Here is a 54877-nt window from a genome sequence, read left to right as displayed (position 1 = left end):
CTGATGGTCTACCGCAAGGACGTGCTGGAGGCCGCCGGCATCCAGCCGCCGAAAACGCTGGACGAGCTGATCGCTGACGTGCCGAAACTGACCAACGCCGACAAGGGCATGTACGGCATCGCGCTGCGTGGCGCGCGCGGCTCGGGCGCCAATGTCTGGCGCTGGATGCCGTTCTTCAAGGCCAATGGCGGCAAGTGGTTCGACGGCGACAAGCCAGCCTTCAACTCGGACGCCGCCGTCAAGGCAACCGAGACCTATCTGAAACTGTTCAAGGATTCCGCTCCCGGCACGCAGACCGGCAGCTGGGATGAATCGACCGGCGCCTTCCTGTCGGGCCAGGTCGCGATCCTCGTCGAATCGACGCCGCTTTCGGGCATGGCGGTTGATCCGAAGACCTCGCAAGTGGTCGGCAAGATCGGCTTCCTGCCGCCACCCTCGCCGCTTCCCGGCGGCGGTTACGGCCATGGCCTCGCCATCGCGGCAAAAGCCAATGCCGACGACGCTTCGAAGAAATGCGCCGGCCTGTTCATCGCCTGGGCAACGTCGAAGGAAAACGAGAAGCGCCGGCTCGACGCCCACCAGTTCGGTGAGCTGAACCGCACCAGTATCCTGTCCAGCAAGGAATTCGCCGATATCTACGGCGCCGATCTCGGCCAGGCGCTGGCCGAAACCGGCAAGGTGACGGCGGTGAACTTCTGGCAGGACCCGCGCTGGCCTGATCTCGGCGACCGCTGGGGCATTATCCTCGAGGAGTTGATCGCCGGCACACGCACCGACGTCAAGGGCAGCCTCAACGAGCTCGAGGCCTATGCCAACGAGCTGGTGAAGAAATAGGCCCCTCCCTCTTGCGGCGTACGGTCCGCGGCATTCCCGCGAATGCCGGGACCCGTGCGCCGCAGGAGGGCCTGCCTTTCCCTGAAATGCGCGACGGTTCCGTCATGTCCAGATATCAGCGACACAGCAAGGCCTGAGACCAATGCCTCGACGTTCATCCCTGCCGGTCACCTTTGTCGTGCCGACGCTGGTCATTCTGCTGATCCTGTCGATGGTGCCGACGCTCTATGCCATCGTCATCGCCTTGCAGAACCGCGAATTGAGCGCACCCGGCTATTCCTGGGTCTGGTTCGCGAATTTTGCCGATCTGTTCCTCGACCGCCGCTTCCTCAACGCCGTCTGGGTCTCGGTGAAGTGGGAGGTCGTCACCGTCGTCGCGACGATGGTGGTGGCCATCGGGCTCGGCGTGCTGATGTTCGAGGCCGCCTCGCCGCGCCTGCGCAACCTCTACTGCCTGCTGTTCATCATTCCGGTGCTGTTGCCGCGCGTCTCGGCGGCCTTCGTGTGGAAATTCGCCTATCATCCGCTCTACGGCATCGCCACCTACCCCTACCGCCTGCTCACCGGCGGGCTGATCTTCGATCCGCTGTCCAAGCCGTCGACGGCTTTGTTGGCCGTCGCTTCGGTCGATGTCTGGCAGTGGGGCCTGTTCTTCGCCGTCATCGTGCTGAAGCTGCTGGAGACCTTGCCGCCGCAGCCAATCGAGGCCGCAAGGCTCGACCATGCCAAACGCTGGCAGATCCACGCCTATGTGACCTTGCCGATGCTGAAGGCGCCGTTGATCAGCCTGATGTTCGTCAAGATGATCGAGTCGCTGCGCTCCTTCGACCTGATCTATGTGATGACCCGCGGCGGGCCGGGCGTGGCGACCGAAACGCTCGACATGTACGCCTTCTCGCAAGGCTTCATCGAATCCGGCAAGGTGTCCTATGCCTCGGCCATGGCGGTGCTGATGATGATCGCCACCGTCATCACTTTCACCATGCTGTGGAAGCGGGTGCAGGCATGAAGCCCGGCCGCATCGTCGCCAAGGCCGTCCTGGCCTTCGCCGGCTTCATCGCGGTGTTCCCGCTGCTGTGGACGGCGCTCAACTCGCTGAAGAACAGCGTCGACATCATCACCCGCGTGCCACGCCTGGTGTTTACGCCGACGCTTGCCAACATCAGCTACATCCTTGGCCGCGACAGCGTCATCACCGGCCTCTACAATTCGGTCGTCGCTTGCGGCATAGCCGTGCTGATCGGCGTCGTGCTTGGCCTGCCCGCGGCGTACGCGGTGGCGCGCTATCCCAACCGCTGGGCCGGCGACATCCAGTTCTTCGTGCTGTCGCTGCGCTTCCTGCCGCCGGTGGCGGTGGCGATCCCGCTGATGGTGATCTGGCTGCAGCTCGGCCTCTACGACACTTTGCCGGCTTTGATCGTCACCTACTCGCTGCTCACCATCTCGGTCATCATGTGGCTCGCGATCCCCGCTTTCCAGGGCGTGCCGAACGAGATCGAGGAAGCCGCCTTCGTCGACGGCTACGGCGCTTACGCGGTGTTCTGGCGAATCGCGCTGCCGGTCGCGGCGCGCTCGCTGATAGGCGCGGTCGCCTTCAGCTTCGTGCTGGTCTGGAACGAATTCCTGATCGCGCTGATGCTGTCGAGTTCCAACGCCAAGACCTTGCCGATCGTAGCCTCGGAACTGTCCCAGCAAGGCATGAACGTGCCGTGGGGAATCTTGAACGCCTCGGTCGTGCTCCTGTCGCTGCCGCCGCTGTTGTTCCTCGGCGTGCTCAGCGGTTTCCTGAATTCCGTTTTCCGGCAAAAAAAGAGTTGAAGTGAGGACGACCCGATGCGGGCTTTGGTGCTTGAGAAAAAAGGTGAATTGTCGCTGCGCGAGATCGCATTGCCGCTCGATGTCGGGCCGGACGATGTCAGGATCGCCATCCACACCGTCGGCGTCTGCGGCAGCGACGTGCACTATTACACGCATGGCGCCATCGGCAGCTACATCGTGCGGGCGCCGATGGTGCTCGGCCACGAGGCGGCGGGCACCATCGTCGAGGTCGGCGCCAATGTGACCAGCCTGAAGGTCGGCGACCGCGTCTGCATGGAGCCGGGCGTGCCCAACCTGTCGTCGCGCGCCACAAAACTCGGCATCTACAATGTCGATCCCGACGTGCGCTTCTGGGCGACGCCACCGGTGCATGGCGTGCTGGCGCCCTTCGCCGTCCACCCGGCGGCCTTCACCTACAGGCTGCCGAACAATGTCTCCTTCGCCGAGGGCGCGATGGTCGAGCCCTTCGCCATCGGCATGCAGGCGGCAAGCCGTGCCCGCATCGTCCCGGGCGATGTCGCCGTCGTCGTCGGCTGCGGGCCGATCGGCATCATGATCGCGCTTGCCGCCCTTGCCGGCGGCTGCTCGAAAGTGCTGATTTCCGATTTTTCCGCGCCCAAGCTGAAGATCGCCGCGCAATATGCCGGCATCGTCCCGGTCAATATCGGCGAGCAGTCGCTGGTCGATGCCGTCGCCGCCGCGACCGACAAATGGGGCGCCGACATCGTCTTCGAGGCGAGCGGCAGCCCCAAGGCTTTCGCCGACCTGTTCGACGTCGTGCGGCCGGGCGGCGCGGTGGTGCTGGTCGGGCTGCCGGTGGAGCCGGTGGCCCTCAACGTGCCGGCGGCGATCTCGAAGGAAGTGCGCATCGAAACGGTGTTCCGCTACGCCAACATCTTCGATCGCGCCCTGCAGCTCATCGCCTCCGGCAAGGTCGATCTCAAGCCGCTGATCACCGGCACCTATGATTTCGCCGACAGCATCAAGGCGTTCGAACGGGCCGCCGAAGGCAACCCGCAGGACGTCAAACTGCAAATCCTGCTTACCGGCGAAAAGGACTGACCATGTCCGCGATCGTTTGCTCCCATGTCGACAAGGCCTATGGCGCCACCACGGTGATCCGCGATCTCAACCTCTCGATCGAGGAACACGAATTCGTCGTCTTCCTCGGACCGTCCGGCTGCGGCAAGTCGACCTTGCTCAGGATGCTGGCGGGGCTGGAGGAGATCAGCGGCGGCGAGGTCTCGATCGGCGGCAAGGTAGTCAACGACCTCGATCCCGGCGACCGCGGCATCGCCATGGTGTTCCAGAACTACGCGCTCTACCCGCATATGACGATCTTCGACAACATCGCCTTCGGGCTGCGGCGCCAGAAGGTGCCGGCGCCCGAAATCCGCAAGCGGGTCGAAGCGGTGTCGAGGACGCTCGGGCTCGACCCCTATCTCGGCCGCAAGCCGGCCGAGCTCTCCGGCGGCCAGCAGCAGCGCGTGGCGATCGCCCGGGCGATGATCAAGACGCCCAAGGTGTTCCTGTTCGACGAGCCGTTGTCCAATCTGGACGCCAAATTGCGCAACCATATGCGCGTCGAGATCGCGCGGCTGCACCAGTCGCTGAAGACCACCACCGTCTACGTCACCCATGACCAGCTGGAGGCGATGACGCTAGCCGACCGTATCGTGCTGCTCAAGGATGGCGTCATCGAGCAGGTCGGCTCGCCGGCGGAGATCTACGGCCGGCCGGGCAATATGTTCGTGGCCGGCTTCATCGGCACGCCGAACATGAATTTCATCGAGGTGACGGTCGGCAGGGCGGCGAACGGCTGGACGCTGACCGGCGCCGGAACGGTGCTTTCGTTAGACGGGGCGGGCTTTCATCTCCAGCCTGGCGATCGCGCCGTGCTGGGCATCCGGCCCCCGGACCTGAAGACAGCCAGTGCCGGCGCCGCCGGCATATTGCAAGGCACCGCCGATCTCATCGAATTCCACGGCAATGACGCGCTGGTGACATTCGGCTCCGGCGGCAAGGGGATCAGCGCACTGGTACCGGCACGCGAATGCCCGGTGCTGCATGCCCCTGTCCGCTACACATTCGAGGAAGAAAGCATCCATTTGTTCGACGCGACATCAGGCGCGTCGCTGCGCAAGCAATAGGCAAAGCCTACCGGATCGCGTCAAGCGCCTGGCGTTGCCGGTGCATCTCCAGGAAGATCCGGTAGTCGCGATCGAAGCGGGCGCCGGCGGCCGGGTTGGCAGCACGCCTCTTGCCGCCCTGCTGCATGGCAAGGCAGGCGGCGTTGAGGTCGGGAAACAGCCCGGCGGCGGTCGCGGCGACCATGCCGGTGCCGAGCAGCACCGCCTCGTCGGCCAGCGGTTCGACCACCGTGCAGCCGGTGGCGTCGGCATAGAGCTCCATCAAGAGCGGGTTCTTGGTGTGGCCGCCGGTGACATGCAGCGTGTCGATCAGGTAGCCATTCTCGTTCAGCGCCTCCAGCACATGGCGCACGCCGAGCGCAATGCCGACGGCGGTGCGCCAGTAGAGCTTGCACAGGCTGTCGAAGGACGAATCCAGCGTCAGACCGCTGACGACGCCGACCGCGTGCGGATCGGCGAGCGGCGAGCGGTTGCCATGGAAATCCGGCAGCACGTGCAGCCGGCCGGCAAGGCCCTCGCCCTCGGCGGCGCGCAGTTCGGCGACGCGCGCGGCGATCCTGGCATGCATGGCCGCGTTCGGCTCGCCGCCGGCGCCATGCCAGCGGATGATGTGGTCGAGCAGCGCCCCGGTTGCCGACTGGCCACCTTCCGACAGCCACAGCTTCGGAAGGGCGGCGCCGTAGTACGGGCCCCAGACGCCGGCGAAAGGCTGCGGGTCGGGCGACATGGCCATCACGCAGCTCGATGTGCCGGCGATCAGCGCCAGATGGCGGCCGATATTCTGGTCGTCGCCGGCGAAGCCGCCGAGCACGCCAAGCGCGCCGGCATAGGCGTCGATAACGCCTGCGCCGACGCGGCAGTTTTCGGTCAGGCCGAGTTCTGCCGCTGCCCGCGCCGTCAGCGGGCCGATGTAGGCACCCACCGGGCTGGCCCGCTCCGGCAGATTGCCGTGGTCAAAAAGATCGTCGAGGCCGACGAGTTCGAAGAAATCGCGTTGCCACGCGGTTTCCTGGTGCGCCAGGTAGGTCCATTTGGCGGTCAGCGTGCATTGCGAGCGCGCCAGCGAGCCGGTCGCCTGCCAGGTCAGGTAATCAGTCAGGTCGAATAAATAGCCGGCTTCTTTCCACGTGCCGGGCAGATTACGCTTCAGCCACATCAGCTTCGGCGTCGCCATCTCCGGCGACATGACGCCGCCGATATAATTCAGCACCTCGTGGCCGCTTGCGGTGCATTCGTCGGCCTCGGCGATGGCGCGATGGTCGAGCCAGACAATGGTGTCCCAGCGCTTTTCACCGGTGGTCGAAACACTGAGCTGGCCGCCTTGCCTGTCACGCACGACCAGCGAACAGGTGGCATCGAAGGAGATACCGGCGATATGCTCGGCGGCGACGCCTGCCTTTTCCCGCGCGGCACGCACGGCGGTGCAGACGGCGGACCAGATGTCGCGTGAATCATGCTCGGCATGATCGGGCTTCGGCTGATTCATGGCGATCGGCCGCTCGGCACGGCCGAGCAAGGAACCACTGGCGTCGAGAATGCCCGCGCGAGCGCTCCCGGTGCCGACATCGACCGCGCAGACAAACTGTTTCGTCAAGATGCTCTAACTCTCGCTCCCAGGCCTGCAATCAGCTCCGGCAATTGCAGCATGTCAGCGAATATAAAGTCCGGTTCGGTCGACGCAAGCCGCGCTTTCAATCCCGGATTGCCGGCGTGCGCGCCGCCGGTGAAGGCGAAGACGTGCATGCCGGCCGCGCGTGCCGCCGCGACGCCGGCGGGGCTGTCCTCGATGACCAGGCAGTTGCGCGGACGCGCCCGCATGCTGGCGGCAGCGTGGAGAAAAAGGTCCGGTGCCGGCTTTCCCCTGGCAACCATGGCGGCGCTGAACAGATGCGGCTCCATCAGCGTGAGCAGGCCGGTGACGTCGAGCGCGTAACGAATCCGTTCCAGCGTACCGGAAGAGGCAACGCAATACGGCAGGCGGAGCTTCGGCAACATCTCCCTGACGCCGGCGATCGGCTTCAGCTCCTCGCGGAACTTTCGCATGAGGTCGACGCGCATGGCGGTGAGATGCCGGTCGGTGATCTCCAGGCCGAAGTCGCGGCCGAGGATCTCGCGCACGCTCTTCATGCTCTTGCCGAGGAAATGTTCGTAGGCGGCGTCTTCGCCGATGCTGCCGCCGGCAAGTTCGATCATGCCGAGCAGCGCCGAGACGGAGAGCGCCTCGCTGTCGACCAGCACGCCGTCGCAGTCGAAGATGACCAGTTCAGGCGTCATGGTGCCGGCTGGCTCTCAGAGCTTGCCGGCGATGTAGCGCGTCAGCGTGGCGCGCGTGCCATTGGCCCAGAGCACGTTGAGCGCGTGGGCGAAGGCCTCGACGAAGGCGGTGGCGCGGCCGACATCGCCATAGATGTCGTCCATCGCAAGCCAGGCGGCAGGCGCGGCCTTTGCCGCCTTTGCCGTTGCCTGCATCCGATCCCAGCTCGGGTCGTTGGGTTCGATGACGGCGCCGCTGTCCGTCGTGCCGAAGCAGTAGCGGCACCACAGCGCCGATTCCAGCGCCAGTCCGGTAACGCCTTTGCCCGCCTTCAGCCGGTCCGCGATGGTCGGGATGATGAATTTCGGCTGGCGGTTGGAGCCGTCGAGGCAGAGCCGGCGCACTGTGTCGCCGATCTTGGGATTGGAGAAGCGCTTCTCGATGAGCTGGTAGTAGTCTTCCAGCACCGTGTCCGGCACGGGCGGCACGGTCGGCATGATCTCGTCATGCTCGAGCTTGTCGAGGAAGCCGCGCACCAGCGGCTCCTGCATCGCCTCATGGACGAAATGGATGTCCATCAGCCCGGCCGGATAAGCAATGGTGGCGTGGCCGCCATTGAGGATGCGAATCTTCATGAGCTCGTAAGGGGCGACCTCCCTGACGAACTGCACGCCGACCTTTTCCAGCGGCGGGCGGCCATCGGTGAAATGGTCTTCCAGCACCCATTGCCGAAATGGCTCGCAGAACACCGGCCAATTGTCTTCGAGGCCGAAATCGTCGGCGAGGATCTTGCGCTCGCGGTCGCTGGTCGCCGGCGTGATCCGATCGACCATGGCGTTCGGGAAGGCGACGTGGTCGCTGACCCAGCTCGCCAGGTCCTCGTCGATCAGGCGGGCAAGGCCGATCACACCGTCCGACGTGACATGGCCGTTATGGGGAATGTTGTCGCAGGACATGACGGTGAACGGCACGATGCCGTCCTGACGGCGGCGCATGAGGCCAGCCAGGATGATGCCGAACACGGTCTTTGGTGTGGCGCCCGGCTGCGCGTCGGCGACAATATCAGGATGAGTTGGGTTGAAGACTCCGGAGGCCGGATCGATGAAATAGCCGCCTTCAGTGATGGTCAGCGATACGATCCTGATCGCCGGATCGGCCAGCCGCTCGATGATGGCGGCGGCATCGCCCGGCATCAGGAAATCGATCATCGCGCCGGTGACGCGGGCGCTCATGTGGCCTTCGTCCTGCTCGACCACGGTGGTCAGCCAGTCCTGCTCTTCGAGCTTGCCGCGGCCGATCTTCTCGCCGTCGAACACGCCGGCGCCGACCAGCGCCCAATCATGGCCGATGCCCTGACCGAACAGGTCGTCGAGATAGACGGCCTGATGCGAGCGGTGGAAATTGCCGACACCGAAATGCACGATGCCGGCTTTCAGCGCCGACCGGTCATAGTTCGGACCTGCGACCTTGGATGGAAGCGTGGCGAGGCTCGAGGAAGAGAGTTTCACGGTCATCTGCTTTACCCTTTGGCCGATTTGCAGCCCGACTGTTTCGCCTCCTTCGGGAGGGCGAGGATGAGGGGCCGCACCTGATGTTCCAGTATGCTGCCCCTCACCCGCCCCCTCGGCACTTCTCCGGAGGAAATGAGAGAAGCGCCTTCCCCCTCAACTCATCCTTTTCAACTCATCCATTGGCCGCCATCGACATTGTAGGTCTGGGCGACGATGTATTCGGCCTCGTCGCTGGCGAGGAACACGGCCATGCCCGCGAGGTCTTCCGGCTTGCCCATGCGGCCGTACGGTACGCCCTCGCCGACCAGCCGTTTCTTTTCGCCTTTCGGCCGGTTCTCGTATTTGGCGAACAAGGCATCGACCTCGTCCCACATGTCGCTGTCGACGACGCCGGGTGCGATGCCGTTGACATTGATGCGGTGCTTGATCAGGTCGAGCCCGGCTGACTGCGTCAGCGAGATGACCGCGGCCTTGGTGGCGCAATAGACCGCGACCAGCGGTTCGCCGCGACGCCCGGCCTGGCTCGCCATGTTGATGATCCTGCCGCCCTTGCCCCGCGCGATCATCGACCGGGCGGCTGCCTGCAACATGAACAGCGTGCCGGCGACATTGACGGAAAACAGCTTTTCGTAGCTCGCCCTCGAGATCTCCACGATCGGCGCCAGGTCGAACAGAGCGGCGTTGTTGATCAGGATATCGAGGCCGCCGGTCCTGCTCTCCACCGCTTTGACCGCGGCATCGATGGATGCCTGGTCGGTGACGTCAAGCTTTAGCGCATAGGCGTGGTCGCCGATTTCAGCCGCGGTCTTGCGCGCTGCGTCGAGATTGATATCGGCAATCGCCACGGTGGCGCCTTCGCGCACATAGGCCTCGGCGAAGGCTCTGCCGATGCCGCGCGCCGACCCGGTGATCAGCGCCGATTTGCCTCTCAGCCTCACCGCTCCATCCTCACCGCTCCATCCTCACTGGGCCATCGCCTTGCCGTCGGGGCCGAAGCGGTGCAGCTTGGCTTGGTCGGGCGTGAGATAGATGGTGTCGCCATGGCGGACCGCCAATTCGCCGTCGGCGCGCACCGTCAGTGGCCCGACGCCGTCAGCCTGGACGTGCAGGAACGTGTCGGAGCCCAGATGCTCGGCCACGCCGACGGTGGCCTTCCAGTCGCCCGCCGTGGTCGAGATCTGCATATGTTCAGGCCGGATGCCGATCGTCTTGGCGCCATATTTGGCGGCCGGTGCGCCCTCGATCAGGTTCATCTTCGGCGAACCGATGAAGCCGGCGACGAACAGGTTGCGCGGCGTCTTGTAGAGCTCCATCGGCGAGCCGACCTGCTCGATGTTGCCGGCGTTGAGCACGACGATCTTGTCGGCCATGGTCATGGCCTCGACCTGGTCGTGGGTGACGTAGATCATCGTCGTCTTGAGCTGATGGTGCAGCTCGCTGATTTCGAGCCGCATGGTGCCGCGCAGTGCCGCGTCAAGATTGGACAAGGGCTCGTCGAACAGGAAGGCCGAGGGCTGGCGCACGATGGCGCGGCCGATGGCGACGCGCTGGCGCTGGCCGCCGGAGAGCTGGCCGGGACGGCGTTCGAGATAGTTGGTGAGGTTCAAGACGCGCGCCGCGTCCTTCACCTTCCTGTCGATGGTCGCCTGGTCCTCGCCCGCCATCTTCAAGGGGAAGGCGATGTTCTTGGCAACCGTCATATGCGGGTAGAGCGCATAGGACTGGAACACCATGGCAAGCTTGCGCTTGGCCGGCGCCTCGCCGGTGACGTCACGGCCATCGATGTTGATGGTGCCGCCGCTGGTGTCTTCCAGGCCGGCGATCAGCCTCAGCAATGTCGACTTGCCGCAGCCCGACGGGCCGACGAAGACGACGAACTCGCCATTCTCGATCACCAGGTCGAGACCGGGGATGATGGACGTCGATCCAAAGGATTTGGAGACGTTCTTGAGCGTGATGTTTCCCATGGTTTCCTCCCCGAGAGCTATTTTTCGCCGATTGCTTCAGGCAATTGCCGTTACTTCACCGCACCAAAGGTCAGGCCGCGGACCAGCTGCTTCTGGCTGAACCAGCCCATGATCAGGATCGGTGCGATGGCCAGCGTCGAGGCCGCCGAAAGCTTGGCCCAGAACAGGCCTTGCGGGCTGGAGAAGGAGCTGATGAAGGCGGTAAGCGGTGCTGCTTCCGTGGTCGTCAGCCGGATCGTCCAGAACGCCTCGTTCCAGGCCAGGATGATGTTCAAGAGCATGGTCGAGGCTATGCCCGGCACCGCCATCGGCGTCAGCACATAGATGATCTCGTTCCACAGCGACGCGCCGTCCATGCGCGCCGCTTCCAGGATCTCGCCGGGGATCTCGCGGAAATAGGTGTAGAGCATCCAGATCACGATCGGCAGGTTGATCAGCATCAGCATGACCATCAGGCCGATGCGGCTGTCGAGCAGGCCGGTGTCGCGGAAGATCAGGTAGATCGGAAACAGCACCGCGACCGCCGGCATCATCTTGGTGGACAGCATCCACATCAGGATGTCCTTGGTCCGCTTGGTTGGCGAGAAGGCCATCGACCATGCCGCCGGGATGGCGACGAGCAGGGCCAGGACGGTCGAGCCGACCGAGAGCAGCACCGAGTTGAAGAAGAACTTGAAATAGCCGCTCTGCGCCTGGACCTCGGAATAGCTTTCGAAGGTTCCCGACGGGATCAGGTTGAAGCCCTGGATCGCCTCCTGTTCCGACTTGAACGAGGTGATGATCGTGTACAGGATCGGAAAGAAGATCAGCAGGGCGACGATCCAGGCGGCTGCCGTCGCGATGGTCTTGTGCTGGGTGGTGACTGCGCGTGCCATCTTGTCCTCCCTTACTTGTCCAGGTTCTTGCCGACGGCGCGCATGGCGAAGAAGGCGACGATGTTGGCGAGAATGACGGCGATCACACCGCCCGCGGATGCCTGGCCGATTTTGAACTCCAGCAGCGCCTTCTGGTAGACGAGGAAGGGCAGGTTGGTGGAGGCATAGCCGGGGCCGCCATTGGTGGTGACCAGGATCTCGGCATAGACGGAGAGCAGGAAGATCGTCTGGATCAGGATGACCACGGTGATCGCTCGCGACATGTGCGGCAGCGTCAGATAGATGAAGCGGCTGATGAAGCCGGCGCCGTCCATCTCGGCGGCTTCCTTCTGCTCGCCGTCGAGCGATTGCAGCGCGGTCAGCAGGATCAATGTCGCGAAAGGCAGCCATTGCCAGGCGACGATGATGATGATCGCCGTCATAGGATGCTGCCCGAACCAGTCGATCGGTTGCGCCCCGAAGAAGCGCGCTATGTCGGCGAAGACGCCATATTGCGGGTGCATGATCATGTTCTTCCACACCAGAGCGGCGACCGGCGGCATGACGAAGAACGGCGAGATGACGAGGATGCGCACGATCCCTTGGCCCCACATCGGCTGATCGATGAGCAGTGCCAGCAGGATGCCGCCGATCACCGTGATCAGCAGCACGCTGACCACCAGGACCAGCGTGTTGAGGATCGACTGCAGGAAAGCCGGGTTGGAATAGAACAGCGCGTAGTTCGAGAGGCCGACGAAGCCATCGCGAACCGGATTGAGCGGGTTGTACTGCTGGAAGGAGAACCACAGCGTGAGAGCGAGCGGAACAACCATCCAGACCAGCAGCAGCACCACGGATGGCGCCATCATGAATCGGGCAAGCGAACGGGTCTGCTGAGTAGCCATGACGGTCACCCTTCAAGGATCAGACTGAATTTTCACAGGCGTTGGAAAGGCGGCCGCCCGAACTGGGTTTCGGGCGGCCGTTGCCGGTCGAGGAGGTGACCGGCATTCGGCACCGGGAGGAGCCTTACTTGATATAACCGCCCTCGGTCATCGCCGCGGTCGCGGCGTCCTGGGCCTGCTTCAACGCATCGTCGACGCTCGACTGACCGGCAAGTGCCGCCGAGAAGAGCTGGCCGACGGTTGTGCCAAGGCCCTGGAATTCAGGGATGGCGACGAACTGCACGCCGACATAGGGCACCGGCTTGACGGTCGGATGCGTCGGGTCGGCGGCGTTGATGGAGTCCAGTGTCATCTTGGCGAACGGAGCCGCCTTCTGGTACTCGGCGTTCGCATAAAGCGAGGAGCGCGTGCCCGGAGGTACGTTGGCCCAGCCTTCCTTCGACGCGACGAGCTCCGCATAGTGCTTGCTGGTCGCCCAGGAGACGAACTTCTCGGCAGCGTCGGCCTTCTGCGTGCCGGCGGGGATCGCCAGCGACCACGCCCATAGCCAGTTGCCGCGCTTGCCAAGGCCGTTGTCAGGCGCCAAGGCGTAACCGACCTTGTCGGCGACGGTCGAGTTCTTCGGGTCGGAGACGAAGGACGCCGCGACTGTGGCGTCGATCCACATGCCGCACTTGCCCTGCTGGAAGAGCGCCAGGTTTTCGTTGAAGCCGTTGGAGGACGCGCCTTCGGGGCCGTCGGCCTTCATCAGGTCGACATAGAACTGCAGCGTCTTCTTCCACTCGGGCTGGTCGAACTGCGGCTTCCAGTTCTCGTCGAACCAGCGGGCGCCGAACGAGTTCGACATGGCGGTCAGGAAGGCCATGTTCTCGCCCCAGCCGGCCTTGCCGCGCAGGCAGACGCCGTTCACGCCATTGGCGCGGTCGGTCATCTTGTCGGCGGCCTGTTTGATGAAGTCCCAGGTCGGCGCATCGGGCATCTTCAGCCCAGCCTTCTCCATCAGGTCCTTGCGGTACATGACGAAGGAGCTTTCGCCGTAGAACGGCGCGGCATAGAGCTTGCCGTCGACCGAGAGGCCGCCGGCGATGGCCGGGATGATGTCCTTGGCGTCGTAGTCGTCGCCGAGCTTGTCGAGCGGCAGCAGCCAGCTCTGCTTGGCCCAGATCGGAACCTCGTAGGTGCCGATGGTCATCACGTCATACTGGCCGCCCTTGGTGGCGATGTCGGTGGTGACACGCTCGCGCAGCACGTTCTCTTCGAGCGTGACCCAGTTGAGCTGGATGTCGGGGTTGGCCTTGGTGAAGTCGTCGGTCAGCTTCTGCATGCGGACCATATCGCCATTGTTGACGGTGGCGATGGTGATGGATTCGGCATGTGCGGCGAAAGCCAGCGCGCTGGCCGAGCACAAGCCCAGGATGAGCGTACGAAGTTTCATCAAATTCCTCCCATGGACCAAGATGAGCATTTGCCTTGGCTGTGAGCAATTACTCACTAAGTGTGAATTATGTCAAGCCGGATTCGATGCTGCAGCGCAGCACCGGGCTTGCCGATGGACCGCCGACGGATGGAAGTTGGAGACGACGAGCCGCGCGCGTGCCGGATATCAGGCAACGGGACAGGAAGGGGTCCAGGATCGAAGCGGGCGCGACGAACCCGTCAGCAGGCGATCTCGGCCAGCAGCCAATCGCGGAAGGCGCGGATCTTGGGCACGTTGCGGCGGGCTTCCGGATAGACCAACCAGTAGGCGTGGCCGTCGTCGCCGACCAGGTCGAACGGCTGGATCAGACGGCCGTCGGCGAGTTCGGCCTTGAACAGGGCCCGGGTCAGGATCGCCACGCCGTGGCCCGATATGGCCGCGTTGGCTTCATAGGCTTGCGCGCCCATGCTGCTGCCGGGCCGCCTGGCAAGGTCATGGCTGTGCACGCCAGCGGCCTCGAACCATTGCGTCCACCAGATATCGCTGGGATCGAGGATCGGCAGCTTGAGCAGATCGGCCGGTTCGTTGATGCCGCCGATGCTCGCCGCGAGCTTCGGGCTCAGCATCGGCGTGAAATCGGCATCGAGCAGCTTGTGGGCTTCCAGCCCGGGCCATTTGCCGCCGCCAGAACGAATGGCGAGGTCGACGTCCTCGCGGGAGAAATCCGTCAGCCGGCTCGACGTCTCGAGCCGCACGGCAAGCGACGGATGCGCGATCTGGAACGCGCCCAGATGATGCGCCAGCCAATTCGAGGCAAAGGTCAGCACCGTGGTGACACATAGCAGCCCGTCCGCGCCGCCGCGCGCGGCGGCATAGGCCTGGCTGAGGATGGCAAAGGCCTCGCTGACAGCCGGCGCTAGGCGCTGGCCCGCTTCGGTCAGTTCGATCTGTCGCGGCCGGCGCAGGAACAGCGGCGCGCCGACGCGCTCCTCCAGCACCTTGATCTGGTAGCTGACCGCGGCTTGCGTCATGGCGAGTTCCCCGGCGGCCTTGGTGAAAGAAAGATGCCGCGCCACCGCCTCGAACACCCGGATCGCCTGCAATGGCGGCAGTTGCGAAACCTGCGGCGCGCTGAGGTCAGGCATAAAGCCTCCTTATGGGTCGTTATCGACGTTCGATTGGCAAAGGCGGCCGGCAAGGCCGACATTCATCCTCAACCCGTCATTCGGGTTCAGGATAGCGAAGGTTGACGATCATGACCATGACGCAGCAAAAATGCACTCCCGCTCCCGATCATCGCTGGATTTCGTGGTTGGTGGACGGATTCGGCTGGTTCGCGCCCCGAAAAAAGGCGCATCTCGACATCAGGGACCTGTCGCCCCATCTGCAGCGCGACCTCGGTTTTCTCGACGGCAACGACCCTTTCGGCCGGCACCAATAGCCTTCCTGGCTTTATCAGGAAGCCGTCAAATACCGGCCAGCAGGGCGGTCGCCGTCCGCTCGTCGGTGATGAGCCCGTTGACCAGCCGCCGGTTCACGGCCGCCAGGATTCCCGGCAGCTTACGCTCGCCCATGGCGAGCGCGATAACCAGCGACTTCTCGCGCGACGGCAGCGCCGCCGACGACACCCGGTCATTGGTGATGCCTTCGATCATGCGGCCCTCGCGATCGAACACCCAGCCGACGATTTCGGCGACGCCGCCCGCCTTCTGCAAGGCTTTCAGCTCGCTTTCGGAAATGAAGCCGTCCTCGTAGAGCGGCGCCTTCGGGCCGAGGTCGCCAATACCGATGAAGGTGACATCGGCCTCGGCGGCAAGCGCCAGCGTCGGCTGGATCATCGGCTGGTTGAGCAGCATTTCGCGCTCCTGCGGCGAGGAGGCGATGACCGGCAGCGGCATCGGGAAGGACCGCGCCTTGACCCTGTCGGCCATGGTGAAGATGACGTTGTAGAAGGCGGCCGAACCGTCCGGCGAGATGTTGCCGGTCAAGGACACCACCTTATGCTGCGGGCATTCCATCGGCGGCAATTGTTCGATCGCCGCCTTCAGCGTGCGTCCGGTGCCGATGCCCATGACGATCGGTGTCGGCGACCGCAGCCGCCGTTCGATCTCGGCGGCGGCCGCTTCGGCGATGCCGATGGTGGTGGAGGATGAGTTGGGATCGCTCGGCACCACCTCGACAAGGTCGAGCGCGAAGCGTGATTTCAGCCGCGCGGCAAGGTCCAGGCAGTTGGCGATCGGATGATCGACGCGGACCTTGATCAAGCCTTCCGACACCGCCAGCGACACCAGCCGCTGCGCCGTCTGCCTCGATATGCCAAGCGTGGCCGCGATCTGGTCCTGTGTGTTGCCGGCAACATAATAGAGCCAGCCGGCGCGCGCCGCGTCGTCCAGCCTGTTGCTGCCGCCATCCTGCCGGCTATTCACGTCCTGCCTCCCGAAACCCGCCGATCATCAGGCGATCCGTATCAGTTTCGCAGGGAATGGCCGCCTGCGCAATTGTCAATCTCAAGAGCAAATGCCTACGCTGATACAGCGGAGGTTTCTCGGCCAATACCCGGTCGGAGAAAACGCGGCCGGTTCCGTTTCGCTTTGAAGGCATGTTCTATGGCCGCCAAAGGTTTATCTCCCGCCGCAAACCCTTTAAGGGATCGCAAAAAGGAGCGCTGCATGACACCGAAGGCGGTTTTCTGGGACATGGACGGCACGCTGGTCGACAGCGAACCGCTGCATGAGGCAGCCCTCATTGCAGCGATGCGCAATGCCGGCCTGACGCCGCCTGACGATCTGCATGAGCGCGTGCTGGGCGTCGCCGCCTGGCCGGTCTACGAAATGATGCGCGACGAGTTCGGGCTGCGACTGCCCTTCGACGAGTGGATCGTTCACAAATATGAGCATTACCTGCCGCTGGTCGAAGGGCTGAAGCCGCGCCCAGGCGCTATCGAGGTCTTCCACGAACTGCACGCGCTCGGCGTGCAGCAGGCGGTGGTGTCCAATTCGGACCGGATGATCGTCGACGCCAATCTGCGCATGGTCGGCCTCACCTATCCCGGCATGAAGACGATCAGCCGCAACGACGTGCGCGACGGCAAGCCGCACGCCGAGCCTTTCTTGCGCGCCGCCTATCTGGCCGACGTCGATCCCGCGCACGCCGTCGCGGTCGACGACAGCTGGCCGGGCGCCATGGCGGGGCTGGCGGCGGGAATGAAGACCATCTTCTGGCCTGAAAAGCCGATGGAAGGACCGCCCGGCGCCATCGTCATCAACAGCGCCGGGGAATTGCGGGCTCAGCTCGGGCTGTGAGTAGCCTCCTTCTCCCCCGTCACTATACGGGGAGAAGGTGCCGGCAGGCGGATGAGGGGCAGCGCTGACTTGGCAAAACGTCGGCGTGCAGGTTCTGATTTCTGAGACCTTGGTGCCGCCCCTCATTGTCCTGCCGGACATTTCTCCCCATATAGTGACGGGGAGAAAGTGGCGGTGCTGACGGTTTCGCCAATTACCGGCGTTGCGAAATGATCGCTTAATTCCGGTACACCGGCTCCTGCTCGTCGAGGATCGCCTTCAACTCGGCGAGGTGACGCTCGGCCTGGCCGGGATAGTCGTCCATCTCGCTCGCCGCCTTCTCGGCGATCGCGTCGGAGAGCGTGCGCAGCGGGCGACCGGTCCACAGCGCCTTGATGTAGGTCTCGGCGGCGCGCTCGAAATAGAACATGCGGTTGAAGGCGTCGGCGACGGTGTCGCCGATGACCAGCACGCCATGGTTGCCCATCACCATCACCTTGACCTTGGGGTCGGCGAGAAGCTGCGAGCAGCGCTCGCCCTCTTCCTCGAAGGCCAGTCCGCCATAATGCGCGTCGACGACATGGCGGTTGAAGAACATCGCCGAGTTCTGATCTATCGGCGGCAGCGTGGAGTCGGCCAGCGAGGCCAGCACGGTGGCATGGATCGAATGGACATGCATGACGCAGCGCGCGTGCGGTACGTTGCGATGCACGGCGCCGTGCAAGCCCCATGCCGTCGGGTCGGGTGCATTAGGCCCCGAAAGCGTGTCGGGGTCGTTGGCGTCGATCTCGATCAGGTCGCTCGCCTTGACGCGTGAGAAATGCACCTGGTTGGGGTTCATCAGGAACCTGGTGCCGTCGTCGTTGATGGCCAGCGAGAAATGGTTGGCCACCGCTTCGTGCATGTTGAGCCGCGCGGTCCAGCGGAAGGCGCAGGCGAGATCGACGCGCTCTTCGTAGAAGGGCAGGTTGGTCAGCGTTTCCTTCTGCAGGCGGGCAATGCTCATGCTAAAATTCCTCCGGTTTCGGCAAGAATGCCGCGCTCCGCTGGTGCCCGCAACCGCTTTCGCTTGGTGCAGAAGGCCCGCTATGCCGCGGTGCTTGCGGCGCCAATGGTCCGCAGTCCGCCGTGCTCGACGATGAAGTCGATCACCTCCTGCAACCCCTTGCCGCGCGAGAGATCGGTGAAGCCGAACGGGCGCTTGCCGCGCATGCGGCCGGCATCGCTCTCCATGACATCGAGATTGACGTTCACATAAGGCGCCAGGTCGCTCTTGTTGATGATGAGGAAATCGGAGCGGGTGATCGCCGGGCCGCCCTTCCTCGGGATCTCCTCGCCCTGGCAGACCGAGATGACGTAGAGCGTCAGGTCGGCAAGGTCCGGCGAGAAGGTGGCGGCCAGGTTGTCGCCGCCGGATTCGATGAAGATGATGTCGAGATCGGGGAATTTGCGGTTCAGTTCGGCGATCGCCTGCAAATTGATCGAGGCGTCCTCGCGGATGGCGGTGTGCGGGCAGCCGCCGGTTTCGACGCCGACGATGCGGTCCTCCGGCAGCGCCTGCAGCCGGACCAGCATCATGGCGTCTTCCCTGGTGTAGATGTCGTTGGTGACGACGGCGATGGAAAACTCGTCGCGCAGCGCCTTGCAGAGTTTTTCGGTGAGCGTCGTCTTGCCGGAACCGACGGGGCCGCCAATGCCGATGCGAAGAGGACCGTTAGCTTGTGTCATATCGGAAACTCCATAATGGCAAGAGCCGCGAAGCCGAGCCCGATCAGCAGGCACAGCGGCGAATAGAGACTGGTATCGAGCCACGCGAAAGGCTGTTGCGGCGCCAGCCGGCGCCACCAGGGCGTGAAACCGGCAATGCCACGCCCCAGGAACACCAGACCGATCAGCATCGACGTGGCGGCAAGGCCCTCCTTGGGAAAGGGCGAGGCGAAGAACCCGATGAGCGCCAGCGGCCAGAGCGTCGCCAGGCCAAGGCAGGCGGCAACGGCGAAACTGGCGATCGGTGTCGGCATTTCGTCGACGCCGCGAAAACCGACGACGGCATGGGCGCAGGACGCGGCATCCCTGCCCGGCCAGATGCCGCCGATGCCCCAATAGACATGCAGTGCCGTGATCAGCAGCAGGACGAATGAGAGGACGAAGGCGAGTAGGATCATGAGCGGAACAATCGCGAATACTGGGTTTCGTGCTTCATCGCCATGACGTCGGAGACGAAGGCGCAGCCGCCGAGATCGTCCGATGTCGAGCGGGACGCGCGCGCCGCCGTCGAGAGCGCCAGCGGCTCGAAGCCGGCAAGCAGCGCGGTGGCTTCGTTCTGACCGATGACGCCGAGCCGGATCGCGGCCTGGACGAGGTTGGAAAAGAAGGCTTGCAGGAAGGCGGACAGCGCGTCCTGCAGCGCAATGCCATTGCCCCCGGCGACGGCGCCGACAGCGACGCAATAGGCGCATTCGGCCGGCAAGCGCTCCAGCACGGAATTGGGCCAGGCGCCGGCCGCTTTAAGGAAGGCCGCACCTTGCAGCATGGCCTCGGCGTGGCGTTCGCGCGAGCCGGCCAGTGCCTCGGCCAGCGCGGCGACCTCGGCCAGATCGCTGCCTTCGCGGGCGCGGCGCCAGCTCTCGGCGAACAGCACGGCATCGTTCCAGCCGGAGCCCATCTCGACCAGCGTCTCCAGCCAGCTGGCAAGGCCGGCGGCATCGGCCACCAACCCGTCATGCACCGCGCGCTCCAGACCATGGCTGTAGGCAAAGCCGCCGACCGGAAAGGCCGGCGACAGCCATGCCATCAGCCGCAGCAGGGCGATGCCGGAGGGCTGGTCAGTCATGGTGAAGATCGTGATGCGAATGCGCGTGGCTGTGCGAATGGGATTCGCCGTGGCCATGGCTGTGCGCCTCGGCGTGGGCATGGCCATGCCCGCCGGAATAGGCGCCGCGCACCGGCTTGAACGGCTCCGAGACGTCGCGCACCGTGGCGCCGAGCCCCTCCAGCATCGCCTTGATGACATGGTCGCGCAGGATGAGGATACGGTGCGCCTCGATGCCGGCGGCGAGGTGGCGGTTGCCGATATGCCAGGCGAGTTCGGTCAGATGCACGGCGTCGCGGGCGCGGATGTCATAGACCTCTTCGGGCGCCGCGATAATCTCGATATGACCGCCGTCCTCCAGCACCAGCCGGTCGCCGTCGTTCAGGGCAACGGGCTCGGGCAGGTCGACCAGCACCTTGCCGCCGTCGGCAAGTTCGATGGCGCGGCGGCGCAGATGCCGCTCGTCATGGGCGAGGACCGCACGGCCGGAAGGCACAGTGGTCGCGGCCGTGCCGGCAGGCAGCACCGAGACGGCGCGCGGAAATTTGGTGAAGTCGGTGTTGAGGTTGAGCTTCATTTCATGGCTCCGCCATTAGAGCGCCGCGCGTCCCCTTGGACGCGCAAAGGACGCTCTAACATGTTTGAATCTATGCATCGTGCTTTCCGAAAACCGATTCCGATTTTCGGGCCGATGCATTGGCTTGGGCACGGGCGCGGGCTGGGCGGCCCAGCACGCGGTCGAAATAGGCGTTGACGCGGTCGGATTCGATCGGGAAGCGGCCGGCTCGGGCCCAGCCGCCCATATCGCCGAGCAGCACGTCGACGGCGGAAAACCGGTCGCCGAGTGCGAACGGTTTGTCGCCGAGCCGGCGATCCAGTGCCTTGAGCTCCGTAGCGAAATCATAGGCCGCCGCGGGGCCGACCTCGACCCGCACTTCCCTGGGTAAGAGGAAGCGATGGCGCAATTTGTTCCACACGGCGCCTCGAATTCGCTCTGGGCAAAATGCATCCAGGAATCCATCTCGGCACGGCCCGCAAGGCCCGGATTGGCGCCCATGCCTTTATCGGCGTGCTTGTCGGCGAGATAGACGCAGATCGCCGCCGAATCCGTCACGATCAGCTCACCGTCGATGAGGATCGGCACCTTGCCCGACGGATTGAGCGCATAGGCTTCCGGCGAGCGGAGCTTGACCTCGACGAATTCATAGGGCTGCCCGAGTTCCTCGAGCATCCAGAGGACGCGGCTGACCCGGGACCCACGCGATCCAATGGCCTTGTACATCGCTGAACCTGCCTTTCCCCGAAACTCTAGATCATCGGCTGGCGTCATACGATCGTGTCGAAGAGCCGCAGGATAAACGATATCTGGTAGATCAGCGCCGCCGTGACGAAGGCGATGTGGAAGCGGCGGTCGCGCACCAGGATCGCGGCGATGCAGAGCGCGACGAAGATCGGCGTTCGGAACAGATATTCGTCGCCGAAGCGGGCGAAATGCTCCGGCCCTTTCAGCAGGGTGTCGATCACATCGAGCAGATAAGTCGCCGCCAGCAGGCCGAAGAACCAGGCGCGGCGCGAATAGAAGAAATCCTCATAGCTGGTGTAGTCCAGCATCGAGTCCGGAAACAGCAGCGCGCAGAGCAGGAACAGAGTGATGGCGTAGAAAATGATGAAAAGGTATTTGCCGAAGGTCCAGGTTTCGATGGTGTACAGGCCGAACTCCCACCACCAGAAATGCACCAGCATCAGCAGCACCGAGGCGACCCAGGCCAAATGCACGGGATAGAGCCGGTACTGGCCGGGATGCTGGACGATGCGCGCCACACCCGACAACAGGCGGGCGACGCCAAGCCCAATCACCATGCCCATGACGATGCGGATATGTGGGAAAATGTCGTGGGCGGAGGCTATTTCGCTGGCCATGCCTAATCACAATACGGCTTTTCGAGGCCGCATATTGCGGTGTGGAATCCTCTCCTGCAATGGATTTTGAACCACTTGAGGCAGTCGCCGATTTCGCGTCAGAACAGAAAATACCGCTGTGCCATCGGCAGCACGGTCGCCGGCTCGCAGGTCAACAGTTCGCCATCGGCGCGTACCTCGTAGGTTTCGGAATCAACCTCGACATGCGGCGTCGCGTCATTGAGCACCATCGAGTGCTTGCCGATGCCGCCGCGCGTATTTTCGACGGCGACGAACTGCTTGTCGACGCCGAGCCGGCCATGCAGCCCCGACTCGAGCGCGGCTTTCGAAACGAAGGTCACGGACGAATTGGTCCTGGCTTTGCCATAGGCGCCGAACATCGGCCGGTAGTGCATTGGCTGCGGCGTCGGGATCGAGGCGTTGGGGTCGCCCATCGGGGCGGCGGCGATCATGCCGCCGATCAGCACCATGTCCGGCTTGACGCCGAAGAAGGCCGGGTTCCATAGCACCAGGTCGGCGCGTTTGCCGACCGCGATCGAGCCGATGTCCTTGGACAGGCCGTGGGCGATGGCAGGATTGATCGTGTATTTGGCGATGTAGCGGCGGACGCGGAAATTGTCGTTGTCGCCGGTCTCCTGCGGCAATGACCCGCGCTGGCGCTTCATCTTGTCGGCGGTCTGCCAGGTGCGGATCGCCACCTCGCCGACGCGGCCCATGGCCTGGCTGTCCGACGAGATGATCGAGAAGGCGCCGATGTCGTGCAGTATGTCCTCGGCCGCGATGGTCTCCTTGCGGATGCGGCTTTCGGCAAAAGCGATGTCCTCGGGAATCGATGGCGACAGATGATGGCAGACCATCAGCATGTCGAGATGCTCGGCCAGGGTGTTGACCGTGTAGGGCCGCGTCGGATTGGTCGAGGACGGGATGACGTTGGGTAGGCCGCAGACCTTGATGATGTCGGGTGCGTGGCCGCCACCGGCGCCCTCGGTGTGGAAGGCATGGATGGTGCGGCCCTTGATCGCCGCCACAGTGTTCTCGACAAAGCCGGATTCGTTGAGCGTATCGGTGTGGATCATCACCTGCACGTCGTAGTCGTCGGCGACCGACAGGCAACAATCGATCGCCGCCGGCGTCGTGCCCCAGTCCTCATGCAGCTTGAGCGAGCAGGCGCCGCCCAGCACCATCTCCTCGAGCGCTGCCGGCAGAGAGGCGTTGCCCTTGCCCGACAGGCCGATATTCATCGGAAAGGCGTCGAAGGACTGGATCATGCGCGCCATGTGCCATGGCCCGGGCGTGCAGGTGGTGGCCAACGTGCCATGCGCCGGGCCGGTGCCGCCGCCGAGCATGGTGGTGATGCCCGACATCAGCGCTTCCTCGATCTGCTGCGGGCAGATGAAGTGGATATGCGCGTCGAAGCCGCCGGCGGTGAGTATCTTGCCTTCGCCGGCGATGATTTCGGTGCCGGGTCCGATGATGATGGTGACGCCGCCTTGAGTGTCGGGATTGCCGGCCTTGCCTATTGCGGCGATGCGACCGTCCCTGAGGCCGATGTCGGCCTTGAAGATGCCGGCGCTGGCATCGATCACCAGCGCGTTGGTGATGACGGTGTCGACCGCTCCTTGGGCACGGGAAACCTGGCTCTGGCCCATGCCGTCGCGAATGACCTTACCGCCGCCGAATTTCACCTCTTCGCCATGGATGGTGAAATCCTTCTCGACCTCGATGATCAGCTCCGTGTCGGCAAGCCGCACTCTGTCGCCGACCGTTGGGCCATACATCTGGGCGTAGGCGGCACGGCTCAGTCTGGCCATCAGCGATTGCTCCCGAAATGCGATATGGTCGAAACCCGGCTACACATTGCCGCCACCCAATGGTCACGCAATGACCCGCTGGGCGACACCTTCTGATCCCATTTGGCGGTTGAGGTTGGCAGGCCACCCCAAAACGACCGTTTGCCAAACCGATGGAAGGAAAATCCATGCGCAAAACGATAGTTCTTGCAACCGCCGCCAGCCTGATGCTGGCGGGTGCCGCCAGTGCCCAGCAGCAGCCTGCTCAACAGCCCGCTCCGACCGCGCCGGCCCCAGCCGCCCCCGGCGGCCAGCAGGCCGCGCCGGCGATTCAAAGCGTCAACATCGTCGACATCAGCGAGTTGCCGAAGGACACCCAGACGCAGGTCAACCAGGTGATCTCCCAGCGTGGCGATGCCGGCCTGCAGAAGCTGCGCAGCTCGATCGATGCCACGCCCAAGGTGAAGTCCGCCCTCCAGGCCAAGGGCATGACCTCGGCTCAGGTGGTCGCGGCCAGCATGGAGCCAAACGGCGCGCTGACCCTGATCACCAAGAAGGCGAGTTAACGACCCGGCGCGGCGGGCCGGTATCCGGTCCGCCCACCGAATCGGAGAGGGAACCGTGGCAGGGCTGGCGTCGTTTTGTTTCCTGAGCGTTGGAACAAACCGCGGAAGTGACCGATGACCGATACCACCTTGCCCGATATCCGTTGGCTGCATGCCGTTGCAGCCGCTGCGTTTCTGGCAGCGAGCCTCCCCCAGGCCGCGCTGAACGCGCAGGGCCTTCAGAGCCCGGAAACCGTCGACCGCATCGTCGGCTCGCAAGTCAACCAGGAAGAGGCCAAGACGACCGCTGAGATTGGAAAGGTCAATTCGGCGATCGACCGCACGCGGGAAAATATCAGCACGGTGCGCAAGACCTCCAAGCTCGACAAGGTCGATATCGTGTTCCTGACCGATGCGGCGCGCAGCGAAGGCGGCCCGCCGCCGGTCATCGAGAACAAAGTCCGGCAGCATCAGGACGATGTTACCGAGCTGCGCAAGGAGATCGAGGCCAACGCGCTGCTCTTCAACGCCATCGAGTCGCGGCGCGTGCTTGCGCAAGACGTTCTCGCCGTGGAATTCGACGATCCCGGAAAGATCGTCATCTACGCGGCCGCCAAGCCATCGGACTGAGCGACGCGCAGCGCGTGCGTTCATGCCTGCCCTGAAGTCGCTCGCCGGCCTTGCGCGCGAAGCACGAGACGTCCTCACAGCTTACCCATTACCTTCTGCTGGAATCCATAGACCTCGCGCTTGCCGCCAAGCGGCACCAGCGTGACGTCGCGTTCCTGCCCCGGCTCGAAGCGCGTGGCGGTGCCGGCGGCGATGTCGAGGCGCATGCCGCGCGCGCTCTCGCGGTCGAATGTCAGCGCCTCATTGGTTTCGAAGAAATGATAATGGCTGCCGACCTGGACCGGCCGGTCGCCACTGTTGGCCACTTTCAGGGTGACGGTCGGCAGACCCTTGTTGAGTTCGATGTCGCCTTGGGCAGGCATGATTTCGCCGGGGATCATCGGACCTCACACGACGCCGAAGACGAGGCCGACGCCGATCGCCGCGCAGGCGGCACCCACGATGCGGGCCACACCACGAAATCTCATGCCGAGGCCAAGCCCGGCGGCGATGCCTATGGCATGGAGCAGCACGGTGGCGATGGCAAAGCCGGCCATATATTCGAGCCCGCCGGCATTTTCCGGCACTTCCGTGCCATGGGCGTGGCCGTGAAACAGCGCAAACAGGCCGATGATAGCGACACCGGCCGAAACTGGCAGATCGACCGCCAGCGCGACCAGCAGCCCGAGTGCCACGACCGAAGCCAGTATGCCCGGCTCGACGAACGGCAACGGCACATGGGCCATGCCAAGGGCCGCGCCGGCCAGCATGATGCCGACGAACGCCGCCGGCCAGGCCCAGATCGCCTTGCCGCCCTTGAGGGCCGCCCACAGGCCGACAGCGAGCATCACCGTCATGTGATCGAGGCCCGACAACGGATGCGTGAAGCCGGCCATGAGGGAGGACGTCGGGCCGATGCCGACATGGGCGTAGGCAGGCATGGCTGCCGCCACGAGCAGGATCGCCGAGAGGCACAGGCGTTTGACAGGGATCATTTACTTGCCTTTCGTTTGCGGTGTCAGGCGGCCCTGCGGGGACCGCAGCCCTCGGCCTTGAGCACGCGTTTGGTCGAAGCCGGATATTTCTTCAGCATCGCGGCGGGACGGATCGGCCGGGCTGTAAAATCGCCGCCGCAGTTCGGGCAGACGCCGCCAAGCACGTTTTCGACACAGCCGGCGCAGAAGGTGCACTCGAAGGTGCAGATCCGCGCATCCTTCGCTTCCGGTGGCAGGTCCTTGTCGCAGCATTCGCAGTTCGGGCGCAGCTCAAGCATGTCGGCCTCCTCACCTGATCGGTTCGTGCACGGTCACCAGCTTGGTGCCATCGGGAAAGGTCGCTTCCACCTGCACGTCATGGATCATCTCGGCGATGCCTTGCATCACCTGCGCGCGGCTGACGACATGGGCGCCGGCCTCCATCAGTTCGGCCACCGGGCGGCCATCGCGGGCGCCCTCGACGACGAAATCGGTGATCAGCGCGATGGCTTCCGGATGGTTGAGCTTGACGCCGCGTTCCAGCCGCTTGCGCGCCACGATCGCCGCCATGGCGATCAGCAGCTTGTCCTTTTCCCTTGGCGTCAGGTTCATGCGTCTTCCTGAAATGATGCGGACACAGTCACAGTGACCATAATTTGGGCAACCCCGCCCTTCCGTTGAGCAATCCGACGAGCGGGACCAGCCGTTGGCGCAGCTGGTAGCCGTCCTCGGCGTAGAGCCTCGCAAGAAGCTTGCCAGATGTCTTCACGGTCCAGACACTGGCGCCACCTCGGTCGCCAATGATCTCCCGGACCGGATCGAGCAGGGCCTCGGCTCGCGGCGACACCAGCAGCAGCGTTGCCACGGCGATCGCGCCACCGGATATCGCCGTACGGGCCAGGGTGTCGGCGATGGCTGGTCCGATGCGGAAATCCTCGGCATGAATGAGGGCTCCTTGCCTCCGGATACGCCAGCGATCGCGAAAAGTGCCCTGCGCGGCACGTTCGCCCATGGCCAGGCGGCCGAAGACGGCCGCTTCCAGCACCAGCGCCTCGGCTCCGGCCGCAAGCTCGACATCGAGCGTGCGGGCAAAGGCGGCGCGGTCGAAGACGATGGTTTCCTGCGGCAGCCAGGCGATGCTGCCGTTCTCGCCGACGGTCAGCTTGACCCGCACTTCGGCATGGTCCGATGCGGCGCGATAGACTTTTTCGCAGGCCTGGGTTGTTATCGCGGCGCTGGCATCCGCGCCGACATCCACGTCCCAACCGAGGCGGTCGCCGCCGGTCAGCCCGCCGGCGGTGTTGATCAGGACGGCCTCCAGCGGACCGGCCGAAACGGCCGGCAGCCTTATCTTGGCCGAGCCGTCCTGATAGAGGCGCCGCAGCCGCGTGCGGCCGTCGACGCTGGCGCAACCAAGCTGCGCCTTGCCCGCCGCGCGCTGGGCCAGTTGACCTGATAACTTCGTATTTTCGATCGTATCCACGCCGTTAGGTTAAGCACTGTGGCGGTTTTGTCGACATATAGCTTGTTGCTTGATGGCGTTTCCGTTTCTATAGAGGGAACCACCTTGGTACGGTCGGGCGACGCTTGACGGGGGTATAAGGCGAAGATCGCGGCCTGATATCGAGGATAAGAAGGCGCTGTTCAGTTGGCGCCGGGAAACGACAAGTGGGGAAGAAACCGAATGGCTGACCAGCTGGCAACGGACATCATCGAGAAGATCAAGGCCCATGCCGAGCCGGGCGGCGAGGAAATCACCACCACCACCGAATTGACGGCGCTTGGCATCCATTCGCTGGAGTTGACCGAGATCATCTTCGACCTCGAGGAGCAATATGGCATCGAAATCGAGATGAACACGGTCGATGCCTGGAGCAATCTCAAGAATGTCGGCGACATGGTCGAGGCCGTTCGCGCGCTGATCGCGAAAAAAGCCTAACCGAATGCTGAAGCGCGTCGTCATTACCGGCATCGGCGGGCTGTGCGGATTGGGCACCGACGCGCAGGCAATCTGGGTCGAGATGCGGGCCGGCCGATCGGCGATCGGCCCGATCGACAATCCCTTCCTGCACGACCTGAAGGTCAAGACCGGCTGCGAGATCAAAGCACTGCCGGATCACGGCATCGAGCGCAAGCAACTGGTGTCGATGGATCGCTTCAGCCTGCTGGCGGTGATCGCGGCGAAGGAAGCCATGCGGCAGTCCGGATTGGTGCCGCATGCGGACAATACCTATCGGATGGGAACCATTGTCGGTGTCGGCGTCTGCGGGTTCGAGACGGTCGAGGAGAACTATCGCGCCATCCTGATCGAGGGCAAGAATCGCGCCGGCATCTTCACCGTTCCCCGGGTCATGCCGGGCGCGGCCGCCGGCCAGGTCAGCATGCATCTGGGTTTGCGCGGACCGGTGTTCGGCGTCACTTCGGCCTGTTCGTCAGCCAATCATGCCATCGCCTCGGCGGTCGACCAGATCAGGCTCGGCCGCGCCGACGTCATGGTGGCCGGTGGCACCGATGCGCCTCTGGTGTGGGGCGTGCTGAAGGGCTGGGAGGCGCTGCGCGTTCTGTCGCCCGACACGTGCAGGCCGTTCTCGGCCGACCGCCAGGGCCTAGTGCTGGGCGAAGGCGCCGGCATGGCGGTTCTGGAAAGCTACGACCACGCGATGGCGCGCGGCGCCACCATTTTGGCCGAGATCGCCGGCGCCGGCCTTTCGGCCGACGCCTCCGATATCGTCGCGCCGACCGTCGAGGGCCCGGAAGCCGCCATGCGCTTCTGCCTGGCCGATGCCGGCCTCAATCCCGAGGATGTCGACTACCTCAACGCGCACGGCACCGGCACCAAAGCCAACGACCAGATCGAAACCCTCGCGATCAAGCGCGTCTTCGGCGACCATTCCCGCGCGCTCTCCGTCTCATCGACCAAGTCGATGCACGCGCATTGCCTCGGCGCCTCGGGCGGGCTGGAGATGATCGCCTGCGTCATGGCGATCCGCGAAGGCGTCGTGCCGCCAACGGCGAATTACCGCGAGGCCGATCCCGACTGCGATCTCGACGTGACGCCGAATGTCGCGCGCGAGCGCAAGGTGCGCGCCGCCATCAGCAATGGCTTTGCCTTCGGCGGCACCAATGCGGTGCTGGCCTTCAAGGCCATCTAGTACCGGGCGGTCACCACCTGTTCGGGCGGCCACTATCCGCCCGGGCGATCCGATCGATTGACTATCCATGCACGGTGAAAGCGTCGCCGCCATATTGATCCGGCCCGACCGCAGCCCTAATTCTTGGCCGACCCGCCAACACCGCGCCGCTTGGTGCGAATCCCCCCGCTCAGGAGTTCTCGATGGCCGACCTGTCCGCCTTTCCGATCGCAACCCGTTGGCCTGCCAAGCATCCCGACCAGATCCAGCTCTATTCGGCAACGACGCCGAACGGAGTGAAGATATCGATCGCGCTGGAGGAACTCGGCCTGCCCTATGAGCCGCATCTGATCAACATCGGCAAGAACGAGAGCTGGACGCCGGAATTCCTGTCGCTCAACCCCAATGGCAAGATCCCGGCGATCATCGATCCCGACGGCCCGGACGGCGCGCCGATCGGCCTTTTCGAATCCGGCGCCATCCTGCTCTACCTGGCGGAGAAGACCGGCCTGCTCATGCCCGTTGACGCGGCGCGGCGCTACGAGACGATCCAGTGGGTCTTCTTCCAGATGGCGGCGATCGGGCCGATGTTCGGCCAGGTCGGTTTCTTCCACAAATTCGCCGGCCGCGAGATCGCCGACAAGCGGCCGCTGGAGCGTTACCGCGACGAATCGCGCCGCCTGCTCGGCGTTCTCGACGTCAGGCTGAAGGGCCGCAAGTGGATCATGGACAATGACTACACCATCGCCGACATCTCGCTGCTCGGCTGGGTGCGCAACCTGATTGGCTTCTACGAGGCGCGCGACCTGGTCGGCTTCGACGATTTCGCCAATCTGGCAGCGTGGCTGGAGCGCGGCCTGGCGCGGCCGGCGGTACAGAAGGGCCTGACCATCCCGGCGCGAAGCTGAATCTGCCCCGCCGGGAAGCGCGTCGCTACTTTGCTTTCGCCTTGGACCCGCCCTTGCCGACGACAGATGCGGCGAGAGACGCGACACTCCGCGCCGTGGCCACGACCGCTCCGGCCGCGACGTTGGCTGCCGTGCGAACCTTCGAGCCGCCGGCCGCGGCCGGTTTCTTCGCCTGGGCGGTCTTCGCTGCCGCTTTGGGCGCGGTCACCTTCGACGCGCTGCCTGGCACGACTTTCTTGGGCGATGCCTTGCCGAAGGCCGGCTTGGCATCCTTTGAGCGCTGGGCGACCGCTGGACCAGCCCCGGCCTTCGATTGCGTCGCTTTCGGTTGGGCTGACTTGCCCCTGACGGGCTTTTTTGCCTTGGTTGCCATCGGACGGAATCCCTCTTCTGGCATGATTGCCTGACCGGGATAACGCCTTGTAAGTCTTAAGGTTCCCGTCGAAAAATACTGAAAATTAAACAGGTTAATCCAGATTGACCCGAGTTAATCGAACCCAGGTTGACCAATGACCAGGTCGGCCGCCCGGCGTCGTGCCAGCACGCGTTCGATGTTGGGCATGTCGTTGGAAGCTATCCAGGTCCGCGCGTCGGCTTCGGAACGGCCATGCTCGTGCCAGCGTTCCATCAGGCGGCGTTCGAGCTCATTGCGCGGTACGTCGACGAAGATCGAGAAATCGAACAGCGGCGCAAGGCGCGACCACGGCTCCTCGTCGAGCAGCAGGTAATTGCCTTCGACCAGGATGAATTTGGTCTCGGCATCGACGATCGCCGCGGCGGCGCGCGACAATTCTATGCTGCGGTCGAAGACCGGAATGGCAATGTCGGGCTCGCCGGCGCGGATGCGCTTCAGAAGCGTCTCGAAGCCGCCGAAGTCGAACGTGTCCGGCGCACCCTTTCGCGCGCGCAGGCCGCGCCGCTCGAGCACGATGTCGTCAAAGTGGAAGCCGTCCATGGGCACGACTTCCACCGCGCCTTCCGGCAAAAGGTCGTGCAGGCCCGCCGATAGTGTCGACTTGCCGGCGCCCGGCGGCCCGGCAATGGCGACGATGAAGCGCTTGGCCTTGCCGGCGCGCTTGAAGATGGTGGCGGCGAGGTGGGCGATTTCAGACATTTTGGCTCCTTCCGCACGATTTCAGGCGCATCTTGTCGGCAGTTGGCGGAAATTTCAAACCCTGCCGTTGGCTGGGTTGCACTATGTCGCCGCTGGCTGGCCGATGCGCAGGAAATCACTGTCGAACGGCACCTCCGAGGCCGCGGAGCCAGCCAGCCGAAGGCGGCGATCCGCCGTGGTGATCTCTCGTGGGGGTTCGCCACCCGACAGCGGCAACGCACCGATGACATGGCGGAACGAGACGCCGTCGCCGAGCGCGAATGCCGTCGCCACGCCTTCGCGCTTCAGCCAGTTGTCACCGAGCGAGGCGGCATGGCCAATCGCCGTGCGCCCGTCCTCGATGCCGAGCACGCCAAGATGGCGGCCGCTCCACGGCGCATAGTCGCGCCCGCCATTGCTGAACCACAGCATGGTGACCGGCAGTTCGGCCGGGTTCTTCAGCACCAGCACCAGATCGTCCTCGGCCTGGCGCGCAAGCGCGGTCCAGCCAGGTCCGCCATGATCGGCCTCGACCAAGGTGAGGAAATCCTCGCGCCGATGCTCCATGCGATAGTCCGTGAGATCCAGCGTGTCGCCGCCGGCAGCGGGGAAATGCGCGAGGTCGGACGACCGGCTGGGATAGGCCAGCATGAAGCGGCCATGTGCAGTATCCGGCTCCAGCGGATCGGCCGGCGTGGCGGCAAACCGCTTCGGCGAGAAAGCCAGCCTGCCGCCGCCTTTCATCGCCGTCATCGGGTGATGGGCGACCGAGATCCCGCCATGGCCGCCGGAAAATACGTGTTCCTGGTAGAGGAAGGGATGGTCGTCGCGCAGCGTGAAAATCTTGTCGACGCTGGCGCCCATCACCTTGTGGCGCAGCCGGAAGACGGCGCGCCATCCGCCATCCGTGGCGCCGCTTTCGACCACATCCCAGGCGCTGTTGGCCGGCCAGCCATGCAGCGGCGCCTCCTCGACATCGCTGCGCGAAAACGGCGCGCAGAGAAAGTCGCCGGAGAGCCGGACGGTGCCCCGCGGCAGGTCTTGAGGCAGCGTCTCGCTTGCGTCGACCCATGGCGCGCGGTGCAGTGGCCGCAATTGGCGCCCGCCGCTCTCGATGCTCATGTCGGCGATGTGGCCGACCGTGAGGTCGAGCGAAACCGAAATGCCCTTGGCGTTGATCGTGATGGTGTCCATAAGCTCTCACCCGAATCTGACGGGTGCCAAGAAGAACCGGTTCGGCGTACCGCGCAAGCGCGCGGGCGCGCATTTTGCATCAGATTTATGTCCGCCTTCCCACACGCCGAAAGGTGCCGACCCTACTGCCGCTTGTATTCCCGCACCGGCGATTTCGTCCCGTCAGTATAGGTCACCTGCACCGACATCGATTTCACGCTATCGGCAACCTTGAAATAGGGCTGGAAATCATCGGGGATGGCGTAGGGGTCCTTGGCATTGCAGGGCGGCATGGCAAGCGCCTTGTCGAGCACGGCGCCATTCAGGCTGTAATGCACCTCCTTGATGGCGCAGCGGTAGGACAGCATCTGCGTGAAATAGACCAGCCCGTGATTGCCGCTGGCGTCGAAGGCGATCCATGACGTCCAGAACTGGTCGAGGATCTGCTTGTTGCCTTGCTGCAGGGCGGCATCCGGATCGAAGCGGATGTCGAACGGGCCGGTCTCGCGCCCCCTGATGTCGATATATTTGATCGCGATGGTGGTCGCCGCCGTGCTGTCGGGCAGCTCAAAGCTCGGATTGGGCATCGGCTTGCCGGTGCGCTGGTCGTTGAGCGCCAGCGGGCCGGTGTCGGTGAAGGGGCCGGTGTCGCCAAGACGCCAGGATATCGCGGTTGCCGGCTCGGGCAGCGAAATGGTCATCGACCAGCCCTGGTTGGAGCGCATCGGCGTCAGCGAAGGCACGAAGCGGGCGGGGTCGAGGACGTCGCCAAGGGCCGCCAGCCGGCTGCGGCTGCGGTCCAGCCAGTCGGCAAGCTGGGTCTGATCGACGAAATATTTGAGCAGCCCGCCATCTTTTTCGTAGGAGACGAATTTGGTCAGCGACTGGGCTTCGCTGCGCTTGTCGGCCAGCGTCTGGCTGCCGAGGCGATCTTCCGAAAACTCCTGCGCCTCGAGGTAATAGGCCGGCGCGAAATCCGGATTGGCCGATATGAAGGCGCTGAGCTTGTCGAGCCGCTGCGCGTCGTCGAACTGCATGATATGCACCAGCTTGATCGACAGCGCCTTGCCCTTGTCGGCAAGTGCTCCGAACACTTCGCGGGCGCCCGCCTTGCCGTCCTGGACCCGCAGCAGCGTGGCAAAGCGCGTATAGGGGTCGATGGCGTCGACATCGAAACCGGCAAAGGCGAGGTAGGAGCGCCGCGCGTTGAGCATGTCGCCCGACAGCTCGTAGACACGGGCATTGTGGTAGAATTCGTCCGGCCGTTTCGGTTCGGCGATGGCGCCGCCTTGCGCGGCCAAGGTGGCAAACCCCTTGGCGATCGTGTCGATCGAGGCGGCGATCTGTTCGGTCGTCGCCTGCAGCTTTTCGGCCTGGGCCACTTGCTGCTGCTGGCCTGCGGCGAGCGTCTCGGTCGTCTGCTTGACCGCTTCGACGGTCTTTTGCGTCTGCGCCCCTTGCGCCGTCTGCTGCTGCTGGACGGAGGCGATCTGATCGGTTTTTTGCGCAGCCGTGTCGGTCGATTTCTTGACCTCTTCGACGGTTTTCTGTGTCTGCGTGACGGTCTGCTCGATCCTGGCCACCTTTTCGGCGACGATGCCCATCGACTTCTGCAGTTGCGCGATCGCCGGCACCAGGCCGGCGATGATGCCGTTCTGCGAACTGGTCTCCTTCTGCACGGCGTAGACGCCGCCGGCAACCGCCGCCGCACTGGTGGCGAACACCAGCGCCGGCAGCGCCTTGGCCGCAAGCACCAGCCTGAGCACGATGGCAATGGCGATGATCACGGCCGCGATCGAGGCAACCAGCGCGATATAGGCGGCGAACGGCGCCAGCGGGTTGAGGATGTCGGAAACGGCGCCGCCGATGAAGGCGACGCTGCCGGCCCATTTGCCGGTGCGACTGAGCGATGCCCTGATCAATGACGGCGCGGCGCCAGCCCCGATGTCAGTCATTTTGCAACCCCCAAGCCGCCAGATGCCACACTCCTTCCCACGGGAAACGCGGCTCTGGCAAGGAAAGACAGGAACGGGGCGATTTCGGGGCGGCGGAAGCGGAGCTCGAGTTCCTCGCCCCACTCGACATTCCCAGGGCTGACCGGCATTAACCAAATGGACGCATCCGCCGCGTTACGTTAGCTTCGCCTTATCTCAGCAACAGCATCGCCAGAACAGTCAGCCCTTGTCCTTTCCGCGTCTCTTTCCGCTCTTCCAGAAAATCCTGGCTGTCCTGGCCCTGGCGGCCTTGGTTGCCGGCTGCTCGACCACAACCCCGCCCGACTCGGTGCTGGCCGTGCCGGCGCCGCCGCAGAAATACGCCGCCATCGTCGTCGATGGAAAGAGCGGCAAGCAGCTGTTCGAGGTCAATTCGACGGCGCAGCGCTATCCGGCGTCGCTGACCAAGATGATGACGCTCTATTTGCTGTTCGAGGCGATGGAGACCGGCCGCGTCACCAAGGAGACGCAGATCCCGGTTTCCGATCACGCCGCCTCGCAGCCGCCGACCAAGATGCGCTTCCGGCGCGGGGAGACGATCGACGTCGATTCCGCCATCCGTGCCATCGTCGTCAAATCGGCCAACGATGTGGCGGTCGCGGTGGGCGAATATCTCGGCGGCTCGGAAGACCAGTTCGCCGCCATGATGACATCCAAGGCGCGCCAGCTCGGCATGAGCAGCACCACCTTCCGCAACGCATCCGGCCTGCCCGACGACGGCCAGATGACGACCGCGCACGACATGGCGGTGCTCGGCATGTCGTTGCAGCGGCGCTTCCCGCAGCACTTCCATTATTTCTCCGAAAGCGACTTCATGTTCCGCGGCAGGCTGGTGCGCGGCCATAACGACATGCTCGGCCGCGTGCGAGGCGTCAACGGCATCAAGACCGGCTATATCAGGGCTTCCGGCTTCAACATCGTCACCTCCTACGATGCCGACGGCCGTCAGCTGATCGTGGTGGTGATGGGCGCCGACTCAGCCCGCCAGCGCAACGACCATGTCGAAGCGCTGATCCAGCGCAGCCTGTCGCCCACCATGGCCGACACCAAGACCAGGCTGATGTACGCCGAACAGCAGTAAAGAACTAGCTGGCCTTGTTGCCGGCGATTGCGCGGAGCCTCCCCCGAATTCGTCATCCACGGGCGGAGCAAGGAGCGTAGCGACGCGGCGCAGACCCGAGGATCCATGCCGGGACTCTGAAGCTGTCGCCACGGTCCAGAATTCTGCACCGTTGCACCCTCCGACAAAAGTCGCGGCATGGATCCTCGGGTCTCCGCGACGCCGCTGCGCGGCTGCTCCGCCCGTGGATGACGAAGCGCCTGCGGAGGCCGTCGCCGCCAAGAAGCTAACAAAAACCCTGCAGCCGGCTATTGTTTCACGACTGTCACGCAATCGTGCGGAAGGCATGCCATACGCTGCGAAAACCCATGGTGGCACTGCCCCGCCGCCATGGCGTATCCTAACTTACAGCGCGACAGCAGGAGCCCATCATGAGCACCGTTCCCAAGGCATCCGAGCAGCAGGGCGCCGACAACCAGAACGACAGCGGCGGCGAGTATTTCGAGGCGCCGACCACCGAGGCCAATCTGCAGGAGGTTTCGGACGAGCATTTCGACACACCCGAAGTGCCGGACTCCGAACCGACGCCGCCCGACGCGTCGCGGATAAAGCCCAGGAAGAAACCGTCGGCGATCTCGGGCCGCAAATTCCGCAAGCGCGACCTGGTGCGCATCGACACGCTGCGCCCGAGCCTTGCCGACCGTATCCGCTCCGACCATCCGGACCTGCCCAAGGGCGCGCGCGTCAGCCGCGAGGAGCTCGGCCGCTACCGCATGCGCTACATGGAGGAGCTCCTGCAGCAGGAGCACGGCGAATTCTCCGAGCTCGACCGCCAGGTGGTGGAATCGATCGCCAAGCAGGACACGATCTCCGAAAACTCGGAAGAGGAATTCGAGGAGCACAGGACCTTTCCCGACCGCGTCTCCGACAACATGGCGGCCTTCGGCGGCAGCTGGTGGTTCCTGATCTCGTTCGCCACCGTGCTTCTGGTCTGGATCGGCATCAACCTGTTCGAGGGCTTGAACGGCGCCTTCGACCCCTACCCGTTCATCCTGCTCAACCTCTTGCTCTCCTGCATCGCCGCCATCCAGGCGCCGGTCATCATGATGAGCCAGAAGCGCCAGGAGGTGAAAGACCGCCTGCGCTCCTTCAACGAATACCGCGTCAACCTCAAGGCCGAGCTCGAAGTGCGCCACCTGCACGAAAAGCTCGACTATTTGATCTCGCGCCAATGGACACGGCTGGCCGAAATGCAGCAGATGCAGCTCGATGCGATGAACGAGCTGGCCGGCGCCAAGAAAGCCAAACGCGCGGTGCGCCGGCGGCGGACGGCGAAGGGTGCGGCGGGGCCGCAGTGAGGTACCAGGCTGCCATGGATAGGGAAATGAAAAACGCAAAGTTTTGCTCTGGTCATAGAAGGCGTTTCTATGCTTCATTGCCGAAATGGGACTCGGCGGAGCGGGATTGGTGAGTGCAAATTCGTCTTATTCGAACTTAATTAGAAATGCGGAAGAATTTCTACGAAAAAGAGGTTCAGTTAGTTCAGAGAGCTCCGTTAGAAGCAAAGATATAGTCGATCATTTGTCAAAGCTTATGTCGGATGGAGAGCTTAAGCCTCCACTGGCGCGGAACACTATATTCAACTATTTGAGTCAGGCGGCAAATACGGACCAAGAATCTAGCATTGTGAGCGGGGGAGCATGGGGCGGTTACTGGCTGGATACCTCGCCAACCGTTGCTCCGCCGAGCCCAGATCCCTCCTCGGTGGCAACCGAAGTTCAAGCAGACAAGGGGACTATCTCATTTCAAGAGAAGGACCTCTATCCACTGATACGCCTTTGGCTTGAGACTAAGGGCTACGTGGCCAAAGATGCCGCAAATAAGCGATCAGGTGGCAAATGGGGAAATCCCGACATCGTTGGGATGAACCGCGTCGAAATCCTTGGGTGCACAGAGTTGGAGGTCGCGTCTTGCGAAGTAAAACTTAGCGACGCGCAGTGGGAGACTTTTATATTTGAAGCGATCTCTCACAAACGGTTCTCGAATCGCTCGTATTATTGCTATCGAACAAGAAATCCGGAAGAGCCTTTGCCCAAGGGGATGGAGTACTATGCTGAGCGGTATCGGGTAGGTCTTGTACAGATTACCCTTTCAGATAACGATTTGGCAGAACTAAAGGAAGCGACCGATTCCAAACTAGAAGCTTTTGTGGATAAGGTGAGGGAACGGTTCCCCGGGCTCTACGAACCTGTGCCGCTGCAGGAAAAGGTAGACCTAATTGATCGTCTCGATTTTCAGGCCAAGCTGTCTCTCCAAGCAGGCTGACCGAAACCCTTCGCTGCCGTAGGGGCTTCAAGTCTGCTCAGCAGCTATTTGGCCGTTGAAGCCCGCGTCGGCTTCCGCTAAGAAGCGGTGACTTGCCGGTTCACCGGCTGGTTCGTTTTCCGGGCTCTTCGTCCTGAAAGCACCCGTAGCTCAGCTGGATAGAGCGCTGCCCTCCGAAGGCAGAGGTCACAGGTTCGAATCCTGTCGGGTGCGCCAAGTTCCATAGGTCCGTTCCGGACACATAGGTTACGGTTTGTACCGGGTAACACGTTTGGCCCGAACGGGTTTTGGAGCCTGATTTGGCCGCAACCACCCCCAAAACCAGGCGTGTCCTGATCACCGGCGCCGGCGCTGTCGACGGCATCGGCTTCGCCATTGCGCGCCAGTTTGGCCAGGCCGGGCATGCCGTTTTCCTGACCGGCGCCAGCGCGCGGGTGCTTGAGCGCGCCGGCGGGCTTCGCGGCGAGGGCATCGATGCCAAAGCCGCTATCGCCGATCTCACCATCGCCGCGGAGGTGGAGCGGCTGCAGGCAGAGGTCGGTACTGTCGATATCCTGGTCAACAATGCCGGCATGGGATCGCTGGCCTCGCCGTCCATCGACAAGACGTTCCTGGCGATGAGCGAGGCCGAGTGGGACCAGGGCATAGACACCAGCCTGAAGACGGCGTTTCTCGTCACCAGGGCGTTTCTGCCGGCGATGGTCGAAGCGGGATATGGGCGCATCGTCAATGTCGCATCGGTGACCGGGCCGCTGGTTTCCTACCAGGGCACCGCCGCCTATTCCGCGGCTAAGGCCGGGATGGTCGGCCTGACCCGGACATTGGCGCTGGAAGTGGCGCGCCACGGCGTCACCGCCAATGCCGTGGCGCCGGGCTGGATCGAGACAGGCGCCTCGAGCGAGCCGGAGCGGATAGCGGCCCTGCATGCGCCGCCGGGCCGCGCCGGCCGGCCGGACGAGGTCGCGGCGGCAGTCGTGTTCCTGGCCTCCGAGAGCGCCAGCTATATCAACGGCGCCTTGCTCGTCGTCGACGGCGGCAACAGCCTTGAAGAACGCAAGGGATAGATCTCGCGGCCGGGTGGATCTCGACCTGACGTAATTCCTTCCATCCAAACGAATGCGATCTCTCTTTCGGGAGAAATTCCCGCACTGCCAAACAGGGCCTACTAGGTGCGCCCGCTTGACTCAATCATCAGTCTGCACTAATCATAAGTCATGACTGTTGATAGTGCACAGCTTGCCGCCTTGGGCGATCCGACCCGAAGGCAGATTTTCGAGCTGATCGCGGAGCGGCCGCGCTCGGTGGCGGAGGTCACGCGGCAGGTCAGCGTGTCGCAGTCCGCGGTGTCACAACACCTGAAGGTGCTCAGGGATTCGCGGCTGGTGCGCGCGGAGCCGAAGGGCGCCAGCAACGTCTACCACATCGATCCGCACGGGCTTGGCCAGATACGCGCCTGGCTCGACCGGTTCTGGAGCAAGACTCTCGCGGCCTACAAGCTGGCTGTCGAGACCCCACCAGAGGAGTCACCATGAACACCCAGGTCCCCATCGCCTCCGTGAAACAGTCCGTCGTGGTCGAGGCGCCGATCGAACGCGCCTTCAAGGTTTTCACCGAGGATTTCGGCAGTTTCAAACCGCCAGAGCACAATCTGCTTGCAGCCGAGGTCGCCGAGACGGTGTTCGAGCCTCGGGTCGGTGGCCACGTCTATGATCGCGGCGTCGACGGCAGCGAGTGCCGCTGGGCGCGCGTGCTGGCCTATGACCCGCCCAACCGCGTGCTCCTGAGCTGGGACATCAGCCCGCAATGGCGCATCGAGACCGACCCGGCCAGAACCAGCGAGTGGGAGGTGCGGTTCACCGCCGAAACGGCTGAGCGTACCCGCGTCGAGATCGAGCACAGGAACCTGGAGCGCCATGGCCAGGGCTGGGAAGGCGTCCGCGATGCCGTCGCCGGCGATCAGGGCTGGCCGCTCTACCTGCAACGCTATGTCGATCTGGTTGCACGGCAGGCCTGACAGCAGCTTTTAAAGGCGCTTCGCCGCCTGCGGTCAGGGCACCACGCCCCTGCACGCCCAGGCGACATTGGCGAACGACCTCGGCCCGTCGGGTCGTCCGGCCTGATAGGCATCGCGGACGGCAGCCTCGGTGCGCTCGCGCTCGGCTGCCTCCAGCGTGCTCATGTATTTGCCGAGCGGGCCCTCGCCGGCTGATATCGGCGCCCAAAAATCGGCGAAGTCCTGATAATCCATGCGGATCATCAGCTCGGTTTCGGTCACGTCGGCCAGCCCCTGTTCCACGAAACTCCGCTTCATTTCGCCGGGCTGCATCATCGGCTGGAAGCAATAGCGGCTGCGCAGCTGGCGTCCGCTCTCGCTGAGCGCCGCCACAGTGTCGATCATCATGCGCATGCCCGCCATGCCGCCGAGATGGTCCCACACCACGGCCGCGACCACGCCGCCCGGCCGCGTAACACGGCGCATTTCGGCAACCGCCTTGCCGGCTTCCGGCACGAAGTGAAGCACAAGCAGGGCCAGCGCACGGTCGAACGCATTGTCCGCGAACGGCAAGGCGGTGGCATCCGCCTGCTGGATTTCGATGCGCGGATCGGCGAGGCGCCGCTTTGCCGCCTCGACGAAAACAGGCGAAAAGTCGATTGCCTCGATCGACGCGAGTTCGGCGGATTTCGCCAGCTCGAACGTCAGGCTGCCGGTGCCGCAGCCAACGTCGAGTATCTTTTCGCCAGGGGCAAGTCCGGCGAAGCCGATGAACTTGGGCGCGAGCTTTCCGCTCCAGCGGCCCATGAGTTGCTCGTAGCCGGACGCGTCATGAACGGTGAAACTCGAAGTCATAGGCGCCTCCCCCGGCTGCAGGCGCAGGCTAGACCCCTATCGGGATGAAGCCAAGACGCGGGGAGCACGGTGAATGCCTGCATCCGGGACGGGACAAGGGACCGGTGGTTTATGCGAAGCCCCTGAACGTCGCCACGCTCTCCCGCTCCACCAGCGGACACTCCAGCTTGGTGATGGGATAGCGCCCCCGTCCCGCCACCGCCGGCGCTTCCAGCTGCTCGATCGCCCACTGGCCCATGGCCATATGCGGCAGGATCGAGGTGGTCAGCGGCGGGAAGAGATGGCGGGCGATTTCCTCGTCGTCGTAGCCGACGACGGAGATATCTTGCGGGATGTGCAGGCCGGCTTCCTTCAGCGCTTCGTAGCAGCCGATCGCGGTGCGGTCGTTCTGGCAGAAGATGGCGGTCGGGCGGTCCTTCAGGGCCAGCAGCTTCACAGTCGCGGCGTAGCCGGCGCTGGCCGACCAGTCGCCCTCCACCACCAGTTCGGGGTCGAACGGGATGTCGGCGGTGGCGAGCGCCCGGCGGTAACCTTTCAGCCGGTCCTGCGCCGCCTGCATCCAGGGTTCGCCCGTGATGGTGGCGATGCGGCGGTGGCCGTGACTGATCAGATGGCGGGTCGAGCTCTGGCCGCCGGCGATCTCGGAGGGCACCACGGCGGGGAAGGCATAGTCCGTCGTGTAGCAGTTGAGCAGGATGACCGGGATGTCGAGGCCGTAGAGGAAATCGGGCGCCGTGATCTCGCGGGTGAAGATGGTCATGTAGATCAGCGCCGAAATGCCCCGCCTGGTCAGCGCTGAAATGGCGCGCGGCTCCATCACGGCGTCGCCCATGGTCTGCGCCACCAGCAGCACGTTGCCGGCATTCCACGACGCCTGGCGCGCGCCCTCGATGGCGACCACGGCCTCCGGGCTGGTGGCGAGCTGGTCGACAGCGAAGCCGATCACGCCGTCGAGTCCGTCGAAGGCGGCGCCCTCGAAAGCCGCAACCGGCTGCTTCAGCGCCGAGAAGGCGGGGGCGCTGTAGCCGAGCGCCCGCGCCGCCTCGATCACCCGCTCGCGGGTCTGCTGCGACAGGCGAATGCCGGGCGAATTGTTGAGCACGAAGGAAACCGTGGCCTGCGAGCAACCGGCGGCGCGCGCAATGTCGGTCATGGTGACGCGGCCCTTGGGCTTTGCCGGCGCCTTGCGGCGCTTCGCGATTGCGATGTCCGGATCCGTCGTCTCGCTCATGCCGTAGATGTTCCCCAATTCCCAGCCTGTCTAACGGCGGCCTGGCGGGCCGACAAGATGGAGTGACGCTGCCAGTTCGTGGGCGCGTCGGGCAAACTAATAACTATTAGCGCCCTTTGCAGCCCATCCCATCATGCAGGCCCAGCCTCGCAAAAATACCCAGATCGCAAGGGCTCCGGCTGCGCTCGGACAAGCATCGCTGCGTCATCGAATCGGTTCGGCTATGACACCCGAGCGCCACCAGATCGGTCCTTTGCTAATAGTATTTACTAATACAAGGATGCGCTGTACCGTCAATCCACCGCATCCGGCCTGATCGGTCCGGTTGCGGTGGACGTGTCTGTGAATAGCCCGATGGCGAGCGGATATTGCTTCCGCAAACCATGTCTCAGATATGTGATATGTCAGACAAATCGGACTATTTACGAATGAAGAATGGTTGTCTAAAGTCCGTGGCCGTGGCTGGGAACGACGCCATTCTTTTCAGTGCCGGGAACCCCTTGAGGAGGAGGGCGTCCACGCCGCAGACGGCAATTCAGGTGAGCAAGACAATTCTAGTGAGCAAGTCCGGCCAGTCCTACGACTGACCAAAACGGGAGGTTGAACATGAAATCCTTGATACGCAATGCATCCATGGCCGCCGCGGCCCTGGCTGTCGGCCTGACGGCGACGGCCATCGCGCGCGCCGACGACAAGCCGACGCTGGCCTTCGTCGTCAACGGCGCTTCCGACTTCTGGAAAGCGGCCGAAGCCGGCGTCAAGAAGGCGCAGGGCGAACTGCCCGACTACACGCTCGAACTCAAATATCCCGAACAATCCTCGGTCGCCATCCAGCAGCGGCTGATGGACGATCTGGTGACCGCCGGCGTCAAGGGCATCATGGTCTCGGCCGTCGATCCCAAGACCTCGACCGATGGCTTGAACAAGATCGCCTCGCAAACGGCGCTGTTCACCACGGACTCCGATGCTCCGCAGACCAAGCGTGTCGCCTATATCGGCTCGTCCAATGTCGACGCCGGCAAGCAGGCGGCCGAAATCGCCAAGAAGGCGATGCCGAACGGCGGCAAGTGCCTCGGCTTCGTCGGCCTGCTCGGCGCCGACAATGCCAAGGAGCGCATCCAGGGCATGAAGGACGGTCTCGCCGGCACCAAGATCGAGCTCGTCGACGTGCGCGGCGACGACATCGACCAGGCGCGCGCCAAGAAGAATGTCGAGGACGCGCTGGTCGCCAGCCCCGACGTCACCTGCATGGTCGGCTTCTACTCCTACAACACGCCGCGCATCTATGAAGCGCTGCGCGACGCCGGCAAGCTCGGCTCGATCACCGTCGTCGGCTTCGATGACGATCCGATCACGCTGGGCGGCGTCAAGGAAGGTACAGTTGCCGCCACCGTCGTGCAGCAGCCCTTCGAATGGGCCTATCAGGGCATGAAGCTGATGGCCGCCTATCTCAAGGGCGACAAGTCGGGCATCCCGGCCGGCAATTTGATCATCATCCCGACCAAGATCATCGGCAAGGATGACGTCGACGCCTATGCCGCCAATCTCAAGGCGATGGCAGGTAACTGATCGGCGTTGGCGCTGCCCCTCATCCGCCCGCCGGCACCTTCTCCCCGTATAGTGACGGGGAGAAGGGAGATGGCCGCGACGCTGGCGACCCCCTCTCCCCGTCTCTATACGGGGAGAGGGTAAGGGTGAGGGGCGGCGCGACGTTTCGCTTTTTATTGACGGGTTCGATCAGGCCAGTCAGTCTTTGAGCCCGCCAAACGCTGTCAGGCATGATGAATTATTCCGACACATCCATCGCTGCGACCACCCCGTTCCTCAGCTTGGAGAACGTGCGCAAGACCTATCCGGGCGTCGTGGCGCTCGACGGGTTTTCGATGGAGGTCAGGCCGGGCGAGGTCATCGGCCTGGTCGGCGAGAACGGCGCGGGCAAATCCACGCTGATGAAAATCCTCGGTGGCGTCACCACGCCGGATACCGGCACCATCACGGTCGACGGCACCGCCCATAAGGGCCTGAGCGTCGAGGGCAGCCTGGGGTCGGGCATCGCCTTCGTTCACCAGGAACTCAATCTGTTCGAAAACCTCGACGTCGCCGCCAACATCTTCTTCGGCCGCGAGCCGCTGCGCGCCGGGCCGCTGAAGCTGGTCGACCGCGCGAAACTGCGCGAAATGGTGGCGCCGCTGCTGAAGCGCGTCGGCGCCAATTTTTCCGCCGACACGCAGGTCGCGGATCTCTCGCTCGCGCAGCAGCAGATGGTCGAGATCGCCAAGGCGCTGTCGATCAAGGCAAGGCTGGTCATCCTCGACGAGCCGACATCGAGCCTGCCGCTCGCCGAGACCGACAAGCTGCTCGACGTCATCAAGGCGCTGAAGGCCGACGGCATCTCGGTCATCTTCATCTCGCACCGCCTGCACGAGATCGAGCGCGTCGCCGACCGCGTCGTCGTGCTGCGCGACGGCATGCTGGCCGGAACATTGGGCAAGCGCGACATCAACCACGACCAGATGGTCAAGCTGATGATCGGACGCATGCTGAAGGAACGCGAGAAGGCCTCCGAGGCCGCGCGTGCCCCCGGTGCCGTCGCGTTCTCGGCCAAGGCGGTCCGCACCCCCACCTATCCCAGCCGGCCGGTCGATCTCGACGTCAGGCGCGGCGAAATCCTCGGCCTCGCCGGCCTCGTCGGCTCGGGCCGCACCGAACTGGCACGGGTCTTCTTCGGCATCGAAGCCAGCCTCGGCGGCACGCTGGAGCTCAACGGCAAGCCGCTTGCGCTGGCGAGCGCGGCCGATGCCGTCGCGCAAGGCATTTTCCTCGTGCCGGAAGACCGCAAGCTGACCGGCATCCTGCTCGACCTGTCGATCGCGCAGAACATTTCACTGCCCAATTTGCCGGCACATGCCAAACGCACGCTCGTCTCGAACAGCGCGGAAGCGGCTACCGCCGAGAAGCAAAAGAAGAATCTCGGCATCAAGGCACCTTCGGTGCAGACACGCACCGGCACCCTGTCTGGCGGCAACCAGCAAAAGGTCGTGCTCGGCAAATGGCTGGCCATGAACCCCAAGGTGATGATCCTCGACGAACCGACGCGCGGCATCGACATCGGCGCCAAGGCGGAGATTTACGGGTTGATGCGGGCGCTGGCCGATGCCGGCGTCGCCGTGCTGATGATCTCCAGCGACATGGAAGAGGTGATCGGCGTCTCCGACCGCATCGCCGTGATGCATGAGGGCCAGATCTCGGGCATCCTCGACAAGGACCATTTCAGCCAGGAAAACGTGCTTTTGCTCGCGGTGGGCAAGCCGGCAAACTAATGCATGCCGCGCAAAAGTGGCCCTCGGTTTTGCGGCAACGGCATGCATAAACAAAGAGCTGAAGCGCGCGACGCGCTTTAGCTAAGCGGAGACGACGATGACAAAGAAAGATCTCGGCCTGCTGATCCTGATCCTGGTGGTCGGAGCGATCGTTGCCGTCATCAATCCGCGCTTCCTCTTGCCGATCAATCTCGCCAACACCTCGAACCTCATCGGTCTCTTCGGTATCCTGTCGATCGGCCAGGCCTTCGTCATCATCACCGGCGGCATCGAGCTCTCCGTCGGCTCCGTCGTCGCGTTGCTGGGCACGCTGTTCATCGACTTCATCGCCGTGCGCGGCATGGGATGGCCGATCGCCTTCGTGCTGATCCTGGTGCTCGGCGCCATCATCGGGTTGGCGCATGGCTGGCTGATCACGCGGCTCAAGCTGCAGCCCTTCGTCGTGACCCTGTGCGGCCTGTTGATCTACCGCGGCGTCGCGCGCTTCTACACCGCCGACGGCACCGCGGGCTTCGCCTTCGGGCAGAATTTTCCCGATCTCGAATTCCTGACCGCCGGCCGCTCCTGGGGCGTGCCGAACTCCTTCTTCGCGCTGATCGTCATCGCCATCGTCATGTGGGTGGTGCTGCACCGCTCGGTGTTCGGGCGCTATCTCTACGCCATCGGCAAGAACGAGGAGGCGGCGAAATATTCGGGCATCCGCACCGGGCGCGTCGTCATGGCGGCTTACGTCATCTGCGGCGTGCTCACCGCGCTGTCGGCGATCTATTTCGCCATGTACACGCGCTCCATCTCGCCGGCCAGCCATGGCCAGTTCTACGAGCTCTACGCCATTGCGGCGGCGGTGCTCGGCGGCTTCTCGCTGCGCGGCGGCGAGGGCTCGCTGATAGGCGTCATCCTCGGCACGGTGCTGCTGCAGGAATTGCAGAACCTGGTCAACCTGCTCGGCATCCCCTCCTCGCTCAACTTCGCTGTGATGGGGGGCGTCATCCTCATCGGCGTGCTGGTCGACCAGCAATGGGGCGTGTTCCGGGCGCGCCGGCGGATGGTCGATGCCGCCCGCAAGGGCGCGGTCGGAGCGGCCGCGGAATAAGTCCCGCGCGCCCGTGCAGCTGCTTGTCCGCGCCACCAGATTATTATAATAGCATAACCTGTGCTGCGGGAGGCTGACGGGACATGCGCTGCGATTTGCGAGGCAAGGTGGCGCTGGTCACGGGAGCCGCCGGCGCCATCGGCAGTTCGATCGCCAAACGCCTGTCGGACAATGGCGCGGCGATCGTCGTGGCCGACATCAATGGCGAGGGCGCAAGCCAGGTCGCGGCCGGGTTGAGCGATGCGATGGCCTGCGCCACCGACATCCGCGATCCCGCATCGGTGGACGCCGCGATTGCCGCGCTCATGCGGCGCTATGGTCGCCTCGACATCCTCATCAACAATGCCGGCGTCAACACGCTGGCGCATCGCGTCACATTAGACGAATTCCCGGCCGACGAATGGGACCGCATCACCGGCATCGACCTCGATGGCCTCTACATCGTGAGCCGTGCAGCACTGGCCCCGATGCTCGCCGCCGGCAAGGGCGGGCGCATCGTCAACATCGCCTCCGTCGTCGGGCTCGCCGCCATGCGGCTGCAAAGCCCGTTCGTCGCCGCCAAGGCCGGCATCATCCATCTGACGCGGTCGATGGCAATCGAACTCGGCGCCAGGGGAATTCTCACCAACGCCATCGCGCCGGGGTCGGTGATGACGGCGCTGACCGCCAAGCTGTTCTATGGCGAGGACGGCAAGTTCGCCGGGCGCACGCAGGAATTCCTCGACCATGTGCCCCTCGCCCGGCCTGCCCAGCCGGAAGAGATCGCCGAGGCGGTGCTGTTCCTGGCCTCGCCGGCCGCCAGCTATGTCAACGGCCAGGTGCTGGCCGTCGATGGCGGCTGGACGGCGGGATACATGATGTGAGCGGGGCCATGGAAATCGATCTCACTGGCTCGACAATAGAACTGGAAGGCGCGAGCAATCCGGTTGCCGAGGCGGCACTCGCCGCCTTGCGCGCCAATGGCGGCCGCGTCCTCGAAGGGGCGCGGCACGCCAGCGTCCTTTCCCCCGACATCGTTCTGGTATCATGCCCTCTGCGTCCGGGAAGCACGGCCGAAAATCCCGGCACCTTGTACGCGGCGGCCCGCAAGGCGGCGGTGGCCATGACCGAGCGCAACGGCGGACGCATCGTCTTCCTGCTTTCGGTGACCGCCGGCATGCCGATGCGCCGCCATCCGCGCTTCTCCATGGAGAACGCCTCGATCCTGGCCGGCATGCGCACGCTGGCCATGGAGTTCGGCCCCAAAATCCTGGTCAATGCCGTCGGCGTCGGCTTGGTCGAGGACGAGACCATGGTTTCGGGTGACAAGGCGATGCTCAGCCACGTCCCGGTCAACCGCGCCGGCAATATCGAGGAAGCGGTTGCGGCCGTGCTGTTCTTCTGCGATCCACTGAACACCTATACGACGGGCCAGATGCTGGGCGTCGACGGTGGATGGATGGCAGGCTATGGGCGTAATTTCTGAGCCGCTGGCGCTGAAGGCCGGCGCAATCGAGGTCGGGCTGGTGCCGCAAATCGGCGGTTCCGTGAGTTCGCTGCGCTGGCGCGGCATCGATCTGATGCGCGGGCTTTCGGACGGCGATCGCGAGGCCGGCAACGTGCTGGGCGTCGCCATGTTCCCGATGACGCCCTATGCCAACCGCATCGCCGGAAATGCCTTTGAGTTCAGGTCAAAGCGTTGGCAGGTCCTGCCCAACAATCCGCCGGAAAAATTCAACGTGCATGGCAGCGGCTGGCAGCTTGCCTGGACTATCGTGGAGGCAGGAGCCGGTAGCGCAACCCTGGCGCTGGATATTGCTGGCGCCGGCGAACCCTATTCCTATCGCGCGATGCAGACTTTCGTGGTTTCCGACGAGGGGCTCGACGTGACCATGACGCTGACCAACACCGGACCGGTTTCCCTGCCGTTCGGCTTCGGCCTGCACCCCTGGTTCGATCGCGACCCGGACGCCACTCTTCAATTCAAGGCCAAGTGTTTCTATCTCGAAGAGCCCGACGGTATTTCCGGCGACCCGATCACGCTGCCACCCGAACTCGACTTCGCCGAGGGCCGGCCATTGCCGGCGGGCTGGCGCAACAATGATTATGGCGGCTGGGGCGGCGAGGCGATCATCCGCTTTCCCTCGCGCGGCGCGGGGCTGCGGATCACGGCCGATCCGGTCTTCAGGCACCTGATGCTCTATGCCGACCCGACAAAACCATTTTTCTGCGTCGAACCCCAGACCAATGCCTCCGGCGCCTTCAACCGCGGCCGATGGGATGATCCGGAAGAGGGCGTCATCGTGCTTGGCCCGGGGGAAAGTGCAGCCGGCGCTGTTTCGTTCATGCCCTTCGCGCTTCAATCCTAAAGCAGCCGAGCCAGCAGGCCGCCATCCACCTGCATGGCACTGCCGGTGACGAAGGAAGCGGCGTCCGAGATCAGGAAGCCTATTGCCGTGGCGATCTCGGCAGGGTTGGCGATGCGCGCGATCCGGTTCGGTTCGAAAGACAGGCCCAGCGCTTCCGCGCCGCCGGCTGCCTCCAGCCCGTCGAGCGTCATGCGGGTGGCGACCGAGCCGACCAGCACGGCGTTGACGCGGATGCGGTCGACGGCATAGTCGAGCGCCATCTGCCGCGACAGGCCGACGACCGCCGCCTTGGTCGCCGCATAGGCGGGCACGCCGGGAACGGTGGCGTCGGCATGGACGGACGCGATGTTGACGATCGAACCGCCGCCGGCCGCGCGCAGCAGCGGCAAGGTTGCTCGGCAGACACGGAAAATGGCCGTCAGATTGACTGATATGGTCCTGTCCCAGTCCTCGTCGGAAAGCTCTTCCAGCCGCTTGCCTGTCGGATAGATGCCGGCGCAATTGACGACCGCGTCGAGCCCGCCGAACCGTTCCGCCGCCGCCGCGACGGTTGCCCGGACGTCTGCTTGGCGCGTGAGGTCGCTCTCCCGGAAGATCAGCCGGCTCTCGCCATAACGGCTCGCCAGTGATTTGCCCTCATCGCCGTCCAGCCCGGCGCCAAAGACCTTGGCGCCCTCGGCGACAAGGTATTCCGCCGTTGCCCGGCCAATCCCGGTCGCGGCGCCAGTGACGAAAATGCGTTTGCCGGCAAATATCATGCGGAAACCTGTGCCTGACGCTCGGCCTGCGCCGCGGTGACCGAACGCAAGACGCGATCCTCGCCGCCTTCGCCGCGGCCGAATTCATCGACGATGCGGCCGTCGGCGACGACGAGGCAGCGGTCGCAAAGACCGATCAATTCCTCGAGTTCCGACGCGACGATCAGCAGTGAAACGCCCTTGTCGGCCAACTCGACCACGAGCCGGTAGATCTCATGCCGGGTTGCCGCGTCGACGCCCTTGGTCGGCTCGTCGAGCAGCAGTACCTTCGGCGCCCGCATCAGCACGCGGGCAAACAGCAGTTTCTGCTGGTTGCCGCCCGACAGATGGGTGACCGAGGCCCGCGGCGACGATGCCTTGACGTTGAGGGCACGCATGGCTGCCACGATGGCGTTGCGCTCCAGCCCGCCGCGCACCACGCCGCGCCGCGACAAGGGCGCGAGATTGCCGATGGTGATGTTGGCGCCGACCGGCAGGTTGAACAGCAGGCCGTCACGCTTGCGATCCTCGGTCAGCAGCGCGATGCCGGCCGCGCGGGCATCGGCGGGCGACTTGATCGATACCTCCTTGCCGCCGACGTGGATCTCGCCCTCGGACAGCACGCGGCCGTAGATGCCGTGCAGGATCTCGCTGCGGCCGGAGCCAAGCAGTCCCGCCAATCCGACGATCTCGCCGGCCGCGACGGACAGGTTGATGTCCCTCGCGCCATGGACAGCACCGCCGTGGCCGTCGACGCTGAGGCGGCGAACCTCCAGCGCGGTCGGGGTGCCGACAGGCGCGGCATGCTCGGGGAACAGCCGCTGCAACCTTTGCCCGGACATCGAGAAGATGAAGGTCTCGGCGTCGAAATCCTCGCGGGCAATGCGCACCGCCACCTGTCCGTCGCGCAGCACGGTGGCGCGGTCGCAGATGGCAAGCACTTCCGGCAGGCGATGGGTGATGTAGATCATCGCCACGCCCTGTGCCTTGAGCCGACGCAGCACGGCAAACAGCGCGTCGACTTCGGTGCCCGAGAGCGACGCGGTCGGCTCGTCCAGCATCAGCACGCGCGGCTTCATGACGATGGCGCGGGCAATCATCACCAGATGACGCTGCGCCGAGGGCAGCGATGCGACATAGGCCCTTGGGTCGATATCGATGCCAAGATCGGCAAATATCTCCGCCGCCCGCTGCTCGAGCTTCCGCTGGTGAACCAGCACGCCGTCGCCCAGACCGGTGCGGCCGGCAAAGACGTTCTCGGCGACCGAGAGCTGTTCGAGCACCTCGATTTCTTGCGGGACATAACCGACGCCGTTCGATCGCGCGTCGGCCGGCGAGGCAAAGCTGACGGGCTGGCCGTCGAGCTGGATCGTGCCGGTGTAGGAGCCGGCCGGATGCACGCCATTGAGTATCTTCACAAGGGTGGACTTGCCGGCGCCGTTCTGGCCGAGCAGAGCGTGGATTTCACCAGAGACTACGTCGAAATCGACCCCGCGCAACGCCTGCACGCCGCCAAAATTCTTGGCGATCGCGGTGGCTGAAAACAGCGGCGCTTGATTGCTCGACACAGTGGTCCCTCAGGATGTTGCCGGGTCCGCAAGATGCGGGCCCGGCGGCAGGCGTTACTGGCCGGCGCTGTCCAGCATCTTGTAGTACGGGTCGAGGTCGGCTGCGGTGATCACCTTGGCCGGCAACGGATTGCTGTAGGGAACCGTCTTGCCCTGGGCGAGGTCGCCGAGCAGTTCGGCCACCTTGGCGCTTTCCTCGTAGAGCGGCTGTGCGACGATGCCGTAGGCGGCGCCCGATTTCACCAGATCGAGGTTCTGCCTGATATAGTCCATGCCGATGATGACGACGTCGCGCCCGGCCTTGCGGGCCGCGCCCGACCAGGTCTGGATGCTGTTGCCGGTGGTGCCGAAGGCGGCGGTCACGTCGGGATTGCCCTGCAGGATGGCCACCGCCTTGGCTTCGGCGGCGGAAGGCTCGAAGCCTTCCATCTGCGTATCGAGCACCTTGATGCCGGGATACTTTGCCGCGATGGTCTTGCGGAAGGCATCCGACATCGCGTTCTCGGTGTCGTTGGAAGCGCCTTGCGTCACCGCCACAGTGCCCTTGCCGCCGAGCTTGTCGCCGATGGCGATGGCCGCATTGGCGCCGACCTCGGCAATGTCTTCTCCGGTCGCAGCCTTCAGTCCATTGACGGTGCCTTCCGGCGGCAGGACGTGCCAGGTGACGATCGGGAAGCCCTCCTTGGCAAGCTTGGTGATGTAGGAATAGATGGCCGGGTCCACCCCGTAGACGCCGATAGCGTCATATTTGGTACGGGCAAGCGCGGCCTCGGCAAGTGGCAAGGTCGCGGGGATGTCCCAGTTGGTGGCGCTCGGGTCGCCGACGACCTCGCAGGTGTAGCCGAGCTCCTTGCACTTGTTGAGGAAGCCCGCCTGCATCAGCCGGTGCACCGGGTGATCCTTCATTGCCTGCACCCAGAGCAGATGCACATCCGCCGCCCGCGCTAGGCCCGAGGTGGCGACTGTCGCCGCCACCAATGCGGCCCGGATCAGCCCCTTCTTCACCTGAATTTTCATGCCTTACCTCCCATGGTTCACCGGCATTTTTGCCGGCGCAATATCTCGGCCGGTTCAAGCCCCGGCGATGAAGTAGCGGCGGCGCACTATGTCGAGGCCGACGGCCATGACCATGATCACGCCGACCGCAATCTGCTGCCAGTTGGAGTTGACGCCGATGACGACGAGGCCGCTCTGCACCACCTTCAGCATCAGGATGCCGACGACACCGCCGGCGACCGTGCCGGCGCCGCCGAACAGGCTGACGCCGCCGACCACGACACCGGCGATGACCGTCAGTTCCCAGCCACTGCCGATCGATGTGCCGCCGCTGCCGAGATCGGCCATGACGAACATGCCGGCGATCGCCGACAGCGCGCCGACGGTGATGAAGGCGCCGATCTTGCAGGCATTGGTGTTGATGCCGACGAGATGCGCCACTTCCTTGTTGCCGCCGGTGGCATAGATGTTGCGGCCGAGTACGGTGCGCCGCAGCACGAAATCGGCTGCCACCGCCGCGATGATGAAGAAGGCGAAACTCCAGCCGAGGCCGAAGGCGAGATCCGTACCGCCGATCGTATTGATCGCCTCCGGCAGCGGATAGACCGGATAGCCTCCGGTCACCACCTGGATCAGCCCCTGACCGATGAACAGCATGCCGAGCGTCTGGATGAAGGCGGGGATGCCGAGCCTGACGACGATCAAGCCGTTGAGCAGGCCGATCAATGCGCCGACGCCGATGCCGCCGAGAATGCCGACGGTCACCGGCAAGGCGGCAGCGGTCATCAGCTTGGCGGCGACCACTGCGGACAGCCCGGCGACCGAGCCGACGGACAGGTCGAACTCGCCGGCAACCAGCAGAATCGTCTGGCCGATGGCGATGATGCCGACAAAGGAGACAACGTTGAGAATGGCGCGGATGTTGCGCTCCGACAGGAAAGCCGGTTCGAGCAACCAGAAGAAGGCAATCAGCAAGGCCATCGCCGCCAGCACGCCGACTTCGCCCACCGCAATCAAGCCGATCAGTCGCCGCCGGAACGATTGCGTGTCCCGGCGCGGAGAGCTCACCTCAGCCGCGCTGTTCATCCTGACCTCCCTGGCGGCGCCTGTTGCCGGATCCCGCGGCCGGCTCCATTCACCCGCGCCAATCCCGGCGCGCTCCTCGTCTTCATTAAGATTATAATATTATAACTTGTCAACGATGAAAATTCCACGCCTCGCGACAGCGCGTCGCGTCGCTGGAAAGCGTCCGCTGCAACCGCTATGAATGGGCTGATGTGATCCGTGGGACTTTGCCTTGGTGGATCGCGCTCTCTTGGAGCAGGGTGATGACCGATAAGCCGCCGGCGGGCGAGAAAAAGCCGCAGCGCCTCGGCGTTCGCGAGATCGCCAAGCGCGTCGGCGTTGCGCCGATGACGGTGTCACGTGCGCTGTCCAATCCCGACATGGTGTCGCCGGAGACGCGCGCCAAGGTGCTCGAGGCGATCGAGCAGGCCGGCTTCGTGCCCAACCGCCTGGCCTCCAGCATGCGCGGCAATGGCCGCATGATCGGCACGGTTGTGCCGCCGCTGATCAATTCGGGCATAGCCGAACAGGTGCAAGGCATGTCCGACGAATGCCACGAGAGCGGCTATTCGATGCTCCTGGTGCAAGGTGAATTCACGCAGGAGGCCGAGGAGAAGGCGATCCGCAATCTGCTTGGTTGGCGCCCGGTCGGCATGATCCTGCAGAGCTTCGTGCAAAGCGAGACGGCGCGCGCGCTGCTGAAGAGCAGCGGCGCACCGGTGGTCGAGATCTCCGAGATCAAGGGCCGCAAGCCAATCGACATGGTGGTCGGCGTCTCCAATTTCGAGACAGCCTATGCCATGACCATGCATCTGGCGGCGAAGGGCTACAAGCGCATCGGCTTCGTCTCGACGCCGATCCACGGCAACGATCGTCTCCAGCAACGCCGCACCGGCTACCACGCGGCCTTGACCGAACTCGGCTTCAAGAACCATGCCGACCTGGAGGTCGAGGTGCCGATCACCGCGCAAGGCGGCGCCGAAGCGCTGGTGACGCTGACCTCCCGCCACAGGGATATCGACGCGATCTTCTTTTCCAGCGATACGCTCGCTGTCGGCGCCGTGCAGGAATGCCACCGGCGCGGTTGGGCGGTGCCTGGAAAAATCGCCATTGCCGGCTATGGCGACATGGATCTGGCCGCGCAGCTTCATCCGCCGCTGACCACGGTGAAGGTCAACCGCTACGAGATGGGCCGGCGCGCGGTGCGGCAATTGCTGGCAAAGCTCGGCGGCGACGCCAAGGTGCCGACCATCACCAGCCTCGGCTTCGAGATCGTCGACCGCGAAAGCGCTTGACGTCTTGATGTTAGTCGAAACGCGCCCCCCAGTTTCGTCATCCTAGGGCGGAGCAGCCGCAAAGCGGCGTCGCGAAGACCCTAGGATCCATTCCGTGACCGTGGCCGTAGGGTGCAGCGGAGCAGAATTTTGGACCGCAGTGTCGCTCGGGAGTCCCAGCATGGATCCTAGGGTCTGCGCCGCGTCGCTTCGGTCCCTGCTCCGCCCTAGGATGACGAATGGCCGGAGGACTTTTGCCAACCTAAAGGCCACGCTTCCCCGCCTCTTCGCGCCGCCCGAGGCGTTTCTCCCAACCTTCGGCGTGGACGTTGAGATAGGCGTTGGGATCGTAGGGATGATCCTTGATCGCATCGATGTCGAGGTCGATGCCGAGCCCCGGCGCGTCCGGTAGCGACAGATGGCCATTGTCGGGATTGACGGTCGGATGCCAGCTCACCAGCTCGCGCGTCCAGGGGTCGTTGAAGGCGTCGAAATGTTCCTGAATGAGGAAGTTCGGCACCGCCGCCGCCAGTTGCAGGCAAACCGCCGTCGCCACCGGTCCGCCGCTCTGGTGCGGCGCGATATGGCTGCCATGAGCAAGCGCCAGATTGGCCACCTGCATCGACGGCCCGATGCCGCCGAGCGACATCGGCTCGGGCTGGAAGATGTTGACGCCGCCGCCGGCCGCCAGCGTGTAGAACTGACCGACCGTGTCGTACATCTCGCCCGTCGCCACCGGGATCGGCGAGCGGTGCGCCACTTCATGCACGGTCTCCTGGCGGTCGCGCGAGGTCGGCTCTTCCCACCAGTAGATGTCGAGATCGGCGAATTTTTGCGCCGCCTGCAGTGCGGCGATCTCGGTGAAGCGCGCATGCACGTCAATCAGGATCAGCGTGTCCTTTGGCAGCCTGTCACGTAAGGTCCGGCAGATCGCGTAGGAAAGCTCCAGCTCCTCGCGCGAAATGAAGCCTTGGGCGGTGCCGAACGGGTCGAGTTTGAATGCCTTGAAGCCTTTGGCCAGCACCGCTTTCGCCGCATCGAGAAAGGCCTCGGGCGAGCGCTCGGTGCGGTA

At 64.2% G+C, this 54877-nt stretch carries 59 protein-coding genes, 1 tRNA gene and 1 pseudogene (2 of these 61 only partly in view); 26 read left to right on the top strand and 35 right to left on the bottom strand.

What is annotated here, in order from left to right:
* From EN845_RS19365 to ugpC, 5 genes are all read left to right on the top strand, one after another.
* Positions 1 to 834 carry the 3' portion of an extracellular solute-binding protein gene (locus tag EN845_RS19365; protein WP_127871271.1) on the top strand. Its footprint begins 438 nt before the window's first position, so the window shows 834 of its 1272 coding nt (coding positions 439–1272); its start codon lies off the left edge, out of view; it ends in the stop codon at positions 832 to 834.
* Positions 835 to 976: 142 nt separating this feature from the next.
* Positions 977 to 1843 carry a sugar ABC transporter permease gene (locus EN845_RS19360; RefSeq protein WP_127871270.1) on the top strand — a complete coding sequence of 289 codons (867 nt, stop codon included), beginning with the start codon at positions 977 to 979 and terminating at the stop codon, positions 1841 to 1843.
* Positions 1840 to 2652 carry a carbohydrate ABC transporter permease gene (locus EN845_RS19355; protein WP_127871269.1) on the top strand — a complete coding sequence of 271 codons (813 nt, stop codon included), beginning with the start codon at positions 1840 to 1842 and terminating at the stop codon, positions 2650 to 2652. Before EN845_RS19360 ends, EN845_RS19355 begins: the two co-directional genes overlap by 4 nt.
* A gap of 15 nt (positions 2653 to 2667) precedes the next feature.
* Positions 2668 to 3714, top strand: a complete 1047-nt coding sequence (locus EN845_RS19350) for an NAD(P)-dependent alcohol dehydrogenase (protein ID WP_127871268.1) — start codon at positions 2668 to 2670, stop codon at positions 3712 to 3714.
* A 2-nt stretch (positions 3715 to 3716) separates the two neighbouring features.
* Complete coding sequence (gene ugpC / locus EN845_RS19345; RefSeq protein ID WP_127871267.1) at positions 3717 to 4802, top strand: sn-glycerol-3-phosphate ABC transporter ATP-binding protein UgpC; 1086 nt, start codon at positions 3717 to 3719, stop codon at positions 4800 to 4802.
* 7 nt (positions 4803 to 4809) lie between these two features.
* Here ugpC and EN845_RS19340 read toward each other — a convergent pair whose 3' ends face one another.
* From EN845_RS19340 to gcvA, 9 genes are all read right to left on the bottom strand, one after another.
* A complete protein-coding gene (locus tag EN845_RS19340; protein WP_127871266.1) occupies positions 4810 to 6396 on the bottom strand; it encodes an FGGY-family carbohydrate kinase in 1587 nt (528 codons plus the stop codon).
* Complete coding sequence (locus tag EN845_RS19335; protein ID WP_127871265.1) at positions 6393 to 7076, bottom strand: HAD-IA family hydrolase; 684 nt, start codon at positions 7074 to 7076, stop codon at positions 6393 to 6395. Before EN845_RS19335 ends, EN845_RS19340 begins: the two co-directional genes overlap by 4 nt.
* Before the next feature lie 15 nt (positions 7077 to 7091).
* A complete protein-coding gene (locus EN845_RS19330; protein ID WP_127871264.1) occupies positions 7092 to 8570 on the bottom strand; it encodes a mannitol dehydrogenase family protein in 1479 nt (492 codons plus the stop codon).
* 164 nt (positions 8571 to 8734) lie between these two features.
* A complete protein-coding gene (locus tag EN845_RS19325; RefSeq protein ID WP_127871263.1) occupies positions 8735 to 9505 on the bottom strand; it encodes an L-iditol 2-dehydrogenase in 771 nt (256 codons plus the stop codon).
* Positions 9506 to 9529: 24 nt separating this feature from the next.
* Positions 9530 to 10534, bottom strand: coding sequence for an ABC transporter ATP-binding protein (locus EN845_RS19320; RefSeq protein WP_127871262.1), 1005 nt, complete (start codon positions 10532 to 10534; stop codon positions 9530 to 9532).
* A 50-nt stretch (positions 10535 to 10584) separates the two neighbouring features.
* Positions 10585 to 11409, bottom strand: a complete 825-nt coding sequence (locus tag EN845_RS19315) for a carbohydrate ABC transporter permease (RefSeq protein WP_127275236.1) — start codon at positions 11407 to 11409, stop codon at positions 10585 to 10587.
* Between the two features lie 11 nt (positions 11410 to 11420).
* Complete coding sequence (locus EN845_RS19310) at positions 11421 to 12293, bottom strand: sugar ABC transporter permease (protein ID WP_127275237.1); 873 nt, start codon at positions 12291 to 12293, stop codon at positions 11421 to 11423.
* 124 nt (positions 12294 to 12417) lie between these two features.
* Entirely contained in the window at positions 12418 to 13728 is a 1311-nt protein-coding gene (locus EN845_RS19305) for a sugar ABC transporter substrate-binding protein (RefSeq protein WP_127871260.1), read from the bottom strand.
* 221 nt (positions 13729 to 13949) lie between these two features.
* Positions 13950 to 14855, bottom strand: a complete 906-nt coding sequence (gene gcvA / locus EN845_RS19300; protein WP_127275239.1) for a transcriptional regulator GcvA — start codon at positions 14853 to 14855, stop codon at positions 13950 to 13952.
* Positions 14856 to 14965: 110 nt separating this feature from the next.
* Between gcvA and EN845_RS19295 the strand changes: the two genes are divergently transcribed.
* Positions 14966 to 15151, top strand: a complete 186-nt coding sequence (locus tag EN845_RS19295) for a hypothetical protein (protein ID WP_127275240.1) — start codon at positions 14966 to 14968, stop codon at positions 15149 to 15151.
* Between the two features lie 25 nt (positions 15152 to 15176).
* Here EN845_RS19295 and EN845_RS19290 read toward each other — a convergent pair whose 3' ends face one another.
* Positions 15177 to 16136, bottom strand: a complete 960-nt coding sequence (locus EN845_RS19290; protein WP_127275241.1) for a sugar-binding transcriptional regulator — start codon at positions 16134 to 16136, stop codon at positions 15177 to 15179.
* A gap of 243 nt (positions 16137 to 16379) precedes the next feature.
* Here EN845_RS19290 and EN845_RS19285 point away from each other — a divergent pair, with 243 nt between their 5' ends.
* The gene (locus EN845_RS19285) at positions 16380 to 17012 is read left to right on the top strand and encodes an HAD family phosphatase (protein ID WP_127275242.1); all 633 of its coding nucleotides are present in this window, start codon (positions 16380 to 16382) and stop codon (positions 17010 to 17012) included.
* A gap of 217 nt (positions 17013 to 17229) precedes the next feature.
* Here EN845_RS19285 and EN845_RS19280 read toward each other — a convergent pair whose 3' ends face one another.
* From EN845_RS19280 to ureC, 9 genes and pseudogenes are all read right to left on the bottom strand, one after another.
* Positions 17230 to 17997, bottom strand: a complete 768-nt coding sequence (locus tag EN845_RS19280; RefSeq protein WP_127871259.1) for a class II aldolase and adducin N-terminal domain-containing protein — start codon at positions 17995 to 17997, stop codon at positions 17230 to 17232.
* An 80-nt stretch (positions 17998 to 18077) separates the two neighbouring features.
* On the bottom strand, positions 18078 to 18719 hold the full coding sequence (gene ureG, locus EN845_RS19275) for an urease accessory protein UreG (protein ID WP_127871258.1): 642 nt from the start codon (positions 18717 to 18719) through the stop codon (positions 18078 to 18080).
* Positions 18716 to 19156, bottom strand: coding sequence for a DUF3995 domain-containing protein (locus EN845_RS19270; RefSeq protein WP_127275245.1), 441 nt, complete (start codon positions 19154 to 19156; stop codon positions 18716 to 18718). The genes ureG and EN845_RS19270 overlap by 4 nt, the downstream gene beginning before the upstream one ends.
* Complete coding sequence (locus EN845_RS19265; protein ID WP_127871257.1) at positions 19153 to 19824, bottom strand: urease accessory protein UreF; 672 nt, start codon at positions 19822 to 19824, stop codon at positions 19153 to 19155. The genes EN845_RS19270 and EN845_RS19265 overlap by 4 nt, the downstream gene beginning before the upstream one ends.
* Positions 19817 to 20380 (bottom strand): urease accessory protein UreE, encoded by a 564-nt coding sequence (locus EN845_RS19260; RefSeq protein ID WP_127871256.1) that lies wholly within the window; start codon positions 20378 to 20380, stop codon positions 19817 to 19819. The genes EN845_RS19265 and EN845_RS19260 overlap by 8 nt, the downstream gene beginning before the upstream one ends.
* Positions 20381 to 20450: 70 nt before the next feature.
* Positions 20451 to 20780, bottom strand: a complete 330-nt coding sequence (locus EN845_RS36125) for a glutathione S-transferase C-terminal domain-containing protein (protein ID WP_245511768.1) — start codon at positions 20778 to 20780, stop codon at positions 20451 to 20453.
* A 146-nt stretch (positions 20781 to 20926) separates the two neighbouring features.
* Positions 20927 to 21034 (bottom strand): annotated as a pseudogene (locus tag EN845_RS36120) (glutathione S-transferase N-terminal domain-containing protein); the annotation flags it as partial.
* A 95-nt stretch (positions 21035 to 21129) separates the two neighbouring features.
* Complete coding sequence (locus tag EN845_RS19250; protein ID WP_127871255.1) at positions 21130 to 21723, bottom strand: hypothetical protein; 594 nt, start codon at positions 21721 to 21723, stop codon at positions 21130 to 21132.
* Between the two features lie 98 nt (positions 21724 to 21821).
* On the bottom strand, positions 21822 to 23537 hold the full coding sequence (gene ureC, locus EN845_RS19245) for an urease subunit alpha (RefSeq protein ID WP_167531404.1): 1716 nt from the start codon (positions 23535 to 23537) through the stop codon (positions 21822 to 21824).
* Between the two features lie 164 nt (positions 23538 to 23701).
* Between ureC and EN845_RS19240 the strand changes: the two genes are divergently transcribed.
* Positions 23702 to 24079 (top strand): hypothetical protein, encoded by a 378-nt coding sequence (locus EN845_RS19240; RefSeq protein ID WP_127871253.1) that lies wholly within the window; start codon positions 23702 to 23704, stop codon positions 24077 to 24079.
* A gap of 114 nt (positions 24080 to 24193) precedes the next feature.
* Positions 24194 to 24688, top strand: a complete 495-nt coding sequence (locus EN845_RS19235; protein WP_127871252.1) for a hypothetical protein — start codon at positions 24194 to 24196, stop codon at positions 24686 to 24688.
* A 74-nt stretch (positions 24689 to 24762) separates the two neighbouring features.
* Here the strand turns inward: EN845_RS19235 and EN845_RS19230 are convergent, their stop codons facing one another.
* From EN845_RS19230 to EN845_RS19210, 5 genes are read right to left on the bottom strand one after another with little or no spacing between them, the layout of a single operon-like run.
* Positions 24763 to 25068 (bottom strand): urease subunit beta, encoded by a 306-nt coding sequence (locus EN845_RS19230; protein ID WP_127871251.1) that lies wholly within the window; start codon positions 25066 to 25068, stop codon positions 24763 to 24765.
* 6 nt (positions 25069 to 25074) lie between these two features.
* The gene (locus EN845_RS19225; RefSeq protein WP_127871250.1) at positions 25075 to 25662 is read right to left on the bottom strand and encodes a HupE/UreJ family protein; all 588 of its coding nucleotides are present in this window, start codon (positions 25660 to 25662) and stop codon (positions 25075 to 25077) included.
* A gap of 23 nt (positions 25663 to 25685) precedes the next feature.
* Positions 25686 to 25940 carry a DUF1272 domain-containing protein gene (locus tag EN845_RS19220; RefSeq protein ID WP_127871249.1) on the bottom strand — a complete coding sequence of 85 codons (255 nt, stop codon included), beginning with the start codon at positions 25938 to 25940 and terminating at the stop codon, positions 25686 to 25688.
* A 10-nt stretch (positions 25941 to 25950) separates the two neighbouring features.
* Complete coding sequence (locus tag EN845_RS19215; protein WP_127275256.1) at positions 25951 to 26253, bottom strand: urease subunit gamma; 303 nt, start codon at positions 26251 to 26253, stop codon at positions 25951 to 25953.
* 28 nt (positions 26254 to 26281) lie between these two features.
* The gene (locus EN845_RS19210) at positions 26282 to 27124 is read right to left on the bottom strand and encodes an urease accessory protein UreD (protein ID WP_127871248.1); all 843 of its coding nucleotides are present in this window, start codon (positions 27122 to 27124) and stop codon (positions 26282 to 26284) included.
* Between the two features lie 201 nt (positions 27125 to 27325).
* Here EN845_RS19210 and EN845_RS19205 point away from each other — a divergent pair, with 201 nt between their 5' ends.
* The 3 genes from EN845_RS19205 to EN845_RS19195 all read left to right on the top strand — a co-directional run bounded on the left by EN845_RS19205 (position 27326) and on the right by EN845_RS19195 (position 29680).
* A complete protein-coding gene (locus EN845_RS19205; RefSeq protein WP_027145432.1) occupies positions 27326 to 27580 on the top strand; it encodes an acyl carrier protein in 255 nt (84 codons plus the stop codon).
* Positions 27581 to 27584: 4 nt separating this feature from the next.
* The gene (locus EN845_RS19200; protein WP_127871247.1) at positions 27585 to 28793 is read left to right on the top strand and encodes a beta-ketoacyl-[acyl-carrier-protein] synthase family protein; all 1209 of its coding nucleotides are present in this window, start codon (positions 27585 to 27587) and stop codon (positions 28791 to 28793) included.
* 182 nt (positions 28794 to 28975) lie between these two features.
* Complete coding sequence (locus tag EN845_RS19195; RefSeq protein WP_127275260.1) at positions 28976 to 29680, top strand: glutathione S-transferase N-terminal domain-containing protein; 705 nt, start codon at positions 28976 to 28978, stop codon at positions 29678 to 29680.
* A 25-nt stretch (positions 29681 to 29705) separates the two neighbouring features.
* Here the strand turns inward: EN845_RS19195 and EN845_RS19190 are convergent, their stop codons facing one another.
* The 4 genes from EN845_RS19190 to EN845_RS19175 form a co-directional block, all read right to left on the bottom strand.
* On the bottom strand, positions 29706 to 30053 hold the full coding sequence (locus tag EN845_RS19190) for a hypothetical protein (RefSeq protein ID WP_127871246.1): 348 nt from the start codon (positions 30051 to 30053) through the stop codon (positions 29706 to 29708).
* Positions 30054 to 30167: 114 nt separating this feature from the next.
* Positions 30168 to 30794 carry a nucleoside triphosphate hydrolase gene (locus EN845_RS19185; RefSeq protein ID WP_127871245.1) on the bottom strand — a complete coding sequence of 209 codons (627 nt, stop codon included), beginning with the start codon at positions 30792 to 30794 and terminating at the stop codon, positions 30168 to 30170.
* Between the two features lie 81 nt (positions 30795 to 30875).
* Positions 30876 to 31967 (bottom strand): hypothetical protein, encoded by a 1092-nt coding sequence (locus EN845_RS19180; RefSeq protein ID WP_127871244.1) that lies wholly within the window; start codon positions 31965 to 31967, stop codon positions 30876 to 30878.
* 122 nt (positions 31968 to 32089) lie between these two features.
* Positions 32090 to 33901, bottom strand: a complete 1812-nt coding sequence (locus EN845_RS19175) for a methyl-accepting chemotaxis protein (RefSeq protein WP_127871243.1) — start codon at positions 33899 to 33901, stop codon at positions 32090 to 32092.
* A 226-nt stretch (positions 33902 to 34127) separates the two neighbouring features.
* Here EN845_RS19175 and EN845_RS19170 point away from each other — a divergent pair, with 226 nt between their 5' ends.
* The 7 genes from EN845_RS19170 to EN845_RS19140 all read left to right on the top strand — a co-directional run bounded on the left by EN845_RS19170 (position 34128) and on the right by EN845_RS19140 (position 39339).
* Positions 34128 to 35021, top strand: coding sequence for a D-alanyl-D-alanine carboxypeptidase family protein (locus EN845_RS19170; RefSeq protein WP_127871242.1), 894 nt, complete (start codon positions 34128 to 34130; stop codon positions 35019 to 35021).
* A gap of 410 nt (positions 35022 to 35431) precedes the next feature.
* On the top strand, positions 35432 to 36358 hold the full coding sequence (locus tag EN845_RS19165; RefSeq protein WP_127275266.1) for a DUF1003 domain-containing protein: 927 nt from the start codon (positions 35432 to 35434) through the stop codon (positions 36356 to 36358).
* 109 nt (positions 36359 to 36467) lie between these two features.
* The gene (locus tag EN845_RS19160) at positions 36468 to 37325 is read left to right on the top strand and encodes a hypothetical protein (RefSeq protein ID WP_127871241.1); all 858 of its coding nucleotides are present in this window, start codon (positions 36468 to 36470) and stop codon (positions 37323 to 37325) included.
* 139 nt (positions 37326 to 37464) lie between these two features.
* A tRNA-Arg gene (locus EN845_RS19155) sits at positions 37465 to 37541 on the top strand.
* Positions 37542 to 37624: 83 nt separating this feature from the next.
* Complete coding sequence (locus EN845_RS19150; RefSeq protein ID WP_127871240.1) at positions 37625 to 38389, top strand: SDR family NAD(P)-dependent oxidoreductase; 765 nt, start codon at positions 37625 to 37627, stop codon at positions 38387 to 38389.
* 150 nt (positions 38390 to 38539) lie between these two features.
* Complete coding sequence (locus EN845_RS19145; protein WP_127871239.1) at positions 38540 to 38857, top strand: metalloregulator ArsR/SmtB family transcription factor; 318 nt, start codon at positions 38540 to 38542, stop codon at positions 38855 to 38857.
* Positions 38854 to 39339, top strand: a complete 486-nt coding sequence (locus EN845_RS19140; protein WP_127871238.1) for an SRPBCC family protein — start codon at positions 38854 to 38856, stop codon at positions 39337 to 39339. The genes EN845_RS19145 and EN845_RS19140 overlap by 4 nt, the downstream gene beginning before the upstream one ends.
* 33 nt (positions 39340 to 39372) lie before the next feature.
* On the opposite strand, the gene EN845_RS19135 is transcribed toward EN845_RS19140, so the two are convergent.
* Both EN845_RS19135 and EN845_RS19130 read right to left on the bottom strand, forming a co-directional pair.
* The gene (locus tag EN845_RS19135; RefSeq protein WP_127871237.1) at positions 39373 to 40173 is read right to left on the bottom strand and encodes a class I SAM-dependent methyltransferase; all 801 of its coding nucleotides are present in this window, start codon (positions 40171 to 40173) and stop codon (positions 39373 to 39375) included.
* A 109-nt stretch (positions 40174 to 40282) separates the two neighbouring features.
* Positions 40283 to 41404, bottom strand: coding sequence for a LacI family DNA-binding transcriptional regulator (locus EN845_RS19130; protein ID WP_167531395.1), 1122 nt, complete (start codon positions 41402 to 41404; stop codon positions 40283 to 40285).
* A gap of 606 nt (positions 41405 to 42010) precedes the next feature.
* Between EN845_RS19130 and EN845_RS19125 the strand changes: the two genes are divergently transcribed.
* From EN845_RS19125 to EN845_RS19100, 6 genes are all read left to right on the top strand, one after another.
* A complete protein-coding gene (locus EN845_RS19125; RefSeq protein WP_127275274.1) occupies positions 42011 to 42973 on the top strand; it encodes a sugar-binding protein in 963 nt (320 codons plus the stop codon).
* A 212-nt stretch (positions 42974 to 43185) separates the two neighbouring features.
* On the top strand, positions 43186 to 44724 hold the full coding sequence (locus EN845_RS19120; protein WP_127871298.1) for a sugar ABC transporter ATP-binding protein: 1539 nt from the start codon (positions 43186 to 43188) through the stop codon (positions 44722 to 44724).
* A gap of 97 nt (positions 44725 to 44821) precedes the next feature.
* The gene (locus EN845_RS19115) at positions 44822 to 45817 is read left to right on the top strand and encodes an ABC transporter permease (RefSeq protein WP_127871236.1); all 996 of its coding nucleotides are present in this window, start codon (positions 44822 to 44824) and stop codon (positions 45815 to 45817) included.
* A gap of 83 nt (positions 45818 to 45900) precedes the next feature.
* Positions 45901 to 46680, top strand: coding sequence for an SDR family NAD(P)-dependent oxidoreductase (locus EN845_RS19110; RefSeq protein WP_127871235.1), 780 nt, complete (start codon positions 45901 to 45903; stop codon positions 46678 to 46680).
* 8 nt (positions 46681 to 46688) lie between these two features.
* The gene (locus tag EN845_RS19105) at positions 46689 to 47282 is read left to right on the top strand and encodes an SDR family oxidoreductase (RefSeq protein WP_127275277.1); all 594 of its coding nucleotides are present in this window, start codon (positions 46689 to 46691) and stop codon (positions 47280 to 47282) included.
* Entirely contained in the window at positions 47266 to 48165 is a 900-nt protein-coding gene (locus EN845_RS19100; RefSeq protein WP_127871234.1) for an aldose 1-epimerase, read from the top strand. Before EN845_RS19105 ends, EN845_RS19100 begins: the two co-directional genes overlap by 17 nt.
* On the opposite strand, the gene EN845_RS19095 is transcribed toward EN845_RS19100, so the two are convergent.
* Genes EN845_RS19095 through EN845_RS19080 form a run of 4 tightly spaced genes read right to left on the bottom strand, consistent with a single transcriptional unit; the run spans position 48162 to position 52552 of the window.
* Positions 48162 to 48923, bottom strand: coding sequence for an SDR family NAD(P)-dependent oxidoreductase (locus EN845_RS19095; protein ID WP_127871233.1), 762 nt, complete (start codon positions 48921 to 48923; stop codon positions 48162 to 48164). The genes EN845_RS19100 and EN845_RS19095 overlap by 4 nt on opposite strands.
* Positions 48920 to 50470 (bottom strand): sugar ABC transporter ATP-binding protein, encoded by a 1551-nt coding sequence (locus EN845_RS19090; RefSeq protein ID WP_127871232.1) that lies wholly within the window; start codon positions 50468 to 50470, stop codon positions 48920 to 48922. Before EN845_RS19090 ends, EN845_RS19095 begins: the two co-directional genes overlap by 4 nt.
* A 54-nt stretch (positions 50471 to 50524) precedes the next feature.
* Complete coding sequence (locus EN845_RS19085) at positions 50525 to 51487, bottom strand: substrate-binding domain-containing protein (RefSeq protein ID WP_127871231.1); 963 nt, start codon at positions 51485 to 51487, stop codon at positions 50525 to 50527.
* Between the two features lie 54 nt (positions 51488 to 51541).
* The gene (locus EN845_RS19080; protein ID WP_127871230.1) at positions 51542 to 52552 is read right to left on the bottom strand and encodes an ABC transporter permease; all 1011 of its coding nucleotides are present in this window, start codon (positions 52550 to 52552) and stop codon (positions 51542 to 51544) included.
* A gap of 242 nt (positions 52553 to 52794) precedes the next feature.
* On the opposite strand from EN845_RS19080, the gene EN845_RS19075 reads away from it, so the two are divergent.
* A complete protein-coding gene (locus EN845_RS19075; protein WP_127871229.1) occupies positions 52795 to 53826 on the top strand; it encodes a substrate-binding domain-containing protein in 1032 nt (343 codons plus the stop codon).
* A 241-nt stretch (positions 53827 to 54067) separates the two neighbouring features.
* Here EN845_RS19075 and EN845_RS19065 read toward each other — a convergent pair whose 3' ends face one another.
* A protein-coding gene (locus EN845_RS19065; protein WP_127275284.1) for a mandelate racemase/muconate lactonizing enzyme family protein crosses the window boundary here: on the bottom strand, positions 54068 to 54877 show its 3' portion. The gene runs 372 nt beyond the window's last position; only the last 810 of its 1182 coding nucleotides appear in the window; its start codon lies off the right edge, out of view — the gene reads right to left on this strand; its stop codon occupies positions 54068 to 54070.

Source organism: Mesorhizobium sp. M8A.F.Ca.ET.202.01.1.1, from assembly GCF_004791595.1.
Classification (GTDB): domain Bacteria; phylum Pseudomonadota; class Alphaproteobacteria; order Rhizobiales; family Rhizobiaceae; genus Mesorhizobium.
Note: the sequence above shows the minus strand (reverse complement) of the source record. Positions and strands in the feature narration are given on the sequence as shown.

What these genes read in the sequence shown, in the direction of transcription:
- EN845_RS19205 (WP_027145432.1), top strand. Translation starts at nt 27,326, where the DNA reads ATGGCTGACCAGCTGGCAACGGACATCATCGAGAAGATCAAGGCCCAT.
- EN845_RS19135 (WP_127871237.1), bottom strand. Translation starts at nt 40,173, where the DNA reads ATGACTTCGAGTTTCACCGTTCATGACGCGTCCGGCTACGAGCAACTC.
- EN845_RS19350 (WP_127871268.1), top strand. Translation starts at nt 2,668, where the DNA reads ATGCGGGCTTTGGTGCTTGAGAAAAAAGGTGAATTGTCGCTGCGCGAG.
- EN845_RS19115 (WP_127871236.1), top strand. Translation starts at nt 44,822, where the DNA reads ATGACAAAGAAAGATCTCGGCCTGCTGATCCTGATCCTGGTGGTCGGA.
- EN845_RS19145 (WP_127871239.1), top strand. Translation starts at nt 38,540, where the DNA reads ATGACTGTTGATAGTGCACAGCTTGCCGCCTTGGGCGATCCGACCCGA.
- EN845_RS19360 (WP_127871270.1), top strand. Translation starts at nt 977, where the DNA reads ATGCCTCGACGTTCATCCCTGCCGGTCACCTTTGTCGTGCCGACGCTG.
- ureG (WP_127871258.1), bottom strand. Translation starts at nt 18,719, where the DNA reads ATGACACAAGCTAACGGTCCTCTTCGCATCGGCATTGGCGGCCCCGTC.
- EN845_RS19305 (WP_127871260.1), bottom strand. Translation starts at nt 13,728, where the DNA reads ATGAAACTTCGTACGCTCATCCTGGGCTTGTGCTCGGCCAGCGCGCTG.
- EN845_RS19110 (WP_127871235.1), top strand. Translation starts at nt 45,901, where the DNA reads ATGCGCTGCGATTTGCGAGGCAAGGTGGCGCTGGTCACGGGAGCCGCC.
- EN845_RS19320 (WP_127871262.1), bottom strand. Translation starts at nt 10,534, where the DNA reads ATGGGAAACATCACGCTCAAGAACGTCTCCAAATCCTTTGGATCGACG.
- gcvA (WP_127275239.1), bottom strand. Translation starts at nt 14,855, where the DNA reads ATGCCTGACCTCAGCGCGCCGCAGGTTTCGCAACTGCCGCCATTGCAG.
- EN845_RS19330 (WP_127871264.1), bottom strand. Translation starts at nt 8,570, where the DNA reads ATGACCGTGAAACTCTCTTCCTCGAGCCTCGCCACGCTTCCATCCAAG.
- EN845_RS19200 (WP_127871247.1), top strand. Translation starts at nt 27,585, where the DNA reads ATGCTGAAGCGCGTCGTCATTACCGGCATCGGCGGGCTGTGCGGATTG.
- EN845_RS19075 (WP_127871229.1), top strand. Translation starts at nt 52,795, where the DNA reads ATGACCGATAAGCCGCCGGCGGGCGAGAAAAAGCCGCAGCGCCTCGGC.
- ugpC (WP_127871267.1), top strand. Translation starts at nt 3,717, where the DNA reads ATGTCCGCGATCGTTTGCTCCCATGTCGACAAGGCCTATGGCGCCACC.
- EN845_RS19195 (WP_127275260.1), top strand. Translation starts at nt 28,976, where the DNA reads ATGGCCGACCTGTCCGCCTTTCCGATCGCAACCCGTTGGCCTGCCAAG.
- EN845_RS19130 (WP_167531395.1), bottom strand. Translation starts at nt 41,404, where the DNA reads ATGAGCGAGACGACGGATCCGGACATCGCAATCGCGAAGCGCCGCAAG.
- EN845_RS19265 (WP_127871257.1), bottom strand. Translation starts at nt 19,824, where the DNA reads ATGACTGACCAGCCCTCCGGCATCGCCCTGCTGCGGCTGATGGCATGG.
- EN845_RS19225 (WP_127871250.1), bottom strand. Translation starts at nt 25,662, where the DNA reads ATGATCCCTGTCAAACGCCTGTGCCTCTCGGCGATCCTGCTCGTGGCG.
- EN845_RS19175 (WP_127871243.1), bottom strand. Translation starts at nt 33,901, where the DNA reads ATGACTGACATCGGGGCTGGCGCCGCGCCGTCATTGATCAGGGCATCG.
- EN845_RS19280 (WP_127871259.1), bottom strand. Translation starts at nt 17,997, where the DNA reads ATGAGCATTGCCCGCCTGCAGAAGGAAACGCTGACCAACCTGCCCTTC.
- EN845_RS19250 (WP_127871255.1), bottom strand. Translation starts at nt 21,723, where the DNA reads ATGGCCAGCGAAATAGCCTCCGCCCACGACATTTTCCCACATATCCGC.
- EN845_RS19285 (WP_127275242.1), top strand. Translation starts at nt 16,380, where the DNA reads ATGACACCGAAGGCGGTTTTCTGGGACATGGACGGCACGCTGGTCGAC.
- EN845_RS19125 (WP_127275274.1), top strand. Translation starts at nt 42,011, where the DNA reads ATGAAATCCTTGATACGCAATGCATCCATGGCCGCCGCGGCCCTGGCT.
- EN845_RS19260 (WP_127871256.1), bottom strand. Translation starts at nt 20,380, where the DNA reads ATGAAGCTCAACCTCAACACCGACTTCACCAAATTTCCGCGCGCCGTC.
- EN845_RS19085 (WP_127871231.1), bottom strand. Translation starts at nt 51,487, where the DNA reads ATGAAAATTCAGGTGAAGAAGGGGCTGATCCGGGCCGCATTGGTGGCG.
- EN845_RS19140 (WP_127871238.1), top strand. Translation starts at nt 38,854, where the DNA reads ATGAACACCCAGGTCCCCATCGCCTCCGTGAAACAGTCCGTCGTGGTC.
- EN845_RS19310 (WP_127275237.1), bottom strand. Translation starts at nt 12,293, where the DNA reads ATGGCTACTCAGCAGACCCGTTCGCTTGCCCGATTCATGATGGCGCCA.
- EN845_RS19335 (WP_127871265.1), bottom strand. Translation starts at nt 7,076, where the DNA reads ATGACGCCTGAACTGGTCATCTTCGACTGCGACGGCGTGCTGGTCGAC.
- EN845_RS19095 (WP_127871233.1), bottom strand. Translation starts at nt 48,923, where the DNA reads ATGATATTTGCCGGCAAACGCATTTTCGTCACTGGCGCCGCGACCGGG.
- EN845_RS19220 (WP_127871249.1), bottom strand. Translation starts at nt 25,940, where the DNA reads ATGCTTGAGCTGCGCCCGAACTGCGAATGCTGCGACAAGGACCTGCCA.
- EN845_RS19180 (WP_127871244.1), bottom strand. Translation starts at nt 31,967, where the DNA reads ATGGACACCATCACGATCAACGCCAAGGGCATTTCGGTTTCGCTCGAC.
- EN845_RS19230 (WP_127871251.1), bottom strand. Translation starts at nt 25,068, where the DNA reads ATGATCCCCGGCGAAATCATGCCTGCCCAAGGCGACATCGAACTCAAC.
- EN845_RS19100 (WP_127871234.1), top strand. Translation starts at nt 47,266, where the DNA reads ATGGGCGTAATTTCTGAGCCGCTGGCGCTGAAGGCCGGCGCAATCGAG.
- EN845_RS19295 (WP_127275240.1), top strand. Translation starts at nt 14,966, where the DNA reads ATGACCATGACGCAGCAAAAATGCACTCCCGCTCCCGATCATCGCTGG.
- EN845_RS19120 (WP_127871298.1), top strand. Translation starts at nt 43,186, where the DNA reads ATGAATTATTCCGACACATCCATCGCTGCGACCACCCCGTTCCTCAGC.
- EN845_RS19165 (WP_127275266.1), top strand. Translation starts at nt 35,432, where the DNA reads ATGAGCACCGTTCCCAAGGCATCCGAGCAGCAGGGCGCCGACAACCAG.
- EN845_RS19215 (WP_127275256.1), bottom strand. Translation starts at nt 26,253, where the DNA reads ATGAACCTGACGCCAAGGGAAAAGGACAAGCTGCTGATCGCCATGGCG.
- EN845_RS19315 (WP_127275236.1), bottom strand. Translation starts at nt 11,409, where the DNA reads ATGGCACGCGCAGTCACCACCCAGCACAAGACCATCGCGACGGCAGCC.
- EN845_RS19190 (WP_127871246.1), bottom strand. Translation starts at nt 30,053, where the DNA reads ATGGCAACCAAGGCAAAAAAGCCCGTCAGGGGCAAGTCAGCCCAACCG.
- EN845_RS19235 (WP_127871252.1), top strand. Translation starts at nt 24,194, where the DNA reads ATGACCGATACCACCTTGCCCGATATCCGTTGGCTGCATGCCGTTGCA.
- EN845_RS19270 (WP_127275245.1), bottom strand. Translation starts at nt 19,156, where the DNA reads ATGATCCTACTCGCCTTCGTCCTCTCATTCGTCCTGCTGCTGATCACG.
- EN845_RS19185 (WP_127871245.1), bottom strand. Translation starts at nt 30,794, where the DNA reads ATGTCTGAAATCGCCCACCTCGCCGCCACCATCTTCAAGCGCGCCGGC.
- EN845_RS19240 (WP_127871253.1), top strand. Translation starts at nt 23,702, where the DNA reads ATGCGCAAAACGATAGTTCTTGCAACCGCCGCCAGCCTGATGCTGGCG.
- EN845_RS19080 (WP_127871230.1), bottom strand. Translation starts at nt 52,552, where the DNA reads ATGAACAGCGCGGCTGAGGTGAGCTCTCCGCGCCGGGACACGCAATCG.
- EN845_RS19105 (WP_127275277.1), top strand. Translation starts at nt 46,689, where the DNA reads ATGGAAATCGATCTCACTGGCTCGACAATAGAACTGGAAGGCGCGAGC.
- EN845_RS19355 (WP_127871269.1), top strand. Translation starts at nt 1,840, where the DNA reads ATGAAGCCCGGCCGCATCGTCGCCAAGGCCGTCCTGGCCTTCGCCGGC.